This is a genomic window from Congregibacter sp., from assembly GCF_965662665.1.
Taxonomy (GTDB): Bacteria; Pseudomonadota; Gammaproteobacteria; order Pseudomonadales; family Halieaceae; genus Congregibacter.
This window is the reverse complement of sequence record NZ_CBFIIF010000013.1, coordinates 1-57,671: the sequence shown is the minus strand read 5'-3', so window position 1 is coordinate 57,671 and position 57,671 is coordinate 1. Positions and strand designations below refer to the sequence as shown.

General features: G+C 55.3%; 54 protein-coding genes and 1 pseudogene (1 of these 55 running past the window's edge). 22 read left to right on the top strand and 33 right to left on the bottom strand.

What is annotated here, in order from left to right:
* The 5 genes in view from uraD to ACTG39_RS07515 are tightly spaced (at most 39 nt apart) and all read left to right on the top strand, a layout consistent with a single transcriptional unit that may run on beyond the window.
* Window positions 1-300 carry the 3' portion of a 2-oxo-4-hydroxy-4-carboxy-5-ureidoimidazoline decarboxylase gene (uraD, locus tag ACTG39_RS07535; protein WP_439106933.1) on the top strand. 201 nt of this gene lie to the left of the window's left edge, so only the last 300 of its 501 coding nucleotides appear in the window; its start codon lies off the left edge, out of view; its stop codon occupies window positions 298-300.
* A complete protein-coding gene (gene uraH, locus ACTG39_RS07530; RefSeq protein ID WP_439106932.1) occupies window positions 297-638 on the top strand; it encodes a hydroxyisourate hydrolase in 342 nt (113 codons plus the stop codon). Before uraD ends, uraH begins: the two co-directional genes overlap by 4 nt.
* A 4-nt stretch (window positions 639-642) precedes the next feature.
* Window positions 643-1,140, top strand: a complete 498-nt coding sequence (locus ACTG39_RS07525) for an ureidoglycolate lyase (protein WP_439106931.1) — start codon at window positions 643-645, stop codon at window positions 1,138-1,140.
* Entirely contained in the window at window positions 1,137-2,498 is a 1,362-nt protein-coding gene (gene guaD / locus ACTG39_RS07520) for a guanine deaminase (protein ID WP_439106930.1), read from the top strand. Before ACTG39_RS07525 ends, guaD begins: the two co-directional genes overlap by 4 nt.
* Window positions 2,499-2,537: 39 nt before the next feature.
* Window positions 2,538-3,737, top strand: a complete 1,200-nt coding sequence (locus ACTG39_RS07515) for a urate hydroxylase PuuD (protein WP_439106929.1) — start codon at window positions 2,538-2,540, stop codon at window positions 3,735-3,737.
* Window positions 3,738-3,742: 5 nt separating this feature from the next.
* On the opposite strand, the gene ACTG39_RS07510 is transcribed toward ACTG39_RS07515, so the two are convergent.
* Entirely contained in the window at window positions 3,743-5,113 is a 1,371-nt protein-coding gene (locus tag ACTG39_RS07510) for an 8-oxoguanine deaminase (protein WP_439106928.1), read from the bottom strand.
* A gap of 155 nt (window positions 5,114-5,268) precedes the next feature.
* Between ACTG39_RS07510 and ACTG39_RS07505 the strand changes: the two genes are divergently transcribed.
* Both ACTG39_RS07505 and ACTG39_RS07500 read left to right on the top strand, forming a co-directional pair.
* Complete coding sequence (locus ACTG39_RS07505) at window positions 5,269-5,997, top strand: SIMPL domain-containing protein (RefSeq protein WP_439106927.1); 729 nt, start codon at window positions 5,269-5,271, stop codon at window positions 5,995-5,997.
* Between the two features lie 115 nt (window positions 5,998-6,112).
* Window positions 6,113-8,314: a carboxy terminal-processing peptidase gene (locus ACTG39_RS07500; RefSeq protein ID WP_439106926.1), complete on the top strand. Its 2,202-nt coding sequence runs from the start codon at window positions 6,113-6,115 to the stop codon at window positions 8,312-8,314.
* Here ACTG39_RS07500 and ACTG39_RS07495 read toward each other — a convergent pair.
* The 7 genes from ACTG39_RS07495 to ACTG39_RS07465 form a co-directional block, all read right to left on the bottom strand.
* Entirely contained in the window at window positions 8,261-9,340 is a 1,080-nt protein-coding gene (locus ACTG39_RS07495) for a VanZ family protein (protein WP_439106924.1), read from the bottom strand. The genes ACTG39_RS07500 and ACTG39_RS07495 overlap by 54 nt on opposite strands.
* Entirely contained in the window at window positions 9,306-10,688 is a 1,383-nt protein-coding gene (gene cysG, locus ACTG39_RS07490; RefSeq protein ID WP_439106922.1) for a siroheme synthase CysG, read from the bottom strand. Before cysG ends, ACTG39_RS07495 begins: the two co-directional genes overlap by 35 nt.
* A gap of 8 nt (window positions 10,689-10,696) precedes the next feature.
* Window positions 10,697-12,004 carry a serine--tRNA ligase gene (gene serS / locus ACTG39_RS07485; RefSeq protein WP_439106920.1) on the bottom strand — a complete coding sequence of 436 codons (1,308 nt, stop codon included), beginning with the start codon at window positions 12,002-12,004 and terminating at the stop codon, window positions 10,697-10,699.
* A gap of 28 nt (window positions 12,005-12,032) precedes the next feature.
* Entirely contained in the window at window positions 12,033-12,410 is a 378-nt protein-coding gene (gene crcB, locus ACTG39_RS07480) for a fluoride efflux transporter CrcB (protein WP_439106918.1), read from the bottom strand.
* Window positions 12,411-12,519: 109 nt separating this feature from the next.
* Complete coding sequence (locus ACTG39_RS07475; protein ID WP_439106917.1) at window positions 12,520-13,827, bottom strand: replication-associated recombination protein A; 1,308 nt, start codon at window positions 13,825-13,827, stop codon at window positions 12,520-12,522.
* Window positions 13,828-13,836: 9 nt separating this feature from the next.
* On the bottom strand, window positions 13,837-14,460 hold the full coding sequence (lolA, locus tag ACTG39_RS07470; RefSeq protein ID WP_439106916.1) for an outer membrane lipoprotein chaperone LolA: 624 nt from the start codon (window positions 14,458-14,460) through the stop codon (window positions 13,837-13,839).
* Window positions 14,461-14,464: 4 nt separating this feature from the next.
* On the bottom strand, window positions 14,465-16,783 hold the full coding sequence (locus tag ACTG39_RS07465) for a DNA translocase FtsK (RefSeq protein ID WP_439106915.1): 2,319 nt from the start codon (window positions 16,781-16,783) through the stop codon (window positions 14,465-14,467).
* Window positions 16,784-16,932: 149 nt separating this feature from the next.
* On the opposite strand from ACTG39_RS07465, the gene trxB reads away from it, so the two are divergent.
* The 4 genes from trxB (at window position 16,933) to infA (ending at window position 19,759) form a co-directional block, all read left to right on the top strand.
* Window positions 16,933-17,895 carry a thioredoxin-disulfide reductase gene (gene trxB, locus ACTG39_RS07460; protein WP_439106914.1) on the top strand — a complete coding sequence of 321 codons (963 nt, stop codon included), beginning with the start codon at window positions 16,933-16,935 and terminating at the stop codon, window positions 17,893-17,895.
* A gap of 16 nt (window positions 17,896-17,911) precedes the next feature.
* Entirely contained in the window at window positions 17,912-18,622 is a 711-nt protein-coding gene (aat, locus tag ACTG39_RS07455; protein WP_439106913.1) for a leucyl/phenylalanyl-tRNA--protein transferase, read from the top strand.
* 34 nt (window positions 18,623-18,656) lie between these two features.
* Window positions 18,657-19,388, top strand: coding sequence for an arginyltransferase (locus ACTG39_RS07450; protein ID WP_439106912.1), 732 nt, complete (start codon window positions 18,657-18,659; stop codon window positions 19,386-19,388).
* Between the two features lie 152 nt (window positions 19,389-19,540).
* Window positions 19,541-19,759 (top strand): translation initiation factor IF-1, encoded by a 219-nt coding sequence (gene infA, locus ACTG39_RS07445; protein WP_008295635.1) that lies wholly within the window; start codon window positions 19,541-19,543, stop codon window positions 19,757-19,759.
* A gap of 139 nt (window positions 19,760-19,898) precedes the next feature.
* Here the strand turns inward: infA and clpA are convergent, their stop codons facing one another.
* The 3 genes from clpA to icd form a co-directional block, all read right to left on the bottom strand.
* Window positions 19,899-22,196 (bottom strand): ATP-dependent Clp protease ATP-binding subunit ClpA, encoded by a 2,298-nt coding sequence (gene clpA / locus ACTG39_RS07440; protein ID WP_439106911.1) that lies wholly within the window; start codon window positions 22,194-22,196, stop codon window positions 19,899-19,901.
* Window positions 22,197-22,216: 20 nt separating this feature from the next.
* Window positions 22,217-22,552: an ATP-dependent Clp protease adapter ClpS gene (gene clpS, locus ACTG39_RS07435; protein ID WP_439106910.1), complete on the bottom strand. Its 336-nt coding sequence runs from the start codon at window positions 22,550-22,552 to the stop codon at window positions 22,217-22,219.
* Between the two features lie 357 nt (window positions 22,553-22,909).
* Window positions 22,910-24,166 (bottom strand): NADP-dependent isocitrate dehydrogenase, encoded by a 1,257-nt coding sequence (icd, locus tag ACTG39_RS07430; protein ID WP_439106953.1) that lies wholly within the window; start codon window positions 24,164-24,166, stop codon window positions 22,910-22,912.
* Window positions 24,167-24,444: 278 nt separating this feature from the next.
* Between icd and ACTG39_RS07425 the strand changes: the two genes are divergently transcribed.
* From ACTG39_RS07425 to ACTG39_RS07400, 6 genes are all read left to right on the top strand, one after another.
* Complete coding sequence (locus ACTG39_RS07425) at window positions 24,445-25,038, top strand: pseudouridine synthase (protein ID WP_439106909.1); 594 nt, start codon at window positions 24,445-24,447, stop codon at window positions 25,036-25,038.
* Between the two features lie 76 nt (window positions 25,039-25,114).
* On the top strand, window positions 25,115-26,221 hold the full coding sequence (mnmA, locus tag ACTG39_RS07420) for a tRNA 2-thiouridine(34) synthase MnmA (RefSeq protein ID WP_439106908.1): 1,107 nt from the start codon (window positions 25,115-25,117) through the stop codon (window positions 26,219-26,221).
* Window positions 26,218-26,847: a high frequency lysogenization protein HflD gene (gene hflD, locus ACTG39_RS07415; protein ID WP_439106907.1), complete on the top strand. Its 630-nt coding sequence runs from the start codon at window positions 26,218-26,220 to the stop codon at window positions 26,845-26,847. The genes mnmA and hflD overlap by 4 nt, the downstream gene beginning before the upstream one ends.
* A gap of 25 nt (window positions 26,848-26,872) precedes the next feature.
* A complete protein-coding gene (gene purB / locus ACTG39_RS07410) occupies window positions 26,873-28,249 on the top strand; it encodes an adenylosuccinate lyase (RefSeq protein WP_439106905.1) in 1,377 nt (458 codons plus the stop codon).
* Window positions 28,250-28,253: 4 nt separating this feature from the next.
* Window positions 28,254-29,372 (top strand): cupin domain-containing protein, encoded by a 1,119-nt coding sequence (locus ACTG39_RS07405; protein ID WP_439106903.1) that lies wholly within the window; start codon window positions 28,254-28,256, stop codon window positions 29,370-29,372.
* Complete coding sequence (locus ACTG39_RS07400) at window positions 29,365-30,288, top strand: GNAT family N-acetyltransferase (protein ID WP_439106901.1); 924 nt, start codon at window positions 29,365-29,367, stop codon at window positions 30,286-30,288. The genes ACTG39_RS07405 and ACTG39_RS07400 overlap by 8 nt, the downstream gene beginning before the upstream one ends.
* Before the next feature lie 44 nt (window positions 30,289-30,332).
* On the opposite strand, the gene ACTG39_RS07395 is transcribed toward ACTG39_RS07400, so the two are convergent.
* Genes ACTG39_RS07395 through ACTG39_RS07370 form a run of 6 tightly spaced genes read right to left on the bottom strand, consistent with a single transcriptional unit; the run spans window position 30,333 to window position 38,832 of the window.
* The gene (locus tag ACTG39_RS07395; RefSeq protein WP_439106899.1) at window positions 30,333-30,635 is read right to left on the bottom strand and encodes a Rieske (2Fe-2S) protein; all 303 of its coding nucleotides are present in this window, start codon (window positions 30,633-30,635) and stop codon (window positions 30,333-30,335) included.
* A 2-nt stretch (window positions 30,636-30,637) separates the two neighbouring features.
* Window positions 30,638-31,606 (bottom strand): methylmalonyl Co-A mutase-associated GTPase MeaB, encoded by a 969-nt coding sequence (gene meaB / locus ACTG39_RS07390; protein ID WP_439106898.1) that lies wholly within the window; start codon window positions 31,604-31,606, stop codon window positions 30,638-30,640.
* A 4-nt stretch (window positions 31,607-31,610) separates the two neighbouring features.
* Window positions 31,611-33,764 carry a methylmalonyl-CoA mutase gene (gene scpA / locus ACTG39_RS07385; RefSeq protein ID WP_439106896.1) on the bottom strand — a complete coding sequence of 718 codons (2,154 nt, stop codon included), beginning with the start codon at window positions 33,762-33,764 and terminating at the stop codon, window positions 31,611-31,613.
* Between the two features lie 9 nt (window positions 33,765-33,773).
* Complete coding sequence (mce, locus tag ACTG39_RS07380; protein WP_439106894.1) at window positions 33,774-34,184, bottom strand: methylmalonyl-CoA epimerase; 411 nt, start codon at window positions 34,182-34,184, stop codon at window positions 33,774-33,776.
* A gap of 34 nt (window positions 34,185-34,218) precedes the next feature.
* Complete coding sequence (locus ACTG39_RS07375) at window positions 34,219-37,026, bottom strand: biotin/lipoyl-containing protein (protein ID WP_439106893.1); 2,808 nt, start codon at window positions 37,024-37,026, stop codon at window positions 34,219-34,221.
* Window positions 37,027-37,056: 30 nt separating this feature from the next.
* Window positions 37,057-38,832, bottom strand: a complete 1,776-nt coding sequence (locus ACTG39_RS07370) for an acyl-CoA carboxylase subunit beta (protein WP_439106891.1) — start codon at window positions 38,830-38,832, stop codon at window positions 37,057-37,059.
* Between the two features lie 258 nt (window positions 38,833-39,090).
* On the opposite strand from ACTG39_RS07370, the gene ACTG39_RS07365 reads away from it, so the two are divergent.
* Window positions 39,091-40,461: an anthranilate synthase component I family protein gene (locus ACTG39_RS07365; protein WP_439106890.1), complete on the top strand. Its 1,371-nt coding sequence runs from the start codon at window positions 39,091-39,093 to the stop codon at window positions 40,459-40,461.
* A gap of 20 nt (window positions 40,462-40,481) precedes the next feature.
* Here ACTG39_RS07365 and cysB read toward each other — a convergent pair whose 3' ends face one another.
* The 12 genes from cysB to ACTG39_RS07305 form a co-directional block, all read right to left on the bottom strand.
* Window positions 40,482-41,456: an HTH-type transcriptional regulator CysB gene (gene cysB / locus ACTG39_RS07360; RefSeq protein ID WP_439106889.1), complete on the bottom strand. Its 975-nt coding sequence runs from the start codon at window positions 41,454-41,456 to the stop codon at window positions 40,482-40,484.
* 115 nt (window positions 41,457-41,571) lie between these two features.
* Window positions 41,572-42,486: a 5'-nucleotidase gene (locus tag ACTG39_RS07355; protein WP_439106888.1), complete on the bottom strand. Its 915-nt coding sequence runs from the start codon at window positions 42,484-42,486 to the stop codon at window positions 41,572-41,574.
* A 77-nt stretch (window positions 42,487-42,563) separates the two neighbouring features.
* A complete protein-coding gene (locus tag ACTG39_RS07350) occupies window positions 42,564-43,889 on the bottom strand; it encodes an alanine/glycine:cation symporter family protein (RefSeq protein ID WP_439106887.1) in 1,326 nt (441 codons plus the stop codon).
* Window positions 43,890-43,958: 69 nt separating this feature from the next.
* Window positions 43,959-44,291 carry a preprotein translocase subunit YajC gene (yajC, locus tag ACTG39_RS07345; protein ID WP_439106886.1) on the bottom strand — a complete coding sequence of 111 codons (333 nt, stop codon included), beginning with the start codon at window positions 44,289-44,291 and terminating at the stop codon, window positions 43,959-43,961.
* A gap of 137 nt (window positions 44,292-44,428) precedes the next feature.
* Window positions 44,429-45,232 (bottom strand): exodeoxyribonuclease III, encoded by an 804-nt coding sequence (locus tag ACTG39_RS07340; RefSeq protein ID WP_439106885.1) that lies wholly within the window; start codon window positions 45,230-45,232, stop codon window positions 44,429-44,431.
* 4 nt (window positions 45,233-45,236) lie between these two features.
* The gene (gene bcp / locus ACTG39_RS07335) at window positions 45,237-45,713 is read right to left on the bottom strand and encodes a thioredoxin-dependent thiol peroxidase (protein ID WP_439106884.1); all 477 of its coding nucleotides are present in this window, start codon (window positions 45,711-45,713) and stop codon (window positions 45,237-45,239) included.
* Between the two features lie 75 nt (window positions 45,714-45,788).
* The gene (locus ACTG39_RS07330; RefSeq protein WP_439106883.1) at window positions 45,789-46,340 is read right to left on the bottom strand and encodes an NUDIX hydrolase; all 552 of its coding nucleotides are present in this window, start codon (window positions 46,338-46,340) and stop codon (window positions 45,789-45,791) included.
* The gene (locus ACTG39_RS07325; RefSeq protein WP_439106882.1) at window positions 46,337-46,813 is read right to left on the bottom strand and encodes a flavin reductase family protein; all 477 of its coding nucleotides are present in this window, start codon (window positions 46,811-46,813) and stop codon (window positions 46,337-46,339) included. Before ACTG39_RS07325 ends, ACTG39_RS07330 begins: the two co-directional genes overlap by 4 nt.
* A complete protein-coding gene (locus tag ACTG39_RS07320; RefSeq protein WP_439106952.1) occupies window positions 46,810-47,268 on the bottom strand; it encodes a molybdenum cofactor biosynthesis protein MoaE in 459 nt (152 codons plus the stop codon). Before ACTG39_RS07320 ends, ACTG39_RS07325 begins: the two co-directional genes overlap by 4 nt.
* A 2-nt stretch (window positions 47,269-47,270) precedes the next feature.
* Window positions 47,271-47,513 (bottom strand): MoaD/ThiS family protein, encoded by a 243-nt coding sequence (locus tag ACTG39_RS07315; protein WP_439106951.1) that lies wholly within the window; start codon window positions 47,511-47,513, stop codon window positions 47,271-47,273.
* A gap of 12 nt (window positions 47,514-47,525) precedes the next feature.
* Window positions 47,526-48,044, bottom strand: coding sequence for a cyclic pyranopterin monophosphate synthase MoaC (moaC, locus tag ACTG39_RS07310; RefSeq protein WP_439106881.1), 519 nt, complete (start codon window positions 48,042-48,044; stop codon window positions 47,526-47,528).
* Between the two features lie 138 nt (window positions 48,045-48,182).
* Complete coding sequence (locus ACTG39_RS07305) at window positions 48,183-49,373, bottom strand: flavin monoamine oxidase family protein (RefSeq protein WP_439106880.1); 1,191 nt, start codon at window positions 49,371-49,373, stop codon at window positions 48,183-48,185.
* Between the two features lie 252 nt (window positions 49,374-49,625).
* Between ACTG39_RS07305 and ACTG39_RS07300 the strand changes: the two genes are divergently transcribed.
* A complete protein-coding gene (locus ACTG39_RS07300; protein ID WP_439106879.1) occupies window positions 49,626-50,951 on the top strand; it encodes a serine hydrolase domain-containing protein in 1,326 nt (441 codons plus the stop codon).
* A gap of 18 nt (window positions 50,952-50,969) precedes the next feature.
* Here ACTG39_RS07300 and ACTG39_RS07295 read toward each other — a convergent pair whose 3' ends face one another.
* The 3 genes from ACTG39_RS07295 to arfB are packed head-to-tail and all read right to left on the bottom strand — an operon-like array spanning window position 50,970 to window position 52,599.
* Entirely contained in the window at window positions 50,970-51,680 is a 711-nt protein-coding gene (locus ACTG39_RS07295) for an SOS response-associated peptidase (RefSeq protein WP_439106878.1), read from the bottom strand.
* A 5-nt stretch (window positions 51,681-51,685) separates the two neighbouring features.
* Window positions 51,686-52,111 (bottom strand): PaaI family thioesterase, encoded by a 426-nt coding sequence (locus tag ACTG39_RS07290; RefSeq protein WP_439106877.1) that lies wholly within the window; start codon window positions 52,109-52,111, stop codon window positions 51,686-51,688.
* Between the two features lie 53 nt (window positions 52,112-52,164).
* Window positions 52,165-52,599, bottom strand: a complete 435-nt coding sequence (arfB, locus tag ACTG39_RS07285; RefSeq protein ID WP_439106876.1) for an alternative ribosome rescue aminoacyl-tRNA hydrolase ArfB — start codon at window positions 52,597-52,599, stop codon at window positions 52,165-52,167.
* Between the two features lie 136 nt (window positions 52,600-52,735).
* Between arfB and ACTG39_RS07280 the strand changes: the two genes are divergently transcribed.
* Window positions 52,736-53,164 (top strand): MarR family winged helix-turn-helix transcriptional regulator, encoded by a 429-nt coding sequence (locus tag ACTG39_RS07280; protein WP_439106875.1) that lies wholly within the window; start codon window positions 52,736-52,738, stop codon window positions 53,162-53,164.
* A gap of 97 nt (window positions 53,165-53,261) precedes the next feature.
* On the opposite strand, the gene ACTG39_RS07275 is transcribed toward ACTG39_RS07280, so the two are convergent.
* Window positions 53,262-56,354 carry a WD40/YVTN/BNR-like repeat-containing protein gene (locus ACTG39_RS07275; protein ID WP_439106874.1) on the bottom strand — a complete coding sequence of 1,031 codons (3,093 nt, stop codon included), beginning with the start codon at window positions 56,352-56,354 and terminating at the stop codon, window positions 53,262-53,264.
* 174 nt (window positions 56,355-56,528) lie between these two features.
* Here ACTG39_RS07275 and ACTG39_RS07270 point away from each other — a divergent pair, with 174 nt between their 5' ends.
* Together ACTG39_RS07270 and ACTG39_RS07265 are read left to right on the top strand one after the other, a co-directional pair.
* Window positions 56,529-57,152: an SOUL family heme-binding protein gene (locus tag ACTG39_RS07270; RefSeq protein ID WP_439106873.1), complete on the top strand. Its 624-nt coding sequence runs from the start codon at window positions 56,529-56,531 to the stop codon at window positions 57,150-57,152.
* A 208-nt stretch (window positions 57,153-57,360) separates the two neighbouring features.
* Window positions 57,361-57,671: pseudogene (locus tag ACTG39_RS07265) on the top strand (transposase); the annotation flags it as partial.

Genomic DNA, 57,671 nt, shown 5'->3' with positions numbered 1-57,671 from the left:
AAGATCGGCGACGTGAGTTCCCTCAAGGCAAAGTACGCCAATAGCGGCAGCCTTGCTGCCCATGAGCAATCCGGTGTTGCTGCGGCGAGTGACGCAGTCATCGAAAGCCTGGCGAAAGGCAATCAGGATTATGAGGCGCGTTTTGGCTATATTTTCATTGTCTGTGCTACCGGCAAAAGTGCCGCCGAAATGTGCGAGCTACTGGAACAACGCTTGGGTAACGACCCCGACAAAGAGCTGGCTGTCGCCGCGGAAGAGCAACGGAAAATACTACAGATTCGCCTGGAGCAATGGCAATGAGCCAAATCACTACGCATATTCTCGATACCGCACGAGGCCAGCCTGCAGCAGCAGTGCCTCTCGCGCTGTATCAGCTGCAGGAAGGCCAGTGGGTGGAGATCGCTGCGGGCGTCACGAATGATGATGGCCGTGTGCCCGGCCTTCTGGATGCTGACGCTAAATTCCCCGCAGGAACCTATCGCATGCATTTTTCGACGGCCGAGTATTATTCCGCATTAGAGATAGCTGTCTTTTATCCCTATGTGGATGTGGTGTTTAACCTTGACGACGGCGGCGACCACTATCACATCCCCTTGTTGCTATCGCCCTTTGGCTACTCGACCTACCGAGGCAGTTGAACGCGTGAAGGAGATCAACTTAAAGCCCCTAAGCGCCGAAGCATTTGCACCTTTTGGCGAGCTTATCGATGGACAGGCGCCCTGCGAGCAGTATCCCATCAACGAGGGGCTAACCACCCGTCATAATGCTCTCGCTAGCATCGACTGTGCTACCGAGGGCGGCACGCCGATGCTGAGTTTGTTTCGAGCGCAGTGCGTGGAGTCGGGCTTTGTACTGCGAAGCATGGAACGTCATCCTCTGGGGAGCCAGGCTTTTATCAATACCAGTGGCAACCCCTATGCAATTGTCGTGGCGCGCCCAGGGCAGCTCGATGAATCGGCCATCGAAGGCTTCCTTGCGACGGGGAGCCAGAGCATCAGTTATCACCGTGGTACCTGGCATCACTACTTGCTGGCACTTAAATCGGACTCCGACTTTGTCGTGGTAGATCGAATCGGACCGGGCAACAACTGCGATGAGGTAGAACTGCAGTCACCTCTGCGCTTAGCGCTGCAGCTATGAGCCGCGTTCTCCACCGAGGTCGAGTACTGCATTTCCTCGACGATCCTTCAGAGGGCGTTGACGACAGTTACCAGTTTTTTTCTGACGGCGCCTTGCTCATAGAGCATGGTCATGTAATCGCCGTCGATGACGCCCAGCGTCTTCTAAAGTCACTGCCCGGCGATACAGTCATCCGAGAACATCAGAATGCCCTTCTCGTTCCAGGGTTTGTCGACACTCACATCCACTATCCTCAGATGGATATTATCGGCGCTCACGGAGAACAGTTGCTGGAATGGCTGGATAAGTACGTGTTTCCCACCGAGGCCATGTTTTCGGACATTAATCACGCCCAGCAGGTGGCGCGACGCTTTTTGCAGGAGCTCTTGCGCAATGGTACGACCACTGCCCTGGTGTTCGGAACCGTACACCCCGAGTCCATTGAGGCATTTTTTACCGAAGCTGAGGCACTCAGGCTGCGCATGATTGCGGGCAAAGTCATGATGGACCGCAATGCCCCGGACGCTCTTAAAGACACCGCAGAGTCCAGTTACCGGCAGAGCAAGCAACTCATCGAACGCTGGCACGAGCGAGACCGACTACGTTATGCGGTCACCCCGCGATTTGCGCCTACGTCTACACCGGAACAACTAAAGGCTGCGGGACGGTTACTGCAGGAGCATCCTGGCGTTTACCTGCACACCCACATGTCAGAAAACCTCAATGAGCTGGCCTGGGTAGAAGAACTTTTTCCTCATTCGGATCACTACCTGCACACCTATGACGAAGCAGGACTGCTGGGACGTCGGAGCGTATTCGCCCATTGTGTGCATCTAAACGAAGCCGAATGGCAGCGCATGGCCGAGACACAGTCGAATATCGCCTTTTGCCCGACGTCGAATCTGTTTTTGGGCTCCGGACTGTTTCCTCTGGCGCGTGCAGAGAGCTGTGGCGTTCACGTAGGTCTGGGCACGGACATAGGCGCCGGTACCAGCTTCTCACTCCTTGAGACCATGGACGAAGCCTATAAGGTGCAACAACTGCAGGGGCACTCTCTCAGCCCTTTCAAGAGTTTTTACCTCGCGACCCTTGGCGGTGCGCGAACCCTTGATCTCGAATCTAAGATCGGCAATTTTATCCCCGGCAAGGAAGCCGACTTTTTAGTCCTGGATCTGGCCGCTACGCCGTTGCTTGAGCAACGCCTGACGCATTGCAAGAGCCTCTTCGAGACGCTTTTCGTATTGTCGACGCTGGGCGATGATCGCTGTATTCGCGAGACATGGATTATGGGTGAATGCAGATATCAGCGTGATAAAAGTCATGCCACAGTGGATGACGCCGCCATGCCGCAGGCCTCACCGCAAAGCGATTATCATTAAGCCCACCCCACAGCAGCGTAAATAGGCAAGGAGTGATCTATGGAAACCTATCTCGTCGATTGGATTAGTCTGATCGTACGCTGGCTGCACGTTATTACCGGAATAGCGTGGATAGGTGCTTCTTTCTACTTTATGTGGCTGGATAACAGTCTCGAAGATCCACCTCAATGGAAGAAAGACAAAGGCATCAAGGGAGACCTGTGGTCCATCCACGGTGGTGGTATCTACGAAGTTGCGAAGTACCACGGTGCACCGGAAAAAATGCCCGAGCATCTTCACTGGTTCAAGTGGGAGGCCTACAGCACCTGGCTCACAGGCATGGTGCTGCTCGCGGTTATCTACTACCTGGGGGCCGAGTCCTATCTCATTGATCGCCGGGTAGCGGATCTCAGTCAATGGCAGGCGGTTAGCCTGGGGCTCAGTTTTATCGTAGGGAGCTGGGTCGCCTACACCCTCCTCTGCGGCAGCGCTCTGGCAAAAAACGGCTGGCTCCTTGCCACTATTCTCATGCTTTTGGGCGGCGGTCTGGCCTGGGGACTGTCTCAGTTTTTTAGCGGCCGCGGGGCGTATATTCACTTCGGCGCAATTATCGGCACCATCATGGTGGGCAATGTATTCCAGGTGATTATGCCGGGACAAAGAAAGCTCGTCGGCGCCCTGGAATCAGGGAAAACGCCTGACCCGGCATGGGGAGCCAGAGCCAAACTACACTCCACGCACAACACCTACTTAACTCTGCCTCTGCTGTTCATAATGATCAGCAATCACTATCCCATGACCTATGGACACGCGTTTAACTGGGCCATTCTTCTGGCCATCGTAGTAATTACCGCCGTATCCAGACAGTACTTTGTGCTTCGCCACGTAAAGATTAATCGCCCCGCAATACTGGGGGCTGCCATCGCCGCGACCGTCGTATTGGCGGTGATGATTGCGCCAAAGCCTGCAGTGATTCCCGAGACTGATGTTGCCGCAGCACAGCTCGCTCCCAGAGCGCATGGCATTATCAGGGAGCGTTGTGCCAGCTGCCACGCCGAAGCGCCCACGGATGATGTCTTCACAACCCCGCCGGGGGGGGTGATGTTAGATACTGTCGAACAGATGCAACAATGGGCACCGCGGATAAAAGCCCGCAGCATCGACAGTCATGACATGCCTTTTATGAACAAGACTGAAATGACAGAGGAAGAGCGCGCAATAGTCGCTCTGTGGATTAGCGCAGGAAGTCCAGCGAGCTAGGCTACCTATGCTCCCGCTAGCTCACCGTTTGCCAAGCGCACTGCCATCCGGCTATGGGCCTCCAGCAGCGGTGCAAGCTCAACGCCAGACAGCATTCCTTGTTCCACCAGTACGTCGCCCCCTACCACGGTGTAAGACGCGAGGCCCGAATAGCAGAGCAGCAGACTCGCGACGGGGTCGTGCACCGCACCGGCGTGCCATAGGTCGTTAACAGCAAATGCTGCACAGTCTGCCTGAAACCCCACACTCAATTGCCCTATGTCCCCTTCGCGACCTAAGGCTTTTGCACCGCCGCGGGTAGCGACCGCGAGCATATCCCGCACAGCGCAGCCGTCGGCGCCTTCTCTGAGACGCTGCAGGAGCATCGCTTGCCGAGCCTCTGCCAGAAAGTGTCCGCTGTCATTGGACGAGGAGCCATCGACCCCCAGCCCCACGGTTACACCGGCGTGCAGCATGGGCATCACCGGAGCGATGCCCGAGGCAAGCCGCATATTGGAGCACGGACAGTGGGCAACGCTGGTGCCCGTGCTCGCAAAGCGCTGGATATCGTGTTCATCCAGCTGCACGCAGTGTGCGTGCCAGACATCATCACCCAGCCAGCCCAACTCCTCAGCGTACTCGCCAGGGGTCATATTGAAGCGCTCTCGGCTGTAGGCGACGTCTTCCACGTTCTCTGCCAGATGGGTGTGCAGACGAACACCGTGTTTTCTCGCCATGTCTGCGGAATTGCGCATAAGCTCGCGACTGACAGAAAACGGCGAACATGGCGCTAACGCCACTTGGATACGCGACTTAGCCGTGGCGTCATGATGGCGGGCTATCAATCGTTCGCTGTCAGCAAGAATACTGTCTTCACTCTCCACCAGACTATCCGGGGGGAGTCCCCCGGCAGACTGCCCTACGCTCATGCTGCCTCTGAGTGCGTGAAAGCGTATGCCCGTCTCTGCCGCCGCAGCGATGCTGTCATCCAGGCAGCTCCCGTTTGGGAAAATGTACTGATGATCCGAGCTCGTGGTACAGCCTGAGAGCAGCAATTCGGACAAGCCGATAATTGCCGACACGCGAAATGCTTCGGGAGTCAGCCGTTCCCATACGGGATACAGCGCCTGCAACCAGCCGAACAAGGGGGCGTTTTGCGCGTCGGGCATCAAGCGGGTCAGATTTTGATAGAGGTGATGATGGGTATTCACCATACCGGGCATCAGCACATGTCCCTGCAAATCAATAATTCGATCCGCTGTGTCAGGCAGTGATCCGCTCGGCCCCACCGCCTCAATGACGCCATCACGCGCGAACAGCCCCCCGTCGGGAATCTCCCGCCGGGCATCGTCCATGCAAACCAGCACATCTGCGTGCCGCATCAAAAGCGTTGCCACGTTTATCCTCCTGTTTTCAGAGTGCATTATGTGGCCAGCGCTTATAGGCTACCAGTCCTTCTACCCAAAACCATGGGACGGGTAAGCCGCCGTGCAGGAACCCATCGTCAAGACTGTGGTCTCACTATTTAACGTCAGTAAAGGAAATCAAATCGATGTTCAGAAACACTTCTCTGCTCGCAAGCACTATTACCACGCTGCTCCTTGTGATTGCGACGATACCCGTGATCGGCCATGCCGCAGAATCAGAGCGCCGCATCGATGTCAGTGGCAAGGCTGAGCGGCGCGTAGCGCCGGATATGGCGCAGCTACAACTCGACGTAGTGACTGAAAACCTCGATGTAGCAACCGCGCGCCGCGAAGCGGACGCTATTACCGGGCGCGCCCTGGCAGCTTTGCGTGACGCGGGGCTGGCAGATGCCGACGTCGACACCACGGGTTTGTCCATCACGCCTCAGTTTCGTTGGCTCAAGGACGAGCGCAAGCAGGAGCTTACCGGCTATCGTGTTTCAAGAAACATCGAAGTCCGTTTACTGGACCTGGACATGCTGGGAGAGCTGCTTACCACCCTCACCGATACTGGCATCAACCGCATGCAGGCTCCCCGCTTAGGCCTGCAAGATGAAGAAGCAGTGCATCGCGAGGTGTTGGCAGCCGCAGCGCAGAATGCCCGTGAACGCGCTGAGGTGCTTGCGGCCGCCCTCGGCGAGGAGCTGGGCTCGGTGATCACCATAAGTGCCCAGCGCAATGCCACACCCCGTCCCATGATGGCCGAAAGAGCGATGATGGCGGCTGACTCCGCGTCCGCATCTTCCGGCGAAAGTTATTCTGCGGGCTACCTGAGCTACTCTGTCACTGTGAATGCCGCTTTTGGGCTGGAATAATTTAAAGCAGCATGGTGGTGGCCGTATTTACGGCCGCTTTTCAGCGCTTTGACCTAAAAAAGTATCACGCTACACTCCCTAGACCACCGACCAGGCAATAATAAGGCAAGCTATCGTGCGTAAAGCATTCCTGAATACTGCAGCTACTCTGACCCTTGCAGCAGGCCTCGGCTTGTCGAGCTCAAGCATGGCGCTCATTGAGTACAGCAAATCTCAACAGGAAACGGCCTCCGAGCTGATTGAGCAGCTCGAGCAGCGTCACTATGCCAAGCTGAAATACGACGATGGCCTGTCCTCTGCGCATTTGGATAACTACGTCGAAAATCTCGATGGCGGCAAAATGTTTTTTACCACGGCGGATATTGCCAGCTTCGAAGTGTTTCGCAACCAGATGGACGATGACCTGCCCAAGGGCAATCTCGATGCCGGCTTCACAATCTTTAATAGATTTCATGGACTGCTGAGCAAGCGCCTGGAAACGCTCGTGGAAGACCTTCCTCAGATGATCGAGGGCATGGACTTCAGCATTGACGAGCGCTACGAACTGGATGTGGATAAGGTGGCCTGGGCGACAGATCAGGCAGAACTCGACGAGCGCTGGAGGCTTCAAGTCAAGAATCAGGTCTTAAACCTGCGCCTTGCGGACAAGCCCCAGGACGAAATCACCGAAACGCTCGTCAAACGCTACAGCAATCAATTGAGCCGCGTTACTCAGTACAACGCGCAGGACGCTTTTCAGATTTATGCAAACGCCCTCACCGAGCTATACGACCCCCATACCAATTACTTTTCACCCCGTCGCTCGGAAAACTTCAATATCAATATGCGCCTTTCCCTGGAAGGTATCGGCGCTGTGCTTTCGCTGCAGGACGAGTACACCCGCGTCGCCCGCATAGTTACCGCAGGACCTGCTGATAAGCAGGGTGAACTTAAACCATCTGACCGCATTGTTGCCGTCGCACAGGATGAGGATGGTGCTTTTGAAGACGTTATTGGCTGGCGCCTCGATGAGGTAGTGCAGCTGATTCGCGGACCCAAGGGTTCCACCGTGCGTTTACAGGTGCTTCCAGCAAAGGCCGGTGCGGATGCTGAGCGCAAGACCATTAAGATCGTTCGCAACAAGGTAAAACTAGAAGAGCAGTCTGCGCAAAAGCGAGTGCTTGAGCTCCCTAAGGGCAATGGCGAAACGATTCGCGTGGGAGTGATTGATATTCCCACTTTTTATATCGACTTTGAAGCGATGCGCCGCGGCGACGAAAACTACAAAAGCACTACCCGGGATGTAAAAAAGCTCATTGCCGAGCTTGAGGAAGAAAATGTCGAAGGCGTCATCGTAGATCTTCGCCGCAATGGCGGCGGATCCTTGCAGGAAGCTAATGACCTCACGGGACTCTTTATTGAATACGGCCCCACCGTACAGATTCGGCACTCTTCCCGTCGGGTCTGGCGCGACGGCAAGCGTCTGCGCAGTGCCTATTACGACGGACCACTGGTTGTGTTGATCAATCGTTTAAGCGCCTCTGCTTCGGAAATTTTTGCCGGAGCCATTCAGGACTATGATCGCGGCCTCATTGTCGGCGATCGATCCTATGGCAAAGGAACGGTGCAGACCATGGTGCCACTCCCTGAGGGGCAGCTGAAGATCACCGAGAGCAAGTTCTATCGCATCTCCGGTGACAGCACGCAACACCGAGGCGTAGTGCCGGATATCACCTTCCCGTCGCTCTACGATCCCGAGGAGATTGGCGAATCCTCACTGGATAACGCGCTTGATTGGGATCAGATCAACCCTGTACGCCATCGTCGCTACAGCAACGTGGATTCTCTGGTCCCCCAGCTCACAGAAATCTTTGAAACCCGTAGCAGCAGCAACCCTGAGTTTTTGTATCTTCAGGATCAATTGGCGGTAGCTGAGGAAAATCGCGCAATCACCAGCGTGTCTCTCAACGAAAGTGTGCGTCGCGAGGAACGGGAGCAACGAGAGCAGCGCGCTTTGAAGATAGAAAATCGACGCAGGGTTGCCCTGGGAGAAGAACCTCTTGCATCCTTGGACGAGCGTGATGATAACGAAGCTGAGGATGAGGCAGGCCTCGTGGATTCATCCGCGGACACAGACTCGGAAATTGAAGACGCGCTCGTGGATAGTGGCGCTCAGAGCGCAGAAGATGAAGAGGGAGAGGAAGAAAACGAAGTCCTCACAGCACAGGAAATAGCGAGTGAGGATGTCCTGCTCTCAGAGGCAGGTAGCATTCTCGTCGATGCGCTAGTTCTCCAGGAACGCGCGTACGCGGTGACTACGCCGAAGCAGGACGACTAGCAAAACAGCCACCGCGATACCGATCCAGTCCACTAACATATCCTGTATCCCGGGGCCCCGCCCCGGTACAAACAGCTGCAAAGTTTCGGTGACCGGTGCCAGCATTAGCAAATCCAGCCAGCCATAGCGGCGCGCTAATCCCAGAAAAAATGTGGCTCCACAGAACAACACTGCGTGCATAAAGGTGAACAGTGAAAATCCCCCAATGGGGAACTGCATTTGCAGTAAAGCTTGCAAACTGACCCGAGCGTCAATGCTTCGCCCGCCCGTTAACAGCTCGTAGATATCCGCCTTGAGATTCACGCTCACGCAACATCCGAATAAAATGCCCAACACGATTCCCAGGCCACCGATCACAAGCAGTCCCGGACGGGTGTAGCGATAGTCTCTAAACAAGAGCACCAGTAGCATGACCCCAACTACCAGCATACCCATGCGAAGCAAACGCCATACGGGGTTTTCGCGTAGGGCCGTGACTGCGAGACTCTCAAGGGAGAGTTCAGCGGGGGCCGTCAAAAACTGCAGCTGCAAAATAGCGGGGCCGTCGCCCTCGCGTCTGGGAATCGACTCATCAAAACACTCACCGGACAGCCCGCTATAAAAACTGTTCACGCGATACTGACGATTAAAGTCCAGCCTCCCATAACGCACAGAGGCCAGCATCACCGCAGCGGTCTCAGGAGCGACATCCCGGGCAAGGCAAAAACTGACGCTGACGAACTCAGTCTCCGAGGGAAAGTCCAGAGGACGGGATGCCCAATGAATCCCCTCTCGCTGAGCGCTCCAGCGCAATAGCTCCCCGTCGGGAATCTCCGTGATACCGGGCGACAAGGACCAGGCCAAAGGCTGCTGATTGAGCGCCTGGGAAGGCCCTATGGAAAAGTGGCTTGGAATCAACGCTGCCAGTAGCCAGGAGGCAAGCAGATACACAAGCAGCCAGCGCCAACGCAAGAGCGTTTGCGAAAAACCAAGCTGCGGATCGTTGACGGATTTAACCACTGCCGTACCAACGTAAACGTTCGGCAAGAAGCACGACCTTGCCCACGATGATCAGGGTTGGCGCCTGGGGCTTGGCGCTTTCTACCAGTGATTCTATGCTACCGAGGGTGCCGGTCAGGAGACGTTGCTCCGCGGAGGTCGCGCGCTCTATCAGAGCCACAGGCGTATCCTTGGAGCGGCCGTGAGCTATCAGCTCCCTGCAGATAATCGGCAAGCCCACGAGACCCATGTAAAACACCAGGGTCTCTGTATTACTGAGAAACTCCTCCCAGCGGTGATGCAATTCTCCATCTTTGGTGTGTCCCGTGACAAATCGCACAGACTGCGCATAATCCCGATGGGTCAGGGGTATGCCGGCATAGCAGGCAGCAGCGTTTCCGGCGGTAATACCGGGCACTACCTGAAAGGGAATATCTCGCTGAGCCAATAGCTCGATTTCCTCGCCCCCGCGACCAAACACGAAAGGGTCGCCGCCTTTCAGCCGTGCCACTCGCTTGCCTTCCAGCGCCAGTTCCACCAGGAGCTCATTGATTCGATCCTGAGGAACGCTGTGATCTGAGCGGCGCTTCCCCACATAGAGCTTGTCCGCGTCGCGACGCGCCATCGCCACAATGTCAGGGTTCACCAGTCGATCATGGAGCACTATGTCGGCGCGCTGCAGAAGCCGTAGTGCCTTAAAGGTCATCAGCTCTGGATCTCCAGGACCCGCGCCAATGAGGTACACCTCACCCACCGCGGACGTGCTGTGGCTTTCAAGGAGCTCGGCCAGTGCCTGCTCCGCGGCCTGCCATCGATTGCTGAGGATTAGCTGGGCGATAGGCCCGTCAATAATCTGCTCCCAGATGCGCCGACGCTCCCCCTCACTTTCGCCCGCTGCGCGGATTCGATCACGATGCAGGCGACCAAAACGCGCAATGTCCGCTGTAGCGGCAGGAAGCATGGCCTCAATCCGACTGCGCACTGAACGAGCAAGGACGGGGCTTGCACCACTACTACTGATAGCCACGATCAGTGGGGAGCGATCGACAATAGCTGGGAAGATGAAGCTGCATAGATCCGGAGAGTCAACGACGTTCACCGGGATATTGAGTGAGCGAGCCTCGCGATGCACGGACTCGTTGACGCCCCGGTCAGGGGTCGCTGCAATCACCATGATGGCACCTGCCAAGTCGCCTGGGGCGTATTCCCGCTGCTGCCAGGTGAGACTGAATTCCTCCCCAAGGGCGCGAAACTGCGCATCCTGCTCTGGAGCGATAACCGTCAGTATGGCACCTGCCCCCAGGAGAAATCGCGCCTTACGGGCCGCAACAACGCCAGCACCAACCAGAACTACGGGTTGATCCCGCAGTCGCAGGTTGATGGGCAAGAAGTCCATTTGTTGACCTAGCGCCCGGGTCCGGCGATCTCGGTCTCACCGCCCATGTAGGCCTGGAGTACCTGCGGTATGGCAATGCTGCCATCCTCTCGCTGATAATTCTCCATGACTGCAACCATGGTTCGACCCACAGCCAGCGCCGAGCCATTAAGGGTGTGCAAAAGCTCAGGTTTTCCCGTGGCAGGATTGCGCCAGCGAGCCTGCATTCTACGTGCCTGATAGTCGCCAAACAGGCTGCAAGAGGAAATTTCACGATACTTACCCTGCCCCGGAAGCCAAACCTCAAGGTCATAAGTCTTGCGCGCAGAAAAGCCCATATCGCCGCCGCAGAGCAGCATTTTTCGATAGGGTAACTCCAGGCGTCGCAGGACTTCTTCTGCCTGCAACGTCAAAGACTCCAGCGCGGCCTCAGATTGCTCCGGGCGGGTCAGATACACCAACTCCACCTTCTCGAACTGGTGCTGGCGAATCATGCCTCGGGTATCTCTGCCATAGCTGCCGGCCTCACTGCGAAAGCAGGGGCTGTGGCACGTAAAGCGGATACCCTCTTCGCCGAGCTCCCCATCTTCAAAAATACGATCTCGAGCGATATTGGTAACCGGTACTTCGGCCGTCGGTATCAGGTAATAACCCTGGTCGCCCTCCAGGCGAAAGAGGTCTTCCGCAAACTTGGGTAGCTGCCCGGTTCCGCGTAGGGAATCGCTATTCACGATGTAAGGAACATTCAGCTCCGTACAGCCCAATTCCCGAGTGTGTAGATCGAGCATAAATTGAATGAGAGCACGGTGCAGCTGCGCAAGAGGACCGCTGATAACCGTGAATCGCGAGCCGGTAATTTTTCCGCCCATTTCACTGTCCAGTCCACCGCTGGCTTCACCAAGATCCACGTGATCCCGAACCTCAAAATCAAACTCGGGCACTTCGCCCCAATGGGTAACAACAACGTTGTCATCTTCGTCACTGCCAGCGGGCACGTGAGCGTCGGGCAGATTCGGCACGCTGTGCAAAAACGCTTCCAGCTCTGCCTGCACGGTTCGCGCTTCTGCCTCTGCCTGCTCCAAACGTCCGGCAATCTCCTGCAGTGTCTCTTCAACGGAGGCTTTTGCCTCGTCCACGCTCATGCCGTCACCCACGAGCTGCCCGATCTTCTTACTGGCGCTTTTACGCTCAGCCTGAAGCTGCTGGCTACTTACATCAGCCGTTTTACGTCGGGCATCAAGCGCTTCGAACGCCGCCACATCGAACACGAATCCGCGCTTTGCCAGTGCCGCCGTGACAACCTCTGGTTGTTTTCTAACTTCCTTGATATCAAGCATTATCTAATTTCGTTCCTTTATCTGAAGCTTAGCCGAGCAAGCTTCGCGTAAAATAAACACCAAGAGCGGCAGCGCCCACACAGCACACCACGCTCATCACCGCGTAAGCGGCTGCCATAGCGAGCTGGCCTTGTAACCACAGCCCGACGGTTTCCAAAGAGAAGGTCGAAAAGGTCGTAAACGCTCCCAGAAAACCCACCATCACAACGCTACGCCAATCGGGGTGTAAGGCAGCCCTTTCGAGCATCACAAAGACCACACCGATGACCAAAGAGCCGCTGGCATTGATGAGCATGGTCCCCAGGGGCCAAGGGTGACCCCAAAGATTATGCACGTGCGTGGAAAGCCCATAGCGAGCCAGTGCCCCACAGGCACCACCGAGTGCAATAAAAACCAGATGCTGCATCAGCTAGCTCGCTAAAAAGCGCGGATTGTAAAGGGTTTAGGGGGTTGCGTTAAGCGTCATGACCAAGAGCAGGCTCGGAAAACCGGCGATCAGAGCTGGATTTTGACTCTCAGGAATAGCGTCGTCGACTCGCTAATCGATCCCGCACCCGCAGATCGTGAAGCCGTGCCTTGATGCGTCCTTCCAGACCGCGTTCCGTAGGTTCGTAAAAACGGGTCCCATCCAAAGACTGGGGAAAGTAACTCTCCCCTGCCGCAAACGCATCAGTTTCGTCGTGCGCGTAACGATACTCAGCACCGTGCCCCTCGGACTTCGCGAGCGCCGTGGGCGCGTTTCTTAGATGAATAGGAACCTCGTCCGACCCACCATCGGCTACCGCTCGCTGGGCAGCCTTGAACGCCATGTAAACAGCATTGCTCTTTGGTACCGACGCGATATAGGTAATGGCCTGGGCAAGAGCCAGCTCTCCCTCGGGACTACCCAGACGCTCAAGCGTCTGCCAGGCATCCAGAGACAGGCTCAAGGCGCGAGGATCCGCGTTACCAATGTCTTCACTCGCCATACGGATGACGCGTCTTGCCAGATACAGCGGGTCGCATCCACCGTCGAGCATTCGGCAGTACCAGTACAAGGCCGCGTCTGGGGAGCTCCCTCGTACGGCTTTGTGCAGCGCGGAAATCTGATCGTAGAAGTTATCGCCGTTTTTATCGAAGCGCCGGGGTGACCCCTGCAACACCTCCTCAAAACCAGCCGCATCCAGACGTCCTGCATCGCTCTTCAGGCTGGCAGCGAGCTCAAGTAAGTTGAGCACTCGACGCGCGTCTCCATCCGCAGCCAGGGCTAGACGCTCGCGCTGGGAATCACTGAGAACTAAACCGACTTCGGCTTCGCCCCGCTCCAGTATCCTTGCCAATTCCTCGGCGCTAAGTGTGCGCAAGCGATAGACTCGCGCCCGAGAGAGCAGCGCAGAGTTGAGTTCGAAAGCCGGGTTCTCCGTTGTCGCACCAATGAGCGTCAAAGTTCCGTTCTCGACAAATGGCAAAAACGCATCCTGCTGTGACTTGTTAAAGCGATGCACCTCGTCGACAAACAATACGCATTGCCTACCGCCAGCTCGCTCAGCCTCGCCCACGGCCACCGCTTCCCTGATGGCCTTTACACCATCCATGACCGCGGAGAGCTTGAGCATTCGACTGCCGCTGGCGTCGCATAGCAACTGAGCAAGGGTGGTTTTCCCCACACCGGGCGGCCCCCAAAGAATCATCGAGTGCAGCGCTTCGCCATTGAGGCAACGATAAAGCGGCTTTCCCTCAGCCAGCAGGTGCGTTTGCCCCACCACGTCTTCAGCCCGGGACGGGCGCAAGGCTGACGCCAATGGCTGCGCCGCTTCTGGAGCGCCAAAAAGATCGTCGGTCATGACCGCTTTCTAATAGTCTGAAGGCTCATACACGTCCACGCCCGCCGGGGGGACAAAATCAAAGTCTTCTGCCGTCAGCTGCTGCGGATCTGAGTCGGGCGTGAGCGCAAGTTTGATCCGTTGGCCGCTACGATCCTGAACATCCATCGCGACAACGGCATCTGCCTCCCAGGCGATATCTACGGAGGCAAAACCGGCCTGAGGGAAGGTAGGCACCAGGCGAACCCGCGATGGGCCCAGTCGTTCCGTGGCAAACTTTTCCCGCAACTCATCGCTGTCTCCTGCGAGAAGTTCCAGCGGCGTGAAGGCATTGTTATCGCTGGTGTCACGACGGGTCGCCGCCGCCAAATCAATATCGTAATGCCAAAGTTGAGCCCCGGACACGACGATCATCTGTTGATCCGGATAATCTATCTCCCAGCGAAAAAATCCCGGACGCAACACGGCATAGCGACCGCTGGAACGTTCAAGGAGCTCACCATCCTCGTCCGATAGCTCCTGAAGAAACGCACCGCTAGCCTGAGACTGAGACGCCAGCAGGCGCCAAACATCGTCGGCGTCGTCCTGCGCCAAAACAGCTGCACTTTCCAGAAACAGCGCGAGAAACAGCAGCGCCATGATTTTTCTTAACACCTGATCAATCCTCAATCGGTGGCGGCGCGATGACTTCACGCTGGCCGTTCGTACCCATCTCGGTCACGACGCCCGCGGCTTCCATGGATTCAATGAGACGGGCTGCGCGGTTATAGCCGATGCGCAGTTTACGCTGCACGCTCGATATAGACGCGCGCCGGCTCTTGGTCACAAAATGCACGGCTTCGTCGTAAAGCGCGTCACTCTCGTCATCACCTTCCGAAGCCTCGGACTGCAGTTCACCGGGGGTTACCGCAGTGCTACTGCCTTCATCGAGGAGGCCTTCGATATAGGCCGGTTCTCCCCGGCGTTTCCAGTCGGCAACGACCCGGTGTACCTCATCATCGGACACAAAGGCGCCGTGTACGCGCGTCGATAAACTGCTGCCCGGCGGCATATAGAGCATATCGCCGTGACCCAGGAGCTGCTCTGCACCGCCTTGATCCAGGATGGTTCGCGAATCTACTTTTGAGCTCACCTGAAAAGCGATACGTGTAGGTATATTTGCTTTGATCAAGCCCGTAATGACATCCACGGAGGGGCGCTGGGTGGCCAAAACCAGGTGGATGCCGGCAGCGCGAGCTTTCTGTGCGATGCGCGCGATCAGCTGCTCTACCTTCTTACCCACAATCATCATCATGTCGGCGAATTCATCGATAACAACGACGATAGCCGGCAGCGCCTCCAGGTCAGGTGCAGTCTGCTCCTCGACAGGAATCATGGAGAGCTGATCAGGCACCCATAGTGGGTCTGTTAAAGGCGTGCCCGCCTTCACCGCATCCTGGATTTTACGGTTATAGCCCGCGAGGTTTCGCACACCCAGAGAGGCCATGAGCTTGTAGCGACGCTCCATTTCCGCAACGCACCAGCGAAGACCGTTGGCCGCATCTTTCATATCGGTGATCACGGGCGTCAGCAAATGCGGAATGCCATCGTAAACCGAGAGCTCAAGCATTTTGGGATCGACCAGAATCAGTCGCACATCGGCGGGCGTCGACTTGTAAAGCAGACTAATCAGCATGGCATTTACGCCCACGGACTTACCCGAGCCCGTGGTACCCGCCACCAGCAAGTGAGGCATCCGCGCAAGGTCAGCCACCACGGGTTGGCCAGAAATATCGTGCCCAAGGGCCAGGGTCAATGGGGACTTGGATTGATCAAAGGTGCGCGACGACAGTACTTCTCTAAAGTTAACAATCTCCCGGTGCTCATTGGGTATTTCTATACCCACCACGCTCTTGCCGGGGATCACCTCAACCACCCGTACAGAGATAACCGCCAGAGAGCGCGCCAAATCTTTAGCGAGATTGGAAATTCTGGAAACCTTAACCCCTGCCGCAGGTTGAATCTCGAAGCGTGTAATCACAGGGCCTGGATACACAGACGTCACTTCTGCGGTGATACCAAAGTCCGCAAGCTTCAGCTCCAGAAGTTTGGACAGCTTTTCCAGGGCCTCGGGAGAGTAGCCCTCACTCGCGTCTCGCTCAGCGAGATCAAGTATTTCAAGGGGCGGCACTTCGCCGGTAACGGGGGCGTCAAACAAGGGCACCTGTTTTTCCCGCTCGACGCGCTCGGACTTTTCCGGTGGCGGTTTTAGCGGTTTGATCTTGGGGGGCGTGCGCTTCTTTTCCTTTTCCACATGCTGATCGATGACCTGACGCCGCGCTTCGAGCTGCTTTTCTCGCGCTTTGCGCTCTTGAATGTCGTCTACGAACTGCAGCACCCGTGCTTTTGCAGTGCCGAAGCCATTGATTGCAAAAGCACCCAGACGATCCATCAGTCGCAGCCAACTGAGATCCGTAAAAATAGTCATTCCGAACAAAAACACGGCGAGCAATATCAGTCGGGCACCGAAGGCATTAAAGGCAGTATTCATTGCCGACCCCAGCGCCAATCCCACGATGCCCCCTGCCCCTTGAGGCATGAACCCACCGGCACCCACATTGAGTGCTGCAAGGGCAGTCCCCGAGGCCATTACCAGGGTTAAACCCAGTGCTCTAACGCTGAGGACCGTCCCGGAAAACTCCCGAGGCTGTTGCCGCTCGGCAAACAGAAGCGCCGCACGGTAGGCGAGCATGAGAGGAAACAGATAAGCGAGATAACCCACCAGCGAAAAGCAAACGTCAGCCAACCATGCGCCAGTGGGGCCGCCCAGATTACTGACCTGACCGCCTGCACCAGTCCCGGACCAACCGGGATCCGCTTGGGAGTAACTCATGAGACTCACAAGCAGATACGCGCAGACCGCAGCAACAGCTATGAGTAAGCCCTCGCGTAAACGGGGTGAAGCGCTGTCCTGGGCCTCTGTCTGTCGCCGGGGCATTTCAATTACCTCTGTGAAGAGGTGTTAGTTTCACGATGTTTCTTAATTTATTCAATAGCTTAAAGTAATTTCCTGATATTAATTTGATCTTTGATCACAGCCCCGCCTTCCATTACCATGGGCGCCTTTTTAAGTGAGACTACAACACAATGAGCGATGTTCAACATCATACGCTGATCATACTGGGTTCCGGACCTGCAGGTTACACTGCCGCGGTCTATGCTGCGCGCGCAAACCTGGATCCTGTCGTGATTACTGGCATGCAACAGGGTGGTCAGTTAACCACCACAACGGAAGTCGAAAACTGGCCCGGCGGTGCCCACGACCTTCAGGGCCCCGGCCTGATGCAGGACATGCTTTCCCATGTCGAACGCTTTGGAACCTCGGTCGTGTTTGACCACATTGACTCGGTAGACCTATCCACCCGACCGTTCAAGCTCAAGGGATCCAGTGAGTACAGCTGTGACGCGCTGATTATCTCCACCGGCGCCTCCGCGCAATATCTGGGTTTACCCAGTGAAGAGAAGTTTCTGGGCAAGGGCGTTAGCGCCTGTGCCACTTGCGACGGCTTTTTCTATCGCAATAAGCGCGTTGCCGTGGTCGGCGGTGGAAACACCGCTGTAGAAGAGGCGCTTTACCTGTCAAACCTGGCGGAAAAAGTCATTCTCGTCCATCGCAGAGACAGCCTTAGAGCTGAAAAAGTACTGCAGGATCGACTGTTCGCACGCGAAGCAGAAGGCAAGGTGGAGTTTCGCTGGAACCACACCCTGGCAGAGGTACTCGGCGACGAGACGGGTGTCACGGGGATGCGTATCGCGCCAACGGACGGCAGGGAGAGCGAAGACGTAGAGCTGGCGGGCGTATTCATTGCCATTGGCCACAAACCGAATACTGATATCTTTGTGGACCAGCTGGATATGAACGGTGGTTACATTAAGGTCCACAGCGGTATCGAAGGTAACGCGACGGCCACGAGCGTTCCCGGTGTGTTTGCCGCGGGCGACGTGGGCGATCACATTTACCGTCAGGCGGTAACGTCAGCAGGCTTTGGCTGTATGGCCGCGCTGGACGCAGAAAAATACCTCGACGAGGTCGCCTCCAGCACGGCCTGAGTGTCCCGAGAGCCCTGTGCCACTCCTGAACTATCTGGAACCGGGCGAGAGCTTCCCTCCCAGCAGTGAGGCCCTCGCCTACCCCAACGGCCTTCTGGCCGCCGGGGGCCGTCTCGATAGCCAGACACTCCTTGCGGCCTATCGCCGGGGGATATTTCCCTGGTACGAGTCTCCTCAGCCCGTCTTGTGGTGGACACCGGACCCCCGCTCCATCCTTCTCGTAGACGAACTGCATGTGTCGAAGTCCCTCCGAAAAAGCCTGCGCCAAAATCGCCTGAAACTCAGCGTTGACCGGGCTTTTCCTGACGTTATGCAGGCCTGCGCAGCACCCAGAGAAGATCAGCAAGGAACGTGGATAGACTCCGATATGATCCGCGCCTATAGCGCGCTGCACAGAGAGGGGCATGCCCATTCAGTGGAAGTCTGGCGAGAGCAATCTCTGGTAGGCGGTTTATACGGCGTCGCCATTGGCGGAGTGTTTTTTGGTGAAAGCATGTTCTCGCGAGAGAGTAACGCCTCCAAGACCGCACTGGTCGCCCTTGTTTGGCTACTAAAGAAACGCGGTGGCGGTTTTATTGACTGCCAGATAGAGAGCGAACATCTGAACAGTCTTGGGGCAAGAAACGTTTCTCGAGTGGACTTTGAGAATCGACTTCAGCAAACTACTTCTATGACGAACTGCTCTGACAACTGGACACTGCCGGCGCGCACCGGAGAGCTAATTTGACGTTTAGCGCGCTCTTTAATCGAGGTATCGCCTTATGACCTCGTCATTACGCGACCTCAAGGTCTACACCACTTACCCCCATCGCTGCAGCTACCTGGAAGACGAAGAGGCAACCACCCTCTTTATCGATCCCAGGCAAACGGTGGATCAAACGCTCTATAGCAATTTGTCCATGCTGGGCTTTCGACGCAGTGGCAATCACATATATCGCCCTCATTGCAGCCATTGCAATGCCTGCATTCCCGCACGCGTACACGTCAACGACTTCCGTCCCAACAGAACGCAGCGTCGCTGCAGCAAACGAAATGCGGACTTACAGGTAAGCATTCGCAGCTCTGTCTCTAACGACGAGAGCTATGCTTTGTATGATCGGTACATCAGGGCGCGGCACGCCGACGGTGATATGTACCCGCCGGACCGTGACCAGTTTGAGTCTTTTCTAAACAACCCCTGGGATTGCACCGAGTACTGCGAGTTTCGCGAAGATGGACGACTCGTGGCTGTCGCCGTCGTGGATGTCATGCTCGACGGCCTGTCAGCGATCTATACCTTCTTCGATCCCGACGAAGACGCACGCAGTCTGGGCCGCTACGCCGTTTTATGGCAGATCGAAAGATGCAAAACGCTGGGCTTACCCTACGTCTACCTCGGTTACTGGATACGCAATTGCGACAAGATGTCGTACAAATCCGACTATCAGCCGCTGGAAACCCTCATCAATAATCAATGGCAGCGCTCTACGGAAGGCTTAATCGAAACCTTTTGAGCCTTTGAGCCGACCGTCTCCCCGAATAGCGCTGAAACTGCCCATCATGGCGGCGCGATTAGAGCCTAGTTTTCACATCCTATTACGGTGGCTCTTGGAAGGCTTTTCGGGCAGAATGCGCGCTGATTTTTTACTGTAGACCCAACTGAATAATGGCTAAAGAAGATCAGATCGAAATGGAAGGCGAAGTGGTGGACACTCTGCCTAACACCACGTTCCGCGTAAAGCTTGAGAATGACCACGTGGTAACTGCGCACATCTCAGGAAAGATGCGTAAGAACTACATTCGTATTCTCACGGGAGACAAAGTTCGCGTAGAGCTCACTCCCTATGACCTAACGAAAGGTCGCATTACTTACCGCGAGCGCTAAGCTGCATTTTCCAGACTAGCGGATACCCGAATTCCAGACCAGCGGATATCCGTAAAAATGTAGCGCGATAGGCTCTATCAACAGAGCAAAAGCAATCGCGCTAATGACGACGGATCCAACCTCCTCCGCCTTTAAAAACCTAGCTCATTGCCAGCTCGTCTTCAGGCGAGTTTTCGGCCTCAGGAACAGTGACATCCAGACCGTCGCCACTCGCATTGAGTCGCACCAGCGCCGTGCCTCCGGAGTTTGCCAAAGCGCCAAAGAGCACCATCTCGGCCAGGGGCTTTTTGATGTGGTCCTGTATGACGCGATCCATGGGTCTCGCACCCATGTGCTGATCGTAGCCTTTCTCGACTAGCCACAGGCGAGCGTCTTCGTCGACGTCCAGCGTTATACGCTTTTCATCCAACTGGCCCTGAAGTTCCGCAAGGAATTTGTCGACAACGGTGAGAATGACATCCTCGCCCAGGGGCTCAAACTGCACGATGCTGTCCAGGCGGTTTCTAAACTCCGGCGTGAACATCCGACTGATGGCTTCCATACCATCGGTGCTGTGGTCCTGAGCGGTAAAACCAATGGATCGACGACTAATGGTCTCCGCGCCAGCGTTTGTGGTCATCACCAGGATGATGTTCCTGAAGTCTGCTTTGCGTCCGTTATTGTCCGTCAAGGTGCCGTGATCCATCACCTGCAGCAGCAGATTGAAAACCTCGGGGTGGGCTTTCTCGATTTCGTCCAGCAAGACGACGGCGTGCGGATGTTTGGTCGCTGCATCTGTGAGCAAGCCGCCCTGATCAAAGCCTACATATCCGGGGGGAGCACCAATAAGTCGGGACACCGTATGCCGTTCCATATACTCCGACATATCGAACCGGATGAGCTCCAGACCCAAAATCTTCGCCAGCTGTCGGGTGACCTCGGTTTTACCGACACCGGTGGGGCCGGCGAGAAGGAATGAGCCGATGGGCTTGTCGCCGCCTCTAAGGCCTGCCCTGGCCATTTTGATGGAGGTGGACAGGCTGCTCACAGCCGCGTCCTGACCAAACACAACCATCTTCAGATTGCTTTCTAGTTTCTGCAGCACATCTTTGTCATTGCGATTCACAGACTTTGGCGGGATACGCGCAATCTTGGCCACTACTGCTTCTACATCGTGTTTTCCAATCACCTTTTTACGCTTGGAAGGCGATTGAAGCTGCTGATAAGCGCCCGCCTCGTCTATAACGTCAATGGCTTTGTCCGGCAGGAAGCGGTCAGTGATGTAACGGGCTGACAGATCCGTCGCCACACGCAAAGCCTGATCGGTATAACGAAGTCCGTGATGCTCTTCAAAACGCGACTTGAGACCCTTGAGGATTTTGTAGGCATCGTCGGGGCTGGGCTCCATAACATCGATCTTCTGAAAACGCCGGCTGAGTGCCTTGTCCTTGTCAAAAATACCTCGATATTCCTGAAAGGTCGTAGAGCCAATGCAGCGCAGCTTGCCAGAGGTGAGCAGAGGTTTGAGTAGATTACTCGCATCCATCACGCCGCCACTGGCAGCACCAGCACCGATGATGGTGTGGATTTCGTCGATAAATAAGACCGCGCCTTCACGACGCTTAAGCTCCGCAAGGAGTCCCTTAAAACGCTTCTCAAAGTCACCGCGATACTTGGTGCCGGCAAGCAGTGAACCCAAGTCCAGGGAGTACACCTCGGCGCCCTTGAGCATGTCGGGGACCTCGCCGTCTTCTATGAGTTTGGCCAGTCCCTCGGCAATCGCTGTTTTTCCTACCCCGGACTCGCCGACCAGCAGCGGATTGTTTTTGCGACGACGAGCCAGCACCTGAATAACACGCTCGACCTCAGCGGATCGGCCTATAAGAGGATCGATACGACCTTCCCGCGCTTCCTCGTTCAGGTTCGTAGCAAAGCTGTCCAGAGGGTTGCTTTCGCCCTCCTCTGCAGACGTCTCGGTTCTCTCCGGCTCAGACTCACCACCGCCCTGCTCACCGTCTTCGTCTACCTTGGAGATACCATGGGTAATGTAGTTCACGACGTCGAGGCGGGAAACGCTCTGCGTCTTCAGGAAGTAAACCGCCTGTGATTCCTGCTCTGAGAAAATGGCGACCAGCACATTTGCTCCGGTCACTTCGCTTCGTCCCGAGCTCTGCACATGAAAAACGGCTCTCTGTAGCACGCGCTGAAAGCCCAGCGTCGGCTGAGTTTCGCGCTCCTGTTCCTCTTCGGGAATGAGCGGCGTCGTGGAGTCAATAAATTCCACCAGGTCTCCACGGAGACCGCTGAGCTCAGCGCCACAGGCTTTGAGCACGCGAATGGCGTCGTTATTGTCGAGCAGTGCAAGTAACAGATGCTCCACGGTCATGAATTCATGGCGCCGGGAACGCGCTGCGCGAAAAGCGTCATTCAGCGTCTGTTCTAGTTCCTTACTTAGCATGCACTATCTCCTTCGATGAGCTAGTCCTCGGATGCTTCGATTTCACACAGCAACGGATGCTGGTGATCTCGCGCGTACTGGTTAACCTGGGCAGACTTGGTCTCTGCAATATCTTTTGTATAAATCCCGCATACCCCCTTGCCGTGAGTATGCACCGTAAGCATCACCTGCGTGGCTTGCTCGCGATTCATCTTAAAAAACACCTCAAGAATCTCAACAACAAACTCCATGGGCGTGTAGTCATCGTTAAGGAGGACAACCTTGTACAGTGGCGGCCGCTTGAGCTTGGGCTTCGCCTCCTCCAGTGCCAAACCGCCATGATCATTCTGATCGCTGTCTTCATTACGAGACGCCATGCGCCAATGGGCAGAAACCTCGTTGTCTGAGATTCCCCTGAGGACTTGTACATCGGCGACAGAAGCCTGGGACGGTAAAGCCAGAAGCGAGCCACCAGCATTTATCCGGCATGGGGGGCTGCGATGTTGTAAATGACGCTTAATTTGCATTGCTCCGATTATAAGGCTTTTGAAAGCGAGCGCGAGGGTCCAGAGGCCAGTCCCCCGAAATAAGCTCAAACCCCGAAAAAAGTTCAGTGGACCTGCCTCACAGCGGGACGCCGAAAGCGCTGACAACAAAAAACCCGCCGCGGCTGCCCGGGCGGGTTTTGCTGTTGGACGGCTCTAAATAGCAGCCCACACCATTTTCGGAACTCTTTAGGACATAGACGCGATGATCTTCTCGCCAAATCCTGAGCAACTTACCAGCGTCGCACCGTCCATCAGACGCTCAAAGTCATAGGTGACTGTGCCGTTTTGAATCGCTCCATTCATACCGTCGATAATCTTATCAGCGGCTTCGTTCCATCCCATGTGACGGAGCATCATTTCTGCAGAAAGGATAAGAGAACCGGGGTTCACTTTGTCCTGACCGGCGTACTTGGGTGCCGTACCGTGGGTTGCCTCGAACAAGGCGATCTTGTCAGAGAGGTTCGCGCCGGGTGCAATGCCGATTCCACCGACCTGCGCCGCCAGGGCGTCAGACAGATAGTCACCGTTGAGATTCAGCGTTGCTACCACAGAGTAATCTTTGGGACGCGTCAGGATCTGCTGCAACATCGCATCGGCAATAACGTCTTTAACGATGATTTCTTTTCCCGTATTCGGGTTTTTCATTGAGACCCATGGACCACCGTCAAGGAGTTCGCCACCGAACTCTTCCTGAGCTAACTCATAGCCCCAGTCACGGAACGCACCCTCGGTGAACTTCATGATGTTGCCCTTGTGTACCAGTGTCACTGAAGGCAAATCTTGATCGATGGCGTATTGAATCGCCTTGCGCACCAGGCGCTTGGTGCCCTCTTCGGATACGGGCTTGATGCCAATACCGACGTTGTTCGGGAAGCGAATCTTGGTGGCGCCCATTTCATTGATAATGAAATCCACGACCTTTTGAGCTTCTTCAGTGCCCGCTTCGTATTCAATGCCGGCGTAGATGTCTTCGGAGTTCTCACGGAAGATCACCATGTTGCAATCGCCGGGCGCTTTCACAGGCGAAGGCACGCCTTCGAACCAACGTACGGGTCGCAGGCAGGTATAGAGATCCAACTCCTGTCGCAGGGCGACATTCAGAGAACGAAAGCCTCCACCTACCGGCGTGGTCAAAGGCCCCTTTATGGCTACCGAGTACTCTTTGATGGCATCGAGTGTCTCTTCTGGGAACCAGTCCCCTTCATACAGCTCGGCTGCTTTTTCGCCGGTGTATATTTCCATCCACGAGATCTTTTTGTCGCCGCCGTAAGCCTTCTCAATTGCCGCATCAACGACATCTATCATCACCGGGCTAATATCTACGCCGATACCGTCTCCTTCGATGTACGGAATAATCGGGTTGTCCGGTACATTGAGACTGTTATCGTCGTTAACGGTGATACGCGTGCCGCTTTCTGGCACATTGATATGCTGATAACCCATAGATTCACTCCAGGCTTGGCTATTACTGTTGTTAGGCATTCAGAACACACCGTCTTTTGAAGGATGCTCTGACATCAAATTTCCGTTTTATAAACGCTGCAAACTTCATCGGAATCCAGTCAAAAGACGCTATCCGATGAAAGCACAGAGGCGATCAATGAGAGGCAGACTGAAACTGCACAACGCGGGTCTTTTGAACCCTCCGAGCTCCCAAAAATCGCGAGCCATCTTATCAGAATGCGCTGCCACATGGCGGCCTTTTCGTTGAATTTCCATTAATGGCCAAGCTCATTCTTTTTAATAAGCCTTATCGGGTGCTGAGCCAGTTTACCGACGCATCAGAGCGAGACACGCTGGCCAATTACATCACCGAGCCGGGTTACTACCCCGCCGGCCGCCTCGATTATGACTCTGAGGGGCTGTTACTGTTGTGTAACGATGGCCGTCTTCAACAGCGCATTGCCGACCCCAGATTCAAACTGTGGAAGTCTTATTCGGTGCAGCTGGAAGGTGAGATAAGCCCGGAGGCCATAAGCAGCTTAAAGAATGGCGTCACCCTTAAAGATGGCCTGACACGACCCGCACGCGTTCAGAGACTCGCAAGTCCAACCTTTTGGGATCGCACCCCGCCCATCAGAGAGCGCATAACCCAAGCCACAAGTTGGATAGAATTGTCGATCCAGGAGGGTCGCAATCGTCAGGTCCGGCGCATGTGCGCCAGTGTGGGCTTCCCTGTGCTGCGCTTGATCAGGACCCGCATCGGAGATTGGTCCCTTGACGACCTCTCTCCCGGACAACATCGAACCGTCGTAGTAAATCTCCCACAAGGGGCTCCCCATACACCTCAAAAACGCAAGCCCCGAAGGCGCTGACGCGCTAAGCACCAGCGCCGCAGTCTGCTAGAATGCAGCGCCGTTAAAACAGCAATCCGGATCGTAATCACAGCGCATGGCAGCATCCCAAAAAGTCATAGTAGGCATGTCCGGAGGAGTCGACTCTTCCGTTGCCGCCCTATTGCTGTTGGAACAGGGTTACGAGGTGGAAGGCCTGTTCATGAAGAACTGGGATGAGGATGATGGCACCGAGTATTGCACGGCCAAGGCCGACTACGCGGATGCCCAGGCTGTCGCAGACAAGCTGGGAATCACACTCCACGCAGCTAATTTTGCCGCCGAATACTGGGACAATGTGTTCGAGCACTTTTTGGCGGAATATCAAGCGGGACGTACACCTAACCCCGACATCCTCTGCAATCGAGAAATCAAGTTTCGCGCTTTTCTTGACTATGCACTGGAGCTCGGCGCCGATCGTATCGCCACGGGTCACTACGCGAGACGCGGCGTTGTGAACGAGCGCCCCGCACTCCTCAAAGGCCTGGACAACAATAAGGATCAAAGCTACTTCCTCCACGCCGTGGGGCACGTCGAGTTATCGAAAACGCTGTTCCCCCTGGGTGAAATAGAAAAGCCGGAAGTGCGAGCCAGGGCCGCCGCTGCAAATTTGCGCACGCACGACAAAAAAGACTCCACGGGTATTTGCTTTATTGGTGAGCGCCGATTCAAAGACTTCCTGCAACAATACCTCCCCGCTCAGCCGGGACTGATCAAAACCCTTGATGGAGCGACGATCGGCGAGCACAGCGGCCTGATGTATCACACCATCGGGCAACGCCAGGGGCTCGGCATTGGAGGATTGGCGGCACACAACGAGGAACCCTGGTACGTGGCCGGCAAAGATCTTGGCGATAAAGTTCTGTGGGTGGTTCAGGGCAACGAGAATCCAGCGCTGTTTTCTCAGGAGCTGTGGACCGAGGAGCTGTTCTGGATAAGCGGGCAGCCTCCCTCACTGCCACTGCGCTGCCAAGCCAAGGTTCGCTACCGCCAGCCTGATCAGGAGTGCGTCGTTACGGCGGAAAACAACGGCTATCGGATACATTTCGATGCACCTCAGCGGGCCATCACGCCCGGACAATCCGTCGTTCTTTATGACGATACGGTGTGTTTGGGCGGTGGCGTCATCACCACCACCTCAGCAAACCTGGCCTTGACAGCATGAGTGAACTACGAGAACAGACCATCGCTTTAGCCGGTGTGGCTCAGGCTGCCCGCATGGTGGATCAGATTTCCAAAACCGGCAGCTATCCGCTGGAATTTTTAGAGAGCTCCGTACACAGCCTGTTCGTATTTGACCTGGAACACGCTGAAGATATTTTTAAGGGACTCGCCGGCGCCAGACTGGGCCTGCAAAACCTTTGTGCTCTGCTGGCCAACCAGCAGGAAGTTGAGCAAAGAGATGTGGTTCGCTACTTTTTTAACATCCTGCACCTGGAGCGTCGTTTTGCGGCAGATGAGCAATTACGCAATGTCGTGCGATCCCGTTTGGAGCATGCGAACTTTCGCGCTGAGCACTTTGCCAATCATGTGGGTGACGTTTGTCACAGCGTATCCGGCGTCTATCAGGACACCTTCAGTAAGCTCCCACAGCGCATCAAGGTAATGGGCAGTGCTCAACATCTGGAAAACAGCCAGAACGCCGACATCGTCCGCAGCTTGTTGTTAGCTGGCATACGTTCGGCCTACCTTTGGCGGCAGCTCGGCGGCAAACGCTGGAAGTTGGCTCTGCAGAGAAAGACAATGCTCAAAAGCGCGCAGGAATTATCTCGTGGCCTAGGCCTCGTCTAAAGCACAGAAAGGAAAACACCTATCCATGGACGATCTACCTTTAAGCCCTCTCACTGCCGTCACACCATTAGATGGCCGCTACGCAAGCAAGACCCGCCCCTTGGCGGACATGTTCAGCGAGTATGGCCTTATCCGCCGTCGCGTTGTGGTGGAAGTACATTGGTTACTGGCGCTTTCGCGCGAGCCTGCCATCACCGAAGTCCCGCCGCTATCGCCACAGGCCGTTACGCGCCTTCAGGGCATCGCCGATAACTTTTCAGTGGATGACGCAGCGGACATTAAGGCCATAGAAGCCACGACCAATCATGACGTGAAAGCCGTGGAGTATTTTATAAAACAGCGCTTTGAAAGCGATGAAGAACTGCAGCGTATCAGCGAGTTTGTACACTTTGCCTGCACCTCCGAAGACATCAATAACCTCTCTCACGCGCTCATGCTTCGCGACGGGCTCACTCAGGTACTCATGCCCGGGTTTGAAAAGCTGGCCACAACACTCTCGGGAATGGCCCGGGATCTTGCCGAGCAGCCGATGCTTTCGCGCACCCATGGACAAACGGCCAGCCCCACGACCATGGGTAAGGAGATTGCCAATAGCGTAGCGCGCTTAAATCGACAACTTACGCGCATCTCCAGCGTGCCGCTGCTGGGCAAAATGAACGGCGCTGTGGGTAACTACAACGCCCATTTGGCGAGTTACCCCCATATTGACTGGGAAGCTTTCAGTGCGGCTTTCATCGCAAACCTGGGACTTAAGCAGAATCCCTATACCACCCAGATAGAACCGCACGATTACATGGCCGAACTCTTCGATGCCATTGGTGGCGCCAATACCGTCATGCTCGACTTTTCCCGGGATGTCTGGGGTTACATCTCTCTGGGCTACTTCAAGCAAAGAACCGTTGCGGGTGAGATCGGATCTTCCACCATGCCGCACAAGGTCAATCCCATCGACTTCGAGAATGCCGAAGGCAATCTGGGTCTGGCAAATGCGGTGTTCACGCATCTTAGCGATAAGCTCCCGGTCAGCCGCTGGCAGCGCGACCTCAGTGACTCCACGGTGCTTCGCAATATGGGCATTGGCTTTGCCTACACGCTCATCGCCTTGGAGTCCCTCGCCAAAGGGATAGGTAAACTGGAAAGCAACCCCGCCCGCATGGACGACGACCTGGATGCCAGTTGGGAAGTGCTCGCAGAACCTATACAAACCGTTATGCGTCGTTACGGAGTGGAAGAGCCCTATGAAAAACTTAAGGCCCTCACCCGGGGACAGCGAGTTACTGCCCAGCGTATTCGTGAGTTCATAGACACCCTGGACATACCCGAAGAAGCCCGGGAAGGGCTTCGGGAACTGACCCCCGCGAGCTACGTGGGTAACGCCGCTGAACAGGCGAGGAACATCTAGAGCGGTGCTTCGCTATCGCCTGCAGCTGGACGTTACGGAGTTTCTCGCGCAGTACTGGCAGCGTAAGCATCTGTTTGTTCCCGGGGGTTTTGAGAACTTCGAAGTACCCGCCGACGGCGATGAGCTTGCCGGACTTGCCATGGAGTCCGGGCTCGATAGCAGGATTGTCGTTCATGAGGGTTACAGCTGGCATCAGGAACGCGGTCCGTTTACGACAAACAGCTATGATCGACCGGGTAGCTGGACCTTATTGGTGCACGGTGTCGACCAGCATTGGGATGACGCCGCCGAGCTTCTTCACGCTGTGCGTTTTCTCCCCACCTGGCGTCTGGATGACGTCATGATGAGCTACGCGACAGACGGCGGGAGCGCCGGTCCGCATTACGATAACTATGATGTATTTATAATTCAGGGCGCCGGTCAGCGACTGTGGCAGATAGGCGGTTTGTGCAACGGAGAGAGCCCCCTCCTGCAGGACACGGACTTACGGCTTCTGGCGGATTTCGAAGTACACAGTGAATACCTAATGAATACAGGCGACGTGCTTTATGTGCCCCCTGGGATCGCGCACTACGGTACCAGTGTAGGCGAGTCCACAAGCTTCTCTATCGGGTTTAGAGCGCCGCGGCAAAGTGATCTCCTCGCCCGCTGGGCTGATAATCGCCTCACGGACCTGGAGGACGATCTCCTTTTTCAGGATCCGGCAAGAGAAGCGGCAAAGCACGCGGGGGAGATCACCACAGAAGATCTGAATCTCGCTCGAGCGCAGCTCCTTAGCGTGTTTGATAACGACGACCCTCGCTGGTTTGGTGAGGCGATAACCAACAGTGCAGCCGGCTCCGACCCGGCGCCCGACCCTGCCACTGAACTTAATCTCGAGGAGCAAGGTACCTGGGTTGCCCGAACGCCCGAGAGCCGAATAGCATGGCATGCGCGCAACGATGAGTTGCTGGTGTTCGCCCACGGCTGCACTCACGACGCCCCTGTGGCTCTCCAGAAGACTTTAGAAGCCCTCTGTGGCAATGAAGACGTTCTTCTCGAAGAGACACTGAACGCCCATGATGCCGCTCGGGGCCTCCTACTCTGGCTCTATACTGAAGGGGCGATTTTTTTCTATGACTGAGTCCCAGGAAGTACTGGTACGAGAGGCGCTATGGTCCGCAGATGCCGCCGAACTGGAGCGTCTGAGAAGCGCAGTATTTGTGCTGGAGCAAGGCGTTCCCAAAGACATCGAATGGGATGGGCGCGACGACAAGGCTATCCATGTCATCGCCGAACTCAAAGGTGTGGCCATTGGCTGTGGTCGCCTGTTGGCCGACGGGCGCGTTGGAAGACTGGCTGTTATCGCCCAATACCGAGGTCAGGGTATCGGCGCAAGGCTCCTCAGCCAGCTTGTAAGCCTCGCAAGACAGCGTGGTGACAGACACCTTTATCTCCACGCCCAGATTGACGCTGTGCGGTTTTATGAAAACGCAGGCTTTGTTGCTGACGGCGAGCCCTTCGATGAAGCTGGCATCAAACACCTCAATATGAGCAGCACACTGGATTACCGGCGGTGGAATGAAGCAATCATGCAGTTGCGTTATCCAGATCCTTTTGCGGAGCTCGTGGTTGCGCAGGCTCACCACGCACGGCGGGAGTTACGCATATTGAGTCCGAATCTCGACAATCGAGTCTTTGATCAGGAAGACCTTGCCACCGCCATCAGGGCGTTTCTGCGGGGCGGCAATCTGAGCCATGTAAAAATTCTGGTTCAGGACGCGCGGGCGATTGTTCAAAGGGGACATCGCTTGCTAGCCCTCAGTCGACGCCTGCCAAGCCGCATAGAGATTCGCCGGCTGGCAGAGCACCCACAGTGGAATGGCGAGACATTGGTCGTGAGGGATCGCGACAGCCTGCTTGAATTACCTAGCAGTGACGCTGATTTCGGATTCTATCGGCCTAACGATCGCCCACGTAGCGAGGCGTCGCTTAGCCGATTTGATGAACTCTGGCGCCTGGGTCACGTTGATCCGGAGTTTCGCGCTCTATCCATTTGAGGGACTGATAAACAGCGGCCGCGATCTAGCGCACTGCAAACGCTCTACTCATCGACACCTACGGTGTTTCCCTCATAAACCACGGTGTGCACCCCCAGAGCCGCACATTCATGACCGCTGGCGGTGCCGCTTCGCAAAGAAAACTGGATGCCGTGCTTTGGGCAGGTAAGCAGGCCGCTATCAACGCGCGCCCCATCCAGCGCCTGCCCCTGATGGGGACAATGGCGATCAATCAAGTGCAGAGCCCCTCCCTCCTGAAGAAGTAACAACTGACGCCCACGGACAGTAACGACCTTTCGGTAGCCATCGTGCAGGTTCATCAGCTTTTCGAGGGCGCGGTATGCCATGCCTAAGCACTATTGAGCAAGTCGATAACCCGCCGCGCGGCTGTGTACGGCGTAATGCGCTGCGCCTCGACTTCGGACTCGAGCTTCGGAAGTTCCGCTGTTACGGCTGCACTCTCCTTGAGACGCCGTAACAGCATTGACTGCACTAACTGATGCATCCATTGCCGGTTCTGCGTGGCCCGTTGATGCGCAAAGAAACCCGATTCTGTGGTCGACGTCACGTAGGACTTAATGATGCTCCAAACCTCATCAAGACCGGTCTTCTCCAGAGCTGAGCAGCGCGTGACTACAGGAGTCCAGTGGGCCTCGCTTCTCAGCAGGCCAAAGGCAGACTGATACTGGGATTCCGTGGCAGCAGCAATACCGGCGCCCTCACCATCCGATTTATTGATCACGAGAGCGTCGGCAATCTCGACGATGCCTTTCTTAATACCCTGGAGCTCATCGCCACCGCCGGGCAGCATGAGGAGCATAAAGAAATCCACCATGCCCGCGACCTGGAATTCCGACTGCCCTACCCCTACGGTCTCCACGATGATTACGTCATAGCCCGCGGCCTCACAGAGCAGCATGGTTTCACGCGTCTTTTGCGCAACACCACCGAGTGTTCCGCCCGAGGGAGTAGGACGAATAAAAACGTTCTCCTCCAGAGACAGCTGTTCCATGCGGGTCTTATCACCCATGATGGATCCGCCAGCTACCGGTGAACTGGGATCCACGGCCAATACAGCCAGGCGATGCCCCGCTGACAAAAGCAGCTGTCCAAAGGACTCAATGAATGTGGACTTGCCTACGCCCGGCACGCCGCTAATACCGATGCGAATGCTCTTGCCGGTGTGCGGTAACAGCGCCTCGAGGAGTGTTTGAGCCTCCTCGCGATGGGCAGGCAAGGAGCTTTCCGTCAGCGTTATTGCCTTGGCAAGCGCTCTACGATTCCCCGCCAGAATACTATTGGTGTCGAGCGCAGGCACTCAGTCACTCCGTGGCCGCGTTGACCGCCTCAAGTACTTCTCGTGCGGCCTCGGGTATTGCTGTGCCAGGGCCAAAAATGCTTTGTACGCCCGCCTCTTTTAGCGCCGGGTAGTCCTGCTCGGGGATAACGCCTCCGGCGATGACAACAATCTCGCTGGCGTCGAGTTTCGCCAACTCAGCAATCAACTCCGGAATCAGTGTTTTGTGCCCCGCCGCCAGGCTTGATGCGCCTACGACGTGCACATCGTTTTCCACAGCCTGTCTTGCCACCTCAGCCGGGGTAGAAAACATGGGCGACAAGTCAACATCAAAGCCCACATCCGCGAAGGCCGTCGCTACCACTTTGGCGCCGCGGTCGTGCCCGTCCTGGCCCATTTTGCAAACCAGCATACGTGGGCGACGCCCATGGCGTTCGACGAAACTATCAATGTCAGCGCTAATCATTTTCCAGTTCTCATCATCCTCAAACGCGGCACCGTAAACACCTGACACCGTTTGAGCATGCGCGGTGAATCGCCCAAACTCGGCTTCCATGGCGTCGGATATCTCGCCAACGGTAGCACGGAGCCGCACTGCGTTAATGGATAGCTCGAGCAAGTTACCCGGGCCACCGGCCGCACATGCCGTGATATCAGCCAGCACCTTGTCCACGGCCGCCTTATCTCTGGAGCCTCGAATCTCCTGTAGCCGGGCAATTTGCGCTTCACGCACCGCCGCGTTATCGATATCCAGGATGTCGATAGGGTCTTCCTGTGTAGGCGCATACTTGTTCACACCCACGATGACATCGTCGCCGCGATCAATACGCGCTTGCTTCCGTGCAGCAGCTTCTTCAATACGCAGCTTGGGCATACCGGTTTCGATAGCCTTGGCCATGCCACCGGCATCTTCGACTTCCTGAATAAGCTCTCGAGCTTTGTCGGCAATCTCCTGCGTTAGGGACTCCATCATGTAAGAGCCTCCCCAGGGATCAACAACCTTGGTTATACCGGTCTCTTCCTGAAGAATGAGTTGAGTGTTGCGGGCAATACGGGCAGCAAACTCCGAAGGCAATGCGATCGCTTCATCCAGTGCATTGGTATGCAGGGATTGGGTACCGCCGAAAACCGCTGCCATAGCTTCGATCGTCGTGCGCACCACGTTGTTGTAGGGATCCTGCGCCGTGAGGGACCAGCCTGACGTTTGGCTGTGGGTTCGCAGCATTGAGCTCTTGGGATTTTCTGGAGAAAACTCGGCAACGATCTCACTCCAAAGGAGACGGGCCGCGCGCATCTTGGCGATCTCCATGTAGAAGTTCATGCTCACACCCCAGAAAAACGATAGGCGTGGCGCGAAATCGTCAATTCCCAGTCCCGCGGCAATCGCTGTGCGAATGTACTCTTTGCCATCCGCCAAGGTATAGGCGAGCTCCAGCGCAGCGTTGGCTCCGGCCTCCTGTATGTGATACCCGGAGATCGAAATGGTATTGAAACGCGGCATGTTCGCCGAACAATAAGAAATGATGTCACCGATAATCCGCATGCTCGGTGCCGGTGGATAAATATAGGTATTGCGGACCATGAACTCTTTCAGAATATCGTTCTGGATAGTGCCTGCGAGTTGATCCTGAGCGACGCCCTGCTCTTCAGCTGCCACGATGTATCCCGCAAGCACGGGCAATACCGCACCATTCATGGTCATCGACACAGAGACTTTATCCAAAGGAATCTCATCAAACAGAATCTTCATATCTTCAATGGAGTCGATCGCTACCCCCGCCTTACCCACATCACCCGTCACGCGCTCATGATCAGAGTCGTAGCCCCGGTGCGTCGCAAGATCGAATGCAACAGATATTCCCTGCCCTCCTGCAGCCAATGCTTTTCGGTAAAAAGCGTTGGACTCCTCCGCGGTACTAAAGCCCGCATACTGGCGAATAGTCCAGGGACGACCTGCGTACATGGTTGCCTGCGGCCCACGCACATAGGGCGCCATCCCAGGCAGGGTATCTGCGTGATCGAGGCCGACCATGTCAGCCGCGGTATACAAAGGCTTAACGGGGATACCCTCTGGCGTTTCCCAAATCAGATCAGCGGGACTTTTACCCTTCATTTGCTTGGTCGCCAGGGCGTCCCATGCCGCTAACTGCTCGGCGCTTGCTTTGTTGCTATCGCTCATCACTAATTCTCAGTGCTCGTCAGCAGGTTGATTGAGTTCGACCAGAACGCCGTCACAGCTGCGTGGATGAATAAATATCGTCAGGGAGTTATGCGCACCCGGGGCCGGTTCATCGGCAAGAAACTCGTAGCCCTTTTCACGCAGTCGCTCCACATCCGCATAAATGTCATCCGAGCGAAAGCACAGATGGTGGAGCCCTCCCCCACGCTTATCCAGATACTTGGCGATGGGACCTTCGCCATTCAGGGGATGAACAAGTTCGATGTTGGTCGGCGGCAGCGGGATAAAGGCCGTAGAAGTCTTGGCCGCTTCGACATCCTCGCGACCTTCAAAAGGCAGACCAAAGTCCTCACAGAAACGTTGTATGGACTTTTCCAGGTCCGGCACTGCGACCGCGATGTGATCCAGGGCGGTAATCATGGCTTGCAACTCCTAAGCTGACGCATCTTACAAACTATAGTTGATCCAGGTAGCGGGCTGTCGCAGCGCGTCGTCTTGCTGCAATCTCCTCAGGCGACTCCACGACAATTTTTTCGTCTGGAGTAATTCGAAACACCGGCTGTCCCTTACTAATAATCATGCCGTCGCCGTCAACCAGGACTTCTTCTATGGTGCCGGCGAAGGGGGCATAGACTTTGTTGAACATCTTCATCACTTCAACAATGTAGAGGGGGTCTCCGGCATCGAAGTGATCGCCTTTCTCCACGAAAAGCGGCGACTCAGGCGTTTCTCTGCCGTAAAACATGCCGCCGCTGGCAGCAAGAATCTCATCGGATTTGGCCACAGGCGGCGGTACAAGCACTTTAGCCATCGCCGTTTGCAGCTCGGGATCGTTTAAGCGATCGGGGATATCGATGCTCAGATCGTCGTTCACGCAGAGAGAGAAATATGCTGTCGCTTCAGCAATTGCAGGAAGAATACTGAGTATGGAACATCCTGATTGATAACCACGGTGTGCTGCCTGAGCGGCTGCCCACTCCTCAGGAGACAGAGCAACGCCCTCGGGAGCGACAGATTCTGAAAGCTGGGTTTGCATGGCAAGCCAGTCTTCGGCGGGCAGCAGCTCTTCCAGCTTGCCGTAGAACGCCTGCGCCTCGCGAAGAATATCGTGATCATGCTCCCAAATCATGCCTGCCGCGGGAGCACCCGGGAGGTAATCCATATTCAGGAAGTGATACAGGTCAGCCAGGAGCTCGATGGGATTATCGTTCCAACTGACTCGCCCGTTGATCATCGTGTAGCTGTCGCAATGAATGCTTAGCCAACCGCTCAGGAGGTGGGGCTGCTCCAGAAGAAGCTCCATAGGACGCAGCAACAGGGTGTGCTTTAGGTCCAGAGTCGATGCCAGGGATGTGTCTTGCTCATCACCAGCAGCTTCAATCTCCAGCCGGCTCAGTTCCCGCCACGCATGCTCCAGATCGATATCCAGCGCCTCACGCTTCAATTCACCGACTGCTGTGAGGTAAGGAACGATAAAACGCGTCGTGGGACGCGCATTGATGTTTTGTCCCAGGAACCAGTTCACCAGGCCGTAATGAAATTCCAGATTGGTGGCGAGATCCTTGCCGCGCATTTGCGTCTGGCGGATCGTCTCGGCCATTCGCTGATAACAATCCAGTCGCGTATTACCCACGGTCAAGAGCAAGGCGATGTTCGAATCATAGGCACCCGCGAGGGTGTACTTCATGAATACGTCAGTATCGGGATTGTGCAGGCTGATGCCCTGATCATCCCTGATCTCACCTTCGATGGCGTCCGACCAGTACTCAATGACGCCCCCTGCGCTGGGTTGAAGAGCCTGGTTGGTGGCGTTGAGACGCGCTTCCACACTGTCGTTGTACCGGGGCACACGATGAGGTTTTGGTAACTTGGGTCCGTGCGCTGCCAGCAGCACCATCGCCTCGACCAGCGACTCCACTACAAAGTGGTCTTCGGAGTTTTCAGGATTGGAGAACCGCAAGGCGTAGCAAAGCTCTGTGACGCGGTGCTCCACCTGAATCCGCGTATTCATCTCCATAAAGAAATGCTTATCGCGATCCACAATACACTCAAAGGTGGACACAGAATCCAGCCCCACGGCCTCGCCAAAGCGCGCGGCCTCATCTTCCATCTGCGCCAGAGTGCGAACATCCTGCTCGAGAACTGCTGCCTCAGTGCTATTGCCTTGCGCTTTGGCTTCTTCTAAGGCCAATGCAAGTGAGTCCAGCGTGACGGACACTTCCAGTAGCTTCTGTTCATGCATTTGTAATGAGCAGTCGCGACCGCCCAAACTCATGCTCCAGATTCCGTTACCAATAACCTGAATTTCCTGATGTCGCGTCGTCTCGATATTCAGCTCTACCAAAACGTTCTTGTTGTCGCCCACGCCGGTAGTTTTGACCTCATTGAGGATCTCGCGAACCATTTCACCCGCTCGATCAGCCTCACCGATTCCCAGGATTCGCTGGCCCTTACCACCGCCGCCACTAATCGCTTTGAGTCGCACGCGATTACTGGGGTACTCCTCGCTCATGCGCAGCACAGCTTCGGTGATGGTCTCACTCAGCTCATCAACGGTGTAAAGATCTACCCCTTTGCTATAGCTTGCCGCCAAAACCTGGTCAGCCGCGGCCTCCAGTTCAGGATCCAGGGATTCGGGCTCGAGAGGCAGACCCTCAGCCTGGATGAGTGCTGCTAGCGCGGCGTGATCGGGATGGCGCTTTAGCAAGGTAAGCGCCGTGGCGTTATCGATACCAGGTGTAACTGAGACGCCTGTTTTTAATGCCGTGCGCTTGGCTTCATCTTTAAGGCCCGCATCATGCACGGTTCGCGAACAAGGGCCTATAAAGTTAAGACCGGTAGCCTCCATAGCGGCCACCATGGTCTCGTCTTCGGCCATAAAGCCATAACCGGCAAAGATCGAATTGTATCCGTTGTCCCGCGCAATCCCGATAATTTGCTGAATGCGCTGATCACGTTCTTCTTTGTTTGCGCCCGTGTAATCGGGCACCCGATGAATACGCTCGGGATCGGGCATAACCCGCAGTTCTGGCGCCAGTGCGTTTTGATAAACGATAGAGTCTTTTTCGGAGAGCAAAATACCGATATGCCGGATACCCATCTCACGAAAAACATCGATGGCTTCTTTGCGGATTGGACCACGGCAAATGATCAAGGGGCGCATATGTGAGCAATCAAACTGACTCACCCAGGCACTGCTTTGGCGCGCGAGCTGTCGATCGCCATGGATTAATGGGTTCTTCAAATAGTATTCGTTAGACACGGCAGCCGGTCCTTAGCAAATAGGTATGGATCAATGGAATTCGCGCTGTACACCATCCATCGGTGCGGGTTCGTAGTTGCGCAGGCAAAAGTCCATGTGCTCGGCAAGTACTTGCCGTAAATCCGAGGGCATGACGATTTGAGAAATAGAGCCGAGACTCAGGGCCTCGTTGGGATTCATGAGCTCCTGTTCGTAACGTTGCGCCAGCAGCTGCTCTTCGGCCTTCATCCAACCATCCACCAGCGACTTTGCAGCATCCGCCGCTTCGTCTTTGGAAAGCCCCGCTGCCTGCTGCGCCTCGAGCTCCTGCCCGAGGCGAGTCTTGGCCTCTGCACGAAGCTTTTTAAGCTCATCCTTGTACACATACTCAACACCCGCAGGGCCCATCACCGCCACGCGCGTGGTCGGCAAAGCCACCACGAAGTCAGCGCCCGTAGAGTAGTTGTTGTAGGAGGCATAGGCGCCCCCAAAGGCGTTACGCACAAGCACCAGAAAGCGCGGCGTGCGCAAATCGACTATCGCATCCAGCATCGCACGACCCGCCTGCACGATGCCTCGAGACTCCTGCTCCCTGCCGGGCAGGAACCCTGTAGTGTCTTCGAGGAAGATAATCGGGATGTTGTACAAATTACAGAAGCGGATGAAACGCGCGTTTTTATAGGCCGCACCAATGTCAATTTGACCTGATGCAACTGCAGAATTATTGGCAACAAAACCAATAACGTTACCGCCCATGCGGCCCAGCGCCGTTATGGTGTTGCGCGCCCGTTCAGACTGCAGCTCAAGAAAATCGCCATGATCGCAGAGCTGCTGAATCAAGACGGTAATGTCGATAGGTGTATTAAATCCCGTGGGCGAGTTAAAAGCCTTTTTCAGCAAAACGTCGATATCCCAGGTCTTGCGCGAAATGGGGTCGGACGATGGCTGATGGGGCGCCGCCACGCCGTTATTACTCGGTAAGTAGTTGAGAAGCTCGCGCACTTTGCGAAGCGCAGCAACTTCATCAGGCACTACAAAATCCGTTACGCCTGACTGACTGTGAACTCCCGGCCCACCGAGTTCATCGGGTGTAACGTCTTCACCCAGTACTGACTTAACAACCCCGGGTCCTGTCAGCCCAAAAAAGGTGTCGTTGGGTTGTATGAGAAAGCTGCCCTGTCGGGGCAGATAGGACCCTCCCCCCGCATTAAAACCGAACATGCACATGATGCTGGGTACGATGCCGCTGATCTTGCGAAGCGCAGTAAAGGCGTCCGCGTAGCCATCCAAACCCCCAACGCCCGCGGGGATGTATGCACCTGCAGAGTCATTAAGACCGACAAGGGGTATGCGCTGCTTCGCAGCCAGTTCAAACAGCCGCGCTAGCTTTTCACCGTTGGTCGCGTCCATGGAGCCCGCACGCACGGTAAAGTCATGGCCATAAATTGCGACATCCCGACCGCCCACGCGAATCAGAGCAGTAACCAGTGATGCGCCGTCGAGATTTGGCCCCCAGTTTTGATAAAGAATTCTTGGGGGTTCATCGGCAAGACAGTCAATGCGCTCCCAAACTGTCATACGTTTTTTGAGATGCTGTCGCTGTATACTGCGTACACCTGACGCTGTATGCGGTCTTCGCTGCAAAGCGGCACCCGCTTTCATGGTTTCCTCGAACAAGCCCGGAGCACTCTGGATTTGCCCCGGCACCTCAAACTGCTGCTCCTGTGCTGCTGCGAATGGATTGCTTAAAGTGGCATAGGGCAGATTTGAAGCGTTGACTGAGCCTTGTGCCGAGTCTTTGGCCCGACCGTTCGATGAATCACTCATAGATGCGAACAACTCTCTTTCGGAAATTGGAGTACTGACTTGTCTTGTAATGTTTTCGCTATCTTTCTCTTCCGGCTTCTTCCCCATGGGGGATGCGGCGGTGTCAGTATACGAAAACGTCCGAGCTTGCCGATACTCTGCTCAGAGCCTTGGGATAGGACAAAATCAAGGCGTTTAATCCTAGGGGCTAGGTAGGTGAAAGTCAATTTAAACAATAGCTTATGAGAGTTATCAACATCCAATGTAAGCATCGAAAACATGCCTGTTGAAAAGCTCGATGACATAAAACACAGCGTCTCACTACCCTACTTCAGCAACGCCTGTGATATTTACGAACGAATCCGCTGCCTGGGCTCTGCGGTTCTACTCGATAGCGCAGATGGCACCGCGCGAGGACGATTCGACATCCTGGCGGCTCAGCCTGATGTGGCACGCAGCCTAACGATTGATTCCAGCTGCTCAGGGCCCGCGTTGGACGATGCGCTACAGCGATGGCAGACCCTCGCGGAGCAACAGACTACCGAGCTACCAAACCCCCACGATCTGCCTTTCCATGGGGGCTACATTGGCCACTTCAGCTACGAGCTCGGACGGCGACTCCACAACCTGGCGCCCTCTTCGGACCAAACACTTCCCATCGCCAGCGTTTACTACTACCCATGGGCAATCGTTCAGGATCGACAGAAAGAACGCAGCTGGCTCGTGGGGGAACCCCAAGCGCTTAAGGCCGCAGTAAAGAGGCTCAATAGCCTGCTTTTAGACGATAACTCAGAGCCGGCAACCCAGAGTTTTAAACTAGAGCAGGCCTTTGAGCACAGCTGGTCCCTGAACGAATACCGGCAGCACTTCGATACAGTAAAGCGTTACGTCGGCCAAGGGGACTGCTATCAAATCAACATCGGGCAGCCCTTCTCGGCGCCTTACTCGGGCGATCTGTTTGATGCCTATCGTCAGCTTCGCACTATCGCAAAAGCACCTTTCAGCGCCTTCTTCCCGCTGACGAAGGAGCATTCTCTTCTTTGCCTGTCACCAGAACGCTTTCTCACTGTTGAAGACGCTCAGATTGAGACACGCCCTATCAAAGGCACACGACCCAGACACAGGAACACCGCGGACGACCAGGCCGCCGCCGCAGAGTTGCTGGCCTCTGAAAAAGAGCGCGCGGAGAATCTGATGATTACCGATCTGCTGCGTAATGACATAGGCCGCTACTGCACCCCGGGAACTGTTCACGCGCAGGAGCTTTTTACCCTGGAGAGCTATTCTACGGTTCATCACCTGGTTAGCGTCGTAACAGGCCTGTTATCGCCCCGCCATAGCACTCTGGACCTGCTTCTTGGCTGCATGCCCGGGGGATCCATCACCGGAGCGCCAAAACATCGGGCCATGCAAATCATTGACGAGCTTGAACCCGCTCCAAGACAGTCGTGGTGTGGAAGTCTCTTTTATCTCTCCCGTCACGGCAGACTCGACAGCAATATTGCCATTCGAACACTGTTTAACGAGGGGCAGCGACTCCACTGCTGGGCGGGGGGTGGCCTTGTGGACGACTCGGAGGCAGAAGCTGAATATCAGGAGCAACAAGACAAGGTCGGTGCTTTTCTCAAAACATTGGAAAAGACCCTGTAACAAGCTGTCCGCTACCTTGCTTAGTACTCAGGCAACTCCAAATCACCAAACAGATCATCCAGCTCGGATCGGGTTTTTCGTTGAAAGGCATCCCGCACCAGATCACGACTGAGGTGCGGAGCAAAGTCCGATATAAAGTCGTACATGTAGCCGCGGAGGAAAGTCCCTTTACGACAGCCGATGCTGGTTACGCTACTCGCAAACAAGTGCCGGGCATCAAGGGCGACCAGATCATTATCTATCTCCTCGTTGTGCGCCATGTCTGCAACAATGCCTATGCCAAGGCCCAGACGCACATAGGTCTTGATAACGTCAGCATCCGCTGCGGTAAAAACTACGCGAGGGGTCAAACCGGCAGTGACGAAAGCATCATCCAGTCGCGAGCGCCCCGTAAATCCAAAGACGTAAGTCACAATGGGATGCGCGGCTACATCTTTAAGCGTCAGTTTTGAGACCTGTGCCAGCGCATGATCCTTGGGGACGATGACGCAACGATTCCAGCGATAACAGGGCATCATGATCAAATCGCTAAACAGCTCCAGGGCCTCTGTAGCGATGGCAAAGTCGACGGTTCCGTCAGCCGCCATCTCTGAAATCTGCATGGGCGTGCCCTGGTTCATATGCAGAGAAACCTCGGGATACTTGGCTATAAAGCTTCTGATCACGTCCGGAAGCACATAGCGAGCCTGCGTATGCGTCGTGGCAATGGATAGCGCACCCCGCTTTTCATCGGAGTACTCCTGCGCTACGTGCTTAATGCTTTCGACCTTGCGCAAAACCTCGCCAGCGGTCTTCAAAATCACCTCGCCCGCGGGCGTCACGTGCGTCAGATGCTTACCACTGCGAGAAAAAATCTCGACGCCAAGCTCATCTTCGAGAAGACGTATTTGTTTACTGATACCGGGTTGGGAGGTGTAGAGACTCTGCGCGGTTGCCGATACATTCAGGTCGTGGTGTGCGACTTCCCAGATGTAACGGAGTTGCTGAAGTTTCATGGCCAAGGTGCCTCTGGCGTCGGGTGGACGGATATCAAGGTCCGTGCGTTAGAAAGAATAGCCATTAGCTCCCTGCTTTTTCAAGCCTTTTAGGTATAAGGCGGGAGGTTTTTACTTAACTTTCGTTCGCAACCCCATGAGGAACATGCCCCGTAGCGATGTGCGGACTTGCGGAAGCGCAATGCGCCGGCTGGTCGTCAAAGAATACGTCGGCCTCATAAGCGCGCAGGAAGTCTGTCTTATCCAGCCCCCCCAAAAAAATCGACTCGTCAATCCGAATGTTCCATGCCCGGAGCGTTCTAATCACTCGTTCATGCGCCGGCGCGGAGCGCGCAGTAACGAGCGCGGTGCGGATTGGTGGGTCTTCGGCCGGGAGGGCTTGCTGAATGTCGTGAAGCGCCGAGAGAAAAGACTTAAAGGGTCCACCTGACAGCGGTGTCCGCGCAGAGGCCCGCTCACTGGCAGCAAAGGCATCCAGACCCTCACTCTTGAACACCCTTTCCGCCTCATCCGAGAACAAAACCGCATCACCGTCAAAAGCGAAACGCAGCTGATCCGTACCTCGGTTTGCGCCTTTGTTGGAGACAAGGGTAGCCGCGGCGATACCGCAGTCCAGCGCGTTGCGTACATCCTCAGCCTCACTGGAAAGGAAGAGCTGGCACCCAAAGGCGTTGATATAGCGCCAGGGACTCTCGCCCCCACAGAACGCTGCTCGGCTGATAGTCAGACCATAGTGTTGAATGGAGTTGAATACGCGAAGTCCGGTATCCGCGCTATTACGAGACAGGAGAACCACCTCGACCCCCTTGTCTCCGCCCTTATCACCACCCAGACGGGCATTGATGCGGAGCATTTTCTCTACCAGAGGGAATGCTTCGCCGGGATCCAAAGGCTGCTCTTCGTGTTCGATCTGATACTCGGAATACGCCGCGAGGCCATCTTCTTCATAGACCCGATGGCTTTTACTAAGATCAAACAACGCCCGCGAAGAAATCGCGATAACCAGCTTCTTGTCGAGTGTGACGCCCATTTAGGGAGCATACCCTTCTATGGGCTTGCAACAAACCGCGAGAGTCGAAAACGGATCATAAATAAGGCGCCCGCCGATCAACTGCGCTGAAAGTACTCACGAGAAAGCTTGAACACCATGGGTCCGAGCAAGAGCAGTGCGATCAGATTGGGTATCGCCATGAACGCATTGAGCGTATCGGCAATCAGCCAGATCAAATCCAATTGCACCACCGTGCCAACGGGAATCGCCAACACCCAGGCGAGACGAAAGGGCAAGACACCTTTAGTTCCCACCAAAAAAACCACACAGCGTTCGCCGTAGAAGGACCAACCGATCATCGTCGTGAAGGCGAAAATACACAGACCAAAGGTTACGATGATATCGCCACCAGGAAAGGCATTACCAAAGGCCATGCTGGTAAGACTCGCACCGCTCACACCGCTGGGAAGCACATCCATAATGACAATGACCAAACCGGTGATACTGCATACGATAAGGGTGTCGATAAAGGTTCCCAGCATGGCAATCATGCCCTGCTCCACGGGCTCATTTGTGCGCGCCGCAGCGTGGGCGATAGGTGCGCTGCCCAGACCCGCCTCGTTTGAGAAAATGCCCCGGGCTACACCAAAGCGTATGGCAGCCCAGATTGTGGCGCCAGCGAAGCCGCCCATGGCCGCAGAACCGGTAAACGCAGATTCGACAATAGTGGCCACCGCAGCGGGCACCGCCGAGGCGTTCATGGCGATCACAATGACGCCCATCAACAGGTAGCTGGTCGCCATAAGCGGCACCAGCAAACTGGCAACACTGGAAATACGTTTTATACCGCCTAAAACCACGGCGCCCACGAGCACCATGAGCGTTAAGCCTGTGTAGATAGGGCTAATCGCGTAACTGTCATTCAAAACCTGAGCCACAGAGTTTGATTGCACCGTGTTGGCAATACCAAAACCCGCAAACGCGCCGAAAATTGCAAAGGCAAACGCGAGCCAATGCCAGTGCGCTTTCAAACCATTACGAATGTAATACATGGGCCCGCCGCTATACTGGCCATTACTGTCCTGCTCACGGTAATGCACAGCACAGACTGCCTCGGCGTACTTTGTCGCCATGCCGAACAATGCGGTTATCCACATCCAGAACAACGCACCGGGACCACCCAGGGTGATAGCCGTGGCTACTCCCGCAATATTGCCAGTACCAATTGTGGCTGAGAGTGAGGTCATCAGCGCACTGAAAGGTGAAATGTCCCCGGCACCAGCACCGCTGCGACCGCGAAACAGCAAGCTAAATCCCATGGGCAATTTACGGAGTGTCAGAAAGCCCAATCCGAGAGTGAGATAGATTCCGGTTCCAAGGAGCAGAACCAGCATCACCGGCCCCCAGGCAATACCGTTTACAGTTCCAATGAGCTCAGCCATGGCTGCCAGTTCCTTACTGCGTAACGTCTATGGTGAAAAGAGTCATCGGACGCGGCGAAAAGCCTTCCCTTAGCCGATGCTCTTGAGTGTTCCCTTAGGCAAAACCGCGTGGATATGTACGCGCTGGAACTTGAGTTCCACTTTCTCGCTCACATTCAAAACCACATAGCTGTCATCCAGGCTTACGATTTTGCCTAGAATGCCTGAGCTGGTAACCACTTCATCGCCCTTCCCAAGGGCCGCTACCATTGCTGAATGTTCTTTCTGACGCTTTCTTTGAGGACGGATGGCAATGAAGTAAAAGAGTACGAAGAGGCCAACCAGAAAAATAATCTGAAACAGTTCGCCGCCGGCCGGGGCGCTTTCAGCGGCAGTCTGAGCATGGGCAGATGCAATAAACACGGTAACTCCTTAGAGGTGATTCATAAGATGGAAGACGACCAACGTAGCTAGCACTGCGCATGGCTGCTTGAACGGCCGCTTTTGGATGGGGAGGGAATGTAACGGTTTTGAACATTCCCGGCAAACATCCAAGCTCTTTACTCTCTTATCTCCAGCGCGTAATCCATAATCTGCGGCGCGTGGTCAGAGAAACGCTCGTCAGTGTAAATTGACGCGGCGCGAACAGCAGGCACAAGTTTTGGCGTAATCATCTGGTAATCGAGTCGCCACCCGACATTGTTTGCCCAGGCCTGGCCACGATTCGACCACCAGGTATATCGGTCGGGCTCTTTATCGATAACACGAAAAGAATCGACAAAACCAATCTCATCGTAAATCCGGTCAAGCCACGCACGCTCTTCTGGCAGGAACCCGGAGTTCTTTTGATTGGGCCGCCAGTTCTTAAGATCGATGTTTTGGTGACAGGTATTCCAATCCGCGCAAATAATGAACTCTCGCCGTTTGCGCCTCAGCGCGCGGAGGTGTTCGAAGAACAGCTCCATAAAAATGAATTTCTTTTCCAACGCGGCATCGCTGCTCGAGCCCGAGGGCACATACAGCGAGATCACCGAAAGGCCTGCGTAGTCGCATTGGAGATAGCGCCCTTCACCATCCACCGGCTCCCAGCCGAGCTTTGTTGTGACGGCCCGGGGCTTGACGCGGGAGTACACCGCCGTGCCGCTATAACCCTTCTTGATCGCATCGTTATAAACGCAGTGATAGCCCTGGGGGTGAAACATCTCGTCTGTGAGCTGATGCACCTGTGCCTTGGTTTCCTGAACGCAAACCACATCGGGGCCGACCTGGGCCATCCACTCGAAAAAGCCTTTGCGGCTCGCCGCACGGATGCCATTCGCGTTGAAGCTGACGATACGCGTCGAGGGAGTAGGTTTTTTAGCCACGCTGTTAAAGCCCTAACTCTTTAATCAGCGCCAGCACATCATCGTGATGGGACTTGGTTTTGACCTTATCCATGACGTGCTTGAGACGACCATCTTTTCCAACGATGAAGGTGGTGCGCAAGATACCCATGAATTCCCTGCCCATGAACTTCTTAAGGCCCCAGCAACCATACTTGTCCGCGATAGCGTGGTCTTCGTCCGAGAGCAGGGTAAAGTTTAATTCCTGTTTTTCAATGAACTTACCCAAACGACTTACCGGGTCGGGGCTCACACCCAGGACAACGGTGTCGAGCTTCTTAAGGGCTGCTTTGCTGTCTCGAAGCCCACAGGCCTGCGTCGTGCAGCCAGGGGTCATGGCCTTGGGGTAAAAATACACAACAACGTTCTTTTCATCCCGAAAGTCTTTAAGGCTTACCTTTTTTCCATCCTGATCCAGTAATGAAAAAGCAGGTGCAAGGTTGCCTATCTTGGGAAAAGCCATCTATTTCTCCTTTAGTCTATAGCGAGTGTGCGCTTGAGGACCACCGTCAAAACCGCTGCGCGATAGGTAATCGCCTCAATCAGATTTTGGTGGCCTTCGAAAACGAATGGGCTTTACGGCGATGGGGTATTCATTGCGACGCCGGTCGTCGAAAAAAGCCTCCAGCGTCTCTCTTACCACAGGAAACGCGATTTCATCCCAGGGAATTTCCTGCTCCGTATACAGCGCAGTTTCGAGACTCTCAGGACCCACACCAAACAGTCCGTCATCGAGGGTACAGCGGTAAAACATGTAAACCTGGCTGATGTACGGGACATCAAACACGCGGTAGAGATGTTGATTGCTCACTCGGGCGCGGGCCTCTTCCCAGGTTTCCCGAGCTGCGCCCTCCTCTGTAGTCTCACCATTCTCCATAAACCCCGCCGGTAGTGTCCAAAAGCCGTAACGGGGCTCAATGGCGCGTTTGCAGAGCAACACCTTGTCTTCATAAACCGGCAAACATCCCACAATCACCCTGGGGTTGATGTAGTGGATATGATCACAATCATTGCAAATGTAGCGATCGCGATCATCGCCTTGAGGAATACGCAGCTCAATAGAACCACCGCATTCGCTGCAGAACTTCATTTCAACTCCCGATACTGACCGCAAAAAAACACCAGCGGTGACTGGCTATCGACTTCAGACATGTGGGTTACTCGCCCCAGGAGGATGATGTGATCACCGCCATCGAAAGTCTGCTCCAGACTGCACTCAAAGCTCACTAGCGCGCCCTTAATAACGGGAGCACCGTTTTGACCGAGCTCAAAATGCGCCTCAGACAGTCGATGACCACCTTTCTCCGCGTAAGTCGAAGAATGCTCCTCCTGCGCCTGAGAAAGCACCGAAATACAGTAGTGAGGGGCTGTAGCGTAGACGGGGTAAATCTCCGCGTCTTTTTGCAAACTCCACAAGACCAAGGGAGGTTCCAGAGACACGGAAGAAAAAGAGTTTATCGTCAACGCCTGAGCCACGCCGTTGTCATCAACAACCGTGACCAGACACACGCCGGTGGCGAACTGCCCCAAAGCGTTTCGCAACTCACGAGAATCAAAACTCATGCAGTTGCGCTCCTTCCCCAACGACGTGCCCGGTTTTCATCGCTATCCTTAGCATCAACCCAATACCATCGACCCGCTGCATCTCGCTCGCGCTTCCACAGGGGGGCCGAAACTTTCAAATAATCCATAATAAATTCACAGGCACTAAAGGCAGCCGCGCGATGACTGGAGCCCACGGCCAGCCAGACGATGGGATCGCCAGCACTTAACTCCCCCACCCGATGCACCACCTGCACGGCTTGCACGGGCCAGCGGCGCGCCGCACTGTGAACCGTGTCGAGGATGCTCTGCTCCGTCATACCCGGATAGTGCTCTAACGCTAAAGCGGAAATACCATCGCCGCGAACAAATCCGGTAAATGTAGCTACAGCGCCCGTGTCCTCTGCGCTTCGCGGAAAAGCAGTCGTAAGCGCTGCTATATCCAGAGGCTGTTCACAGATGTTCACCGAAAACACGCTCAACCCCCGGTCATCGGCGGAAAGAACGCGACTTCATCGGTACTTGCCAGGGGCTTGTCTTCACCCACAACTTTTTGGTTCACCGCACAAAACACATTGGGGTCCTCTAGAGACTCAGCCAGCTCAGCATTGACTCTCTCTCGCAACAGGCTGCGCAGTGCAGCCACATCTACCGGACAGTCCCCGTCAGCGATCTCAAAACTATCGCTACCCAGCTGCTCCCTAAGCCTCGCAAAGAACATGATTTTCACGCTTTACTGATCCCCGCCTTCTTGTGCTGCTGCTTCATTGATCGCGTCAGATCGCTCCCAAACTCCGGAGCGTCCGCCCTCTTTACGCACAAGACAGACCTGATCGATCAACATACCCTTATCTACTGCCTTACACATGTCATAGATGGTAAGCGCCGCGACGGAAACAGCGGTCAGCGCCTCCATCTCGACACCCGTGCGCGATTGCACGCTTGCTGAGGCGGTTACCCGAACGCCCGGAAGTAAGTCATCTAACTCAAAGTCCACGTTAACCGCATCGAGTGGAATGCTATGGCATAAGGGAATGAGCTCATCGCAACGCTTCGCCGCCTGAATACCGGCCACTCTCGCTACGGCAAGTACATCGCCTTTTGAAAGACCGTTCGAGCGAATCTTTTGGAGCGTCGAGGCTTGCATAACAACCATCGCCGCAGCCATTGCCCGTCTGGCGGTAACGGGCTTGTCACCGACATTGACCATGCGGGCGCGTCCCTCGGCGTCCAAATGCGTGAGCGTCGTCATAATATTTAGGAGTACTTGCTGAAAGACGCCAGTCTAGCCAAAGGCCTCTCCGCATACCAGCGTGAGGAGCATGTTTCCCCGTGGCTTAGACCTTAGAGAGAAGGAATCAAGAGTTGATATATCGCCCCTGAGGCGGCGCTAGAGCAACTCCAAAATAGGTGCTTCTGAGTTGTCAAGTCGGGCCATGGGGCCGCTACCGGGTATGAGACTTAAAGATTCGGCAACTTCTTGTGCTGCACGCTCACCAGTCCCGTAGGCTCCGTGCACCGTTCCAACATCGGAGGGGGCGGCCGTAGCGTCGCCGGCAAAAAACACGGTGTCATCCAAAGTCTTGGCCAGCTCCTGATGCAGGAGTTCCGTTCCGGCCTGCGTGGTCGCACCGAGACTGTAGCGATCTGAGAGCCAATTCGCACTGCCACTCCAGCTTGCATCACTCAGCGCTGGCAGTGATGTGAACGCGTCTTCGAAGGCCCTGATCGCCAGCGCGAGCTGCACAGACTCCGGTTGCCTCGATAGTGTATCTGCCCGCGCACCCAGGAACTGCGCCTCCAAGAGCACGTCGCCAGAGGAACCGGCGGGGAATGCACGGAGACGCGCACTCTCATTCTCAAAGAGCCACGACTGAGAGCGGTCTTTTAAAACGGCTAGCTGCGCGGGAAACGACAGTGCGAGACTGAGCGCTCCATCCAGCTTCAATGCTTCCAGTGCATCAATCCGGGAAGGAGGAAGAGCTGGGCTCATTGCCAGCGCACCACTGCGCAGCACTCCCGCTGGGAGCGCTACGATCAGGCGTCTGCAGGTTACTGCACTGCTCAGTCCGCGGTTGGTGTACTTCACGCCCACGAGTCCCTTACGCCAAAACACTTCCTGGACTTCGCTATCGAGCTGCACTCTCCCGCTGGAAGCCTCCGCAACGGCGCGCACGAGCGCCGCCATGCCCGGGTAGAGACTCAGGCTGCCGTCGGAAAACTCTTCTACGTTTAAGCCCAGACGCTCGATAACTGGCCAACTTTTGCCCTGGGATTGCGTGAGAGACTGCGCACCCAGCTCCGCATCGCGAATAACATTCTTTTGTCCTACAGAGTGGACGCGTCCTCCAATTCGGTCGCGGGCCTCGAGAACCAGCACCTTCAGCTCTCTATCTATTGTCGCCAGCCGCTCTGCCGCCGCCAGGCCGGCAACGCCCGCCCCCAACACAATCACCTCGTAGTCGGTCCCAAGACCCTGTGCAACGGACTTGGTGCTCGGCAACGATGCCAAGGCAGGGATTCCCGCAGAGAGCTGGAGAATTTTTCTTCGTAAAAAGAGACTGATGGCTCGGCCCTTCAACCCGCTATGTCTTTGACAGAGTAGCTGAGCCGCCCAAAGGACACAGAACAGAAGGCGCTACTTGTGCGGCAGATCACAGTTTGAGGCCAAGCCGACGACAAACCACTCCAACGGTGGACAAGTTGCCGTGCAATAGCCGCTCCTTGTGCGGCCGGGCACAATTTCTTATCGTACTTTTGGCGTGCGACAAACGTCGCGAATAACTGATTCATGTCGCTTTTTTTGCAGCAATCTCTCTGGAGACCTACGAACATGCTAAATCCATTCCCGCGAGGCGCCCTTAGCGTCTGTCTTCTCACTTTTTGCGTCATCCTGGGGCAGGGAGCGAATGCCGAAAACAATCTCAAAACCATGGCGATCCCCAGTGCTTTGCCAGCGAGAGAGGGCTTCTCCGGCAAACGCCTGCAGCGTATCAACGATCGAATGCAGGAGGCCGTTGCGGATGGGATAATGGTAGGCGGCCACGGCATTATCGCGCGCAACGGGACCATAGTTTTTAACGAAATTTGGGGTATGGCTGATCGAGAAGCGGCTCGCCCGATGACGCAGGACGCGCTGTTTCGTATTTACTCTATGAGCAAGCCGATTACCGCCGTCGCTCTGATGATGCTCTATGAAGAAGGTCACTTCTTACTGGAAGACCCCGTGAGCATGTACCTTCCTGACCTGGCGGGTCTCGAAATTGCCCAGCTGGATGACAACGGTGCGATGATAACCAAAGCACCGCGGCGGCAACCTACGATTCGGGACTTACTTCGCCATACCGCGGGGATGAGCTACGGCATCTTCAGCAATACCGGTGTTGATAAGCGCTACCGGGAGGCTGACTTACTGCGATCACCCACCCTTACAGAGTTCACTAAACGCCTGGGCACCCTACCCCTATTGTTCGAGCCCGGCTCGCGCTGGCATTACAGCGTATCTGTAGACGTTCAGGGAGCCCTTGTAGAAGCGATCAGCGGACAAGCCTTTGGCGATTTTCTTCAGGAGCGAATTTTTGCTCCGCTGGGCATGAAAGACACCTTTTTTGTTGTACCTGAGAATAAGCAATCACGGCTTGCCTCGCTCTACATGCCCAAGGGCACGGTCGTGGACTGGAACAGTCCCTGGCAATTTACCAACGAGATGGAGTTGGTACCCGCAGACCCGGAGCTTTCGCAGGGTTTTCTCGAAGGCGGTTTCTTTGAGAGTGGCGGCGGCGGTTTGGTGTCCAGCACCTACGACTACCTCCGTTTTGCTTTGATGCTTGCTAACGGTGGCAGGCTAAACGGCGTGCAGCTGCTATCACCTAAAACTATCGAGCACATGCGCAAGGATCACCTCGGCGGCGCAGACTCCAGCGGACTCTGGGGCATGGATGGCTTTGGCTTGGGCGTGGGAATCATCGAGAGCACCGGAGGAAAAAGCGGAGAACTGGGTGCGGATGGCGCTTACGGCTGGGGCGGTGCAGCGGGCACAAACTTCTGGATAGACCCCGAAGACAAGGTTGTCGGTATCTTTATGGTCCAAAGTGTCCCCCATCGGACACCGCTCGCCAAAAAGTTCAGGGTGCTGACCTACCAGGCGCTGGTGGATTAAATCACTCCCCTACCTGCGTTATTTATCCCCCGCAGGAAGGGTCGCCCACTCCCCGGCAGGCTGCATGCTGTCGGGGTTTTTATTGCGTGAATTGCCCGCTGACTTGGCGACAGGCGCCAGTCTCAGGGGCTCGCGTAGTCTCGGCTCGAAGAGCGGATCATCTGAGGCAATAGGCGTCCCATTGTCCAGCCATCGCTCTCTATCTCCCGCTGAGAGCATCACAGGCATGCGCGAGTGCCAGGGCTTAAAGGGCTCCGCAGCGGCCGTGGTCACCAGCGTGCACGACAATAACGGCTTGTCCTGACTATCTGAATCGGCAACAGCCGACCACAAATCCCACAGCGCCGCCACGGCCAGTGCCGAGTCCTCGTTGCTGATTAACCAGGGCTGCTTATCTCCCTTGCTCCCGCGCCACTCTATAAAAGATGACATAGGCACGATGCCGCGCTGGCTGGCAAAGGGCTTTCGAAAAGCCGGACTTTTAGTGAGGCCTTCGCTACGGGCATTGAACATCGCGTACTTCTGACTAACTTCTTTTGACCACGATGGTGTTAACCACCACCTCGCCGATGAGAGTCTGACCTCACCGTGTTCGTTACCCCGCAACAATCCCACGGACTCGGTGGGTGCAATGTTGTAAATCGGCTCGGGGAGCTGTAAATCAACACCCAGTCCATCGAGGAGGGCCTGCAAACCTGGCGTGCTAACGACGTTGAAGCGGCCGCACATAGTCCTTAGAAATCTTTAGTTTTGCGGTAGATTTTGGCGACGCTTTGGGTTGTCGCCAAAAGCGTGCCTTCAGCGTTGAACAGCTGACCATCAAGGAACGCGGTTTTATGCGAGAGACGAACGATTCGGCCTACCGCCGTTAAAAATCCGGCCCGCGTCGCCTCAAGATAACGAGTACTAATCTCCAACGAAGATAGGTTACCTACCGTGTCGTCGTAAGCGAACACGGCGTGACTCATGGCCGCATCCAGCATCGCTGTAACAAAGCCACCTTGCACCACATCTCCCGAGTGGCACAGGTTCTCGCCCACAGTAAATGTCAGAGTCACTGTGCCTTCTTCGGCGTCAGTTTCGGTCACCTTTCCGTCAAATAGCGCCATGAAGACCGGCAGGTTAGCGTTTAGGCGCTCTAGATCACGGGGCTTGGGCATACAACAGTCCAGTTTGAATTTTGAGAGCGGGGACTTTACCCATCAGCGGCCAGCTAATCAACATTCGGTTTCTTACGTAAAGCCTTGTTTTTGCTATTTATATCTTTTCGTTTTAGCCGTCTTTCTTTGGATGCGCGGGTGGGCCTGGTTGCTCGACGGGGCTTTGGAACAAAGCTCGCCTCTCGTAAAAGCTCCACGAGCCGCGCAATCGCATCGTCCCGGTTCTTGCCCTGAGTGCGGTGACGCTGAGCCTTGAGCACCAGAACTCCATCAGCGCTGATCCTGCTGTCACGGCTACGCAGCAGCTTCTGACGCACGCGTTCCGGGAGCTGCGCGCGCGTCACGTCAAATCGTAAGTGCACTGCTGTGGAGACTTTGTTGACGTTTTGACCGCCGGCGCCGCCTGCGCGAACAGCATCCATCTGCACATCATCAAGATGCAGCGAAAACTCAGCTGTTACCGGGACTTTTGAAGTGTCTGTGGCCATAGAGCAAGGATACACGGAGCACGAAGCCTGTCACAGATCACGCTCCGGATTAGTAAGCACTTATTTCGATACTGTATATATACTTGATTTATCAAGTACCAGTGCAGTACCATGCGTCACATTAAGGAGAAGCAGCATGAAATCACTCAATCCCAGAGGCAAAACCGTGGTCGATCTTTGGCTTGCCAGCGAGCGTTTGTCTGCACGCATAGATCACAGCCTTAGTGCAGTACACGGCATCGGCTATGTGGAGTTTATGGTGCTGTACCAACTCGCCCTCTCCAACGACGGCCGCATGCGACGCGTGGATCTTGCAAGCTCTATAGGACGGACTGCGTCCGGTGTTACGCGGCTGCTAAAACCTATGGAAAAGATTGGTTTGGTAGCGCGTGATGTCAGTGACAGAGATGCTCGAGTGAGCCTGGTCGCGCTGACCAAAACAGGCCAGACCCGCCTTGAGGAAGCCCTCTCCACAGTGAATGAGCTCGGGATAAAACTGACCAAGGCTTTGGGTGATAGCCAGCTCGACAGTGCCGCCACTGCCCTCGTTATCTTGCGCGACTAGCGACTAACGACTAAAGACTAACTTAAAGACAGCGAGCGGTGGCGGTGCGCAACTATCTCGCTGAGACAGTCGCGCAGAGTTGATCGGAGCAGAGTTATTAAGACTTGCAGGCGGCAGACTGATTGCCAGCTGGGTTCTCTGCAGATCCGCCAGTTTCCTGAGACCCAGTCCCTTCTGAATCAGGCATAACTGCATCCAAAGGCCCCATTTTCGGGCCCCATTGCTGAGTGAGTAAGTCACTGAACGCCGAAAGTACCGCCTGACTCTGATGCTCCAGAGCGCGGAGCAACTGCCGGTCATTGCTTGTGAGGGGCTCATAGGGCGAGTGTGTGAAGTAAAAGGCTTTACTCAGGCGATGCGAGAGCTTATTCGAATCACTGATAACGCCTTGAAACTCCCGAAATGCCACCCTCTCCCAAACGCCTATGATTTCTTGCTGCAAGGCCTCAGCCTCCTCTCCTGACAGAGAATCCCCAGCCTGCGCCAGCTGCTCTTCCATGCACCCGAGCACTCGAAGCACTTCTTTTGACTGCGTCTGCAGAGCCTCTATGGACTGACGATACGACAAGTTCTCGGCGAAGCTCTTCGCATCAAAGTCTACGCGTGGATCAGCAAGCACTGTCAGCTCTTCGCTGCGGACAAGCTCACCGGCGCTAACACTCACTTCATAAACGCCAGGCGCAGCCAGAGGCTGCTCGAGCACAGGGCTCATCAAGGGACCATAGATTTCTACGCCGGACCATTGCAGATCCCAACTCGCACGATTCATCCCCTGGACCACTGCGTGCTCCCACTGGCGCACCAGCCGATCTTCCCGCCTCACCGAGATCTCTACGGACTCCACGGCTTCATCATCCAACCAAAAACTAATCAGGGCTTGGCGGGCATTGTTGTCACCGGAAAACAAATGATCAGGCGATAGACGCTGACCCAAAGCCTGATCGATCACCGGCTGGTAGGTATCGGGGGGTGCAAAAAGTTGCAAAGGGTATTTTTTAAGGCCCTGCGATGCCGCTAAGGTCCGCCACGGGGTTAAATCGTCAAGTACCCATACACTGCGCCCGAAACTTGCGGCTACCAGGTCCCCTTCGCGCTTCTGAATCTTCAGATCCATGGTCGATACCGAAGGATAGCCGTTCGTCCACTGTTGCCAGCTAGCACCCGCATCTAGAGACACATAGAGTCCGTACTCAGTGCCCGCGAACATCAAGCGTGGTTCTACCGGATCCTGCACGAAGGACAGCGCATAGGAAGGGATACCCTGCCCGCTTAAAATATTGTCCCAGGTCGCTCCGTAGTCCCTTGTATGCAAAATATAAGGCTCTGAGTCTCCCTGTAAGTGATTGTCGACCACCACAAAAGCTTGGCTCGGGTCGTGACTCGACGGCACAATCTGCTTAACCCAAGCGGCTTGTGGTACTCCGGAGAGCCTATCGCTCAAGTCCCGCCAGGATTTGCCGCCATCGCGTGTCATATGTAATCTGCCATCATCAGAGCCCACCCAAAGCAAACCCTGCTCTAATTCACTGGCTGCAATAACTGTAATGGTCGTATGGCTCTCGGCGGCGGTGGCATCAATAGACAGGCCTCCCGAGCGATGCTGCTGCTGTTTGGAGGGATCATTGCTGGTGAGGTCGGGACTGATCCTCAACCAGCTCTCCCCGCGATCTATACTCTTGTGCACAAACTGGCTGCCGATGTAGAGCGTGTTGTCCTGAAACGGATCTCCCGCAATTGCCGCATTCCAGTTAAAGCGTAATGTCTCGTCATCATCTGTTGGCATGATGGTTTTTCGCTGACCCGTGTCAGTATTAATCCGCACCAACATACCGCCCTGCCACAATGCATAGACCCAGGGACCGGCCTTACGCTCCAGCACAACATCGAAGCCGTCATTGAAAGCCAGCTCGCGCCAATAGCTGTTGCGGATACCACCGCGATTCCAAACCTCGCTGGGGCCGTACCAGGTACCGTTGTCCTGAAGTCCACCGTAAACCCTGTAGGGAACGGCATCATCAACGGTGATGTGATAAAACTGCCCGAGGGGTAGGTTTTCGGCAAAGCGCCAGTTCTCCCCGCGATCCCGAGACCAATAAAGACCGCCGTCGGTGCCGTCGATAATGAAACGGCTGTCATCCGGGTCTATCCAAAATGCATGGTGATCGGCATGAACTTCCATACCCCAGTCTTCGATCACCTCAAAGTTTTCTCCCGCGTCCTCAGAGCGCGCGAGACGCGAATACAGGTTGTACACGCGGTCGGGGTTTTGTGTGTCTACGTGCATCTCCGAGAAATAGAACGGCCTGCTCCCTATGGTCTCGGTGTTGATCATTTCCCAGGACACACCGCCGTCATCTGAGCGGTACATGGCGTTCTTTTGGGACTCGACGATGGCGTACACGCGATCGCTGTTAGACGCGGCAATCGCCACTCCGATGCGTCCGTAGGGCTTTGCCGGAAGCCCTCGAGATGCGCCGAGTTCTTGCCAATTTTCGCCACCATCCTCACTCATAAACAAACCGGAACCCGGGCCACCAGAGGAAGAGTCCCAGGGACTGCGCCGAAATTCCCAAAGCGACGCTATGAGCTTATCGGGGTTATGGGGATCCATAACCAGGTCGGCAACGCCACTACGGTCATTGCTGAACAAAATGCGACGCCAGGTCTCGCCTCCATTAACGGACTTGTAGAGGCCCCGGACGCCGTTTGCATTGAAGGGGTCACCCAGAACCCCCGCCCAAACGACCTCCTCGTTGTCGGGATGCACAATCAAGCGATGTACATTCCGGCTTTGAGGAAGGCCAAGATAGGACCAGGTCGCACCCCCATCACTGCTCTTATAAAGGCCGTTACCGCTGGATTGGGAGTTTCGCGGATTGCCCTCCCCGGTCCCGACATAGATGACCTTGGGGTTTGAAGGAGCCACCGCCACGGCGCCAATGGACTGAACCGGTTGGGCATCAAACACAGGTTCAAAGGTGGTCCCGGCGTTTACCGTCGTCCACAAACCACCAGACGCCGTACCGATGTGCCACACATTTTTATCGGAAGGTGAAACCGCAATAGAGGTAATGCGGCCACTCATACCGGCAGGGCCAATGCTGCGCAGAGGCAACTGGAGTTCAGGCTGAGATAAAAGGTCAAAACTTAAACAAAGACCCAGAACCAAATACAAAAGCTTCAGGCGCATAAGTAATCATCAACGGCAAAGTAGTGAACGCGAAGTGTAACGCGTATTTTTTTGTACAAAGCGCAGCCGCAAGCGGTAATCGCAGTGCGTAGATCCGAAATAAACCAATCTCGATGATTGCTGCTTGCGTACCAGTTGCAAACCGCTAATTACTTTTTTTAGAGATTACAGTCCGTGAGATTAATCTTTCCGCTCATTTTTTTAATGATGTATCACGCTACCGCTATGGCCACAGAAGAACCCAATTACACACTGCTGGAGCAATCAGGAGAGTTCGAACTCCGGGTCTATGACCCAATGATCGTTGCCGAGACCTTAATCAGTGGCGATATGGACAGCGCGTCTAACCAGGGCTTTCGGCGCATCGCAGGCTATATATTCGGCAAAAACTCCGCGCCGTCTGGCGACTCTGAGAAGATTGCGATGACTACGCCGGTGACTATGCAAGCGGTCCCCCAAAAGATAGCGATGACGACACCCGTGACGAGCACGGCGGTGGGCGATCAATGGCGCGTGCAATTTGTTATGCCCAGCGAGTACAGCATGGACACGCTTCCTATACCCGACGACCCCACGGTCACCCTCCGTGAAGTACCCGGTGCTCATTACGCGGTGCTGCGATTCTCAGGCCTGGTGAGTGACAAGAAACGCGCTGCCAAAACCGCTGATCTTATTGCCTGGGTCAACGAGCGAAAGATAAGCGTCGTGGGAGAGCCTTCTCTTGCTCGCTACGACCCACCGTGGACTTTGCCGTTTTTGAGACGAAACGAAGTCATCGTTCAGTATCGTCCTAAGTAGGCGCGTTATGAGTTGCCTCGCACCCAGGCAAAGCACCCGTCTTTGCTAATCAGGCTTAGGCATCACTTAAGGCGATAAGGCGATAAGGCTCATAGGACAATTACTGGTTTACCTCAGACTGTTTCCCGTCAGAGCATGTGAGACAAATTTGAGCTAAATCCTAAGGGAGACTTCTGATACGTTTATGACTGTATGAAGGAGTCTCACAATGACTGATACACCCGAAAAGCTGGTCCAGACCATCCGTCGCAAGACCCGCAAGAAGCACCATCCCGAAGAGAAAATCCGTATTGTTCTGGAAGGCCTGCGCGGCGAGGAGTCCATTGCAGAACTGTGTCGCCGGGAAAGCATCGCCCAGAGCCAGTATTACAGCTGGAGTAAGGAATTTCTTTAGGCGGGCAAACAACGCCTGGCTGGAGATACCAAGCGCGAAGCCAACAGCCGCGAGGTAATCTACGCAAGGAAAATGCCCAGCTCAAACAACTGACAGCCGAGATTCTGCTGAAGAATCAGGTGCTC

What these genes read in the sequence shown, in the direction of transcription:
- uraH (WP_439106932.1), top strand. Translation starts at nt 297, where the DNA reads ATGAGCCAAATCACTACGCATATTCTCGATACCGCACGAGGCCAGCCT.
- guaD (WP_439106930.1), top strand. Translation starts at nt 1,137, where the DNA reads ATGAGCCGCGTTCTCCACCGAGGTCGAGTACTGCATTTCCTCGACGAT.
- ACTG39_RS07515 (WP_439106929.1), top strand. Translation starts at nt 2,538, where the DNA reads ATGGAAACCTATCTCGTCGATTGGATTAGTCTGATCGTACGCTGGCTG.
- ACTG39_RS07505 (WP_439106927.1), top strand. Translation starts at nt 5,269, where the DNA reads ATGTTCAGAAACACTTCTCTGCTCGCAAGCACTATTACCACGCTGCTC.
- cysG (WP_439106922.1), bottom strand. Translation starts at nt 10,688, where the DNA reads ATGGACTTCTTGCCCATCAACCTGCGACTGCGGGATCAACCCGTAGTT.
- serS (WP_439106920.1), bottom strand. Translation starts at nt 12,004, where the DNA reads ATGCTTGATATCAAGGAAGTTAGAAAACAACCAGAGGTTGTCACGGCG.
- crcB (WP_439106918.1), bottom strand. Translation starts at nt 12,410, where the DNA reads ATGCAGCATCTGGTTTTTATTGCACTCGGTGGTGCCTGTGGGGCACTG.
- ACTG39_RS07475 (WP_439106917.1), bottom strand. Translation starts at nt 13,827, where the DNA reads ATGACCGACGATCTTTTTGGCGCTCCAGAAGCGGCGCAGCCATTGGCG.
- ACTG39_RS07465 (WP_439106915.1), bottom strand. Translation starts at nt 16,783, where the DNA reads ATGCCCCGGCGACAGACAGAGGCCCAGGACAGCGCTTCACCCCGTTTA.
- trxB (WP_439106914.1), top strand. Translation starts at nt 16,933, where the DNA reads ATGAGCGATGTTCAACATCATACGCTGATCATACTGGGTTCCGGACCT.
- ACTG39_RS07450 (WP_439106912.1), top strand. Translation starts at nt 18,657, where the DNA reads ATGACCTCGTCATTACGCGACCTCAAGGTCTACACCACTTACCCCCAT.
- infA (WP_008295635.1), top strand. Translation starts at nt 19,541, where the DNA reads ATGGCTAAAGAAGATCAGATCGAAATGGAAGGCGAAGTGGTGGACACT.
- clpA (WP_439106911.1), bottom strand. Translation starts at nt 22,196, where the DNA reads ATGCTAAGTAAGGAACTAGAACAGACGCTGAATGACGCTTTTCGCGCA.
- clpS (WP_439106910.1), bottom strand. Translation starts at nt 22,552, where the DNA reads ATGGCGTCTCGTAATGAAGACAGCGATCAGAATGATCATGGCGGTTTG.
- icd (WP_439106953.1), bottom strand. Translation starts at nt 24,166, where the DNA reads ATGGGTTATCAGCATATCAATGTGCCAGAAAGCGGCACGCGTATCACC.
- ACTG39_RS07425 (WP_439106909.1), top strand. Translation starts at nt 24,445, where the DNA reads ATGGCCAAGCTCATTCTTTTTAATAAGCCTTATCGGGTGCTGAGCCAG.
- mnmA (WP_439106908.1), top strand. Translation starts at nt 25,115, where the DNA reads ATGGCAGCATCCCAAAAAGTCATAGTAGGCATGTCCGGAGGAGTCGAC.
- hflD (WP_439106907.1), top strand. Translation starts at nt 26,218, where the DNA reads ATGAGTGAACTACGAGAACAGACCATCGCTTTAGCCGGTGTGGCTCAG.
- purB (WP_439106905.1), top strand. Translation starts at nt 26,873, where the DNA reads ATGGACGATCTACCTTTAAGCCCTCTCACTGCCGTCACACCATTAGAT.
- ACTG39_RS07400 (WP_439106901.1), top strand. Translation starts at nt 29,365, where the DNA reads ATGACTGAGTCCCAGGAAGTACTGGTACGAGAGGCGCTATGGTCCGCA.
- ACTG39_RS07395 (WP_439106899.1), bottom strand. Translation starts at nt 30,635, where the DNA reads ATGGCATACCGCGCCCTCGAAAAGCTGATGAACCTGCACGATGGCTAC.
- scpA (WP_439106896.1), bottom strand. Translation starts at nt 33,764, where the DNA reads ATGAGCGATAGCAACAAAGCAAGCGCCGAGCAGTTAGCGGCATGGGAC.
- mce (WP_439106894.1), bottom strand. Translation starts at nt 34,184, where the DNA reads ATGATTACCGCCCTGGATCACATCGCGGTCGCAGTGCCGGACCTGGAA.
- ACTG39_RS07370 (WP_439106891.1), bottom strand. Translation starts at nt 38,832, where the DNA reads ATGAGTGATTCATCGAACGGTCGGGCCAAAGACTCGGCACAAGGCTCA.
- ACTG39_RS07365 (WP_439106890.1), top strand. Translation starts at nt 39,091, where the DNA reads ATGCCTGTTGAAAAGCTCGATGACATAAAACACAGCGTCTCACTACCC.
- cysB (WP_439106889.1), bottom strand. Translation starts at nt 41,456, where the DNA reads ATGAAACTTCAGCAACTCCGTTACATCTGGGAAGTCGCACACCACGAC.
- ACTG39_RS07355 (WP_439106888.1), bottom strand. Translation starts at nt 42,486, where the DNA reads ATGGGCGTCACACTCGACAAGAAGCTGGTTATCGCGATTTCTTCGCGG.
- ACTG39_RS07350 (WP_439106887.1), bottom strand. Translation starts at nt 43,889, where the DNA reads ATGGCTGAGCTCATTGGAACTGTAAACGGTATTGCCTGGGGGCCGGTG.
- bcp (WP_439106884.1), bottom strand. Translation starts at nt 45,713, where the DNA reads ATGGCTTTTCCCAAGATAGGCAACCTTGCACCTGCTTTTTCATTACTG.
- ACTG39_RS07330 (WP_439106883.1), bottom strand. Translation starts at nt 46,340, where the DNA reads ATGAAGTTCTGCAGCGAATGCGGTGGTTCTATTGAGCTGCGTATTCCT.
- ACTG39_RS07325 (WP_439106882.1), bottom strand. Translation starts at nt 46,813, where the DNA reads ATGAGTTTTGATTCTCGTGAGTTGCGAAACGCTTTGGGGCAGTTCGCC.
- ACTG39_RS07315 (WP_439106951.1), bottom strand. Translation starts at nt 47,513, where the DNA reads ATGTTCTTTGCGAGGCTTAGGGAGCAGCTGGGTAGCGATAGTTTTGAG.
- moaC (WP_439106881.1), bottom strand. Translation starts at nt 48,044, where the DNA reads ATGACGACGCTCACGCATTTGGACGCCGAGGGACGCGCCCGCATGGTC.
- ACTG39_RS07300 (WP_439106879.1), top strand. Translation starts at nt 49,626, where the DNA reads ATGCTAAATCCATTCCCGCGAGGCGCCCTTAGCGTCTGTCTTCTCACT.
- ACTG39_RS07295 (WP_439106878.1), bottom strand. Translation starts at nt 51,680, where the DNA reads ATGTGCGGCCGCTTCAACGTCGTTAGCACGCCAGGTTTGCAGGCCCTC.
- ACTG39_RS07290 (WP_439106877.1), bottom strand. Translation starts at nt 52,111, where the DNA reads ATGCCCAAGCCCCGTGATCTAGAGCGCCTAAACGCTAACCTGCCGGTC.
- arfB (WP_439106876.1), bottom strand. Translation starts at nt 52,599, where the DNA reads ATGGCCACAGACACTTCAAAAGTCCCGGTAACAGCTGAGTTTTCGCTG.
- ACTG39_RS07280 (WP_439106875.1), top strand. Translation starts at nt 52,736, where the DNA reads ATGAAATCACTCAATCCCAGAGGCAAAACCGTGGTCGATCTTTGGCTT.
- ACTG39_RS07275 (WP_439106874.1), bottom strand. Translation starts at nt 56,354, where the DNA reads ATGCGCCTGAAGCTTTTGTATTTGGTTCTGGGTCTTTGTTTAAGTTTT.